We start from the raw sequence: 57,671 nt of genomic DNA, 5'->3' as shown, positions 1-57,671 counted from the left end.
CTCTTTTTATAAGCGAATACGAGTGATACATTTTCCTTAATGTTTCAAGGCTTTTTTGATATGGTATTTCTAAAAATTCATTTTGAACATTTTTTATTTGTTCTATTAATTTATTTAATTTTTCATCATTAGGTAAAAAAACGGAAAAAGTAGATAATTTTGCAGGAAATTGATTAAAAATCGCAAACTCAAGATTAGCCATATGATCCATTTTTTTAACAAAGGCATTAACTCTTTTTTCATTTTCAACAGCTTCTCTAGATACAGTTTCAATTTGTTCTTGAGTTTTCTTGTATTCAAAATTGGCTGTTTTACTGATTAATTCGCTTAAATCATTTAATAAATTATTATAAGAATGAGCAAATTTTGATTTATGGTTTTCTAAATATTCTTTTGTTTCATTTAAGATTTTAAGTGATGATGTTGATATCGAATCAATAATATTTCAATGTTTATTTAAATTGTCCGAAATTCCATTGAATTTATCTTTGTAATCTGAATATTTTTTGAAAACTGTTTTATAAATTTTAAACTGTTTAGAAGCTTGCTTAATTTGGCGTTTGTTAACAAATTGAGAAATAGTATCTTGATAAATTTTTAAAGTTGAATAATGCTCTTCAAGTAATTTATTTAAGCGTTCTAGCTCGTTTAAGTCTTTAATATAGTCTTTTTTGTGGACTGCAACCGATTTAAAACGAGCAATCGTAGCTAATCTATTAGTTGAGAATTTTTTAGCTTCATCAATACTTTTTGAAGTAAATTTTTTAAAATAAGCTAACCTATAATTTCGATAAAGATAATATGACAAAACAATAACAGCAATGACTGCTAATATAATTACAAATGATAAAATAGATACTCCAATTATTTGCTTATTGCTCATATTATTCATAATAAAAATTATATATAAAATAAAAAGAAAAATGTAGTTACCTACATTTTAAATTATTCGGCACGTAAGTCTAAGCTTCTGTAGCCTTCAACTTTTTTACCATTATAAAATCCACAATGTTCACATACACGGTGTTGTTGAATTAAGTTAGAACAGTTTTTGCATGCAACAAGGTTTTGAACTGTTAAAGCATCATGTGTACGTCTTTTATGTTTACGTTGTTTAGATGTTTTACGTTTTGGAACTATAGCCATAACCCCTCCTTATTTTATAATAACGCGTTTATATAATTGATAATTATTATAATGCAAAAGATTTAAAATGGAATTTATTTTTATTAGTAATTTTTAATAGACAGAAATATCTTGATAATATGTAAATCCTTGATCGTTGAGTGGTTTAGTATAAAAATATTGAACAAGTACCTTTTCAAATTCATTAACAAATAAATAAGAATATTCATTTTGTCTGATTAATAATAAATCATCAACAGATCTTAAAACATTAAATTGTTCAGATTTGCTTAATTGACTATTAAAGCTATTAATAAACGATTTTTGAAAATCTAATTTAGATAGATTAGAACTTTTTAGTAATTCGTCAAAAATATAGTGACCTTCTCACTTGTATAAATCCATTTTTGCTAATCAGTCTGTTTTAAAAGTATTTTGGATAATTTCACTTAAGTCTTTAATAAATTGATAGTAAACAGGTTTCATATTCCCATCTTCATTATTAAATTGCTTCATAAATAAAAAGATATTAATTAATAATGAATTATTAGAATCGATCAAATTATAAATATGATTAGCCACTGAATTATCAGCTAAATTAAAGGATGAATATTGATATATATAACTCTTATTATTTTTATCAACATATTCATATTTAACATTTAATCTATAATCAATTCCGTTTATTAATTTAACTAACCTAGAGTAATAATTATCTGTTTTATAGTTCTTTTCGGAAAAAACTGGAATTGTTCATTCTACTATTTGATCGTTCACATCAGCATTATTTGACATAAAATCATTAAGAATTTTTCTTATAATGTTTGCATAATCATTATATTTTGGAGACATAAACTGAATATTTAAATCAATAATTTTGTCACCTTCATAAGCATAAGGAATTAAACCTGTATTACCGGTATAAAAATTATCAAATGTTAAATAATCTCGTATAGGTGCCCCAGTATAGAGATCGTAATAATCAACATGCAAATTATTAAAGTCTTCAACCAACGAAAACATTTTATCAGCTTCGTTAAATGGAATATCAAAATATGCTGACTGAGAAATATATGAATTTCAATATTTGTTGTGTCCTAAAATTTTATTACCTATATATTGATTTTGAATATTATTTATTAAGTTAAGGAATGTATATGAATTTTTGTTGTAAAACCCATGTTCATAGCCTTTTAAATCTTTTTTATTTTTTGAAAAAACTAACTTTGAAAAGTTATTATTAAATTTGTAATCAACATCATTTTCAAAAATCATGTTATAGAAATACTTATTTGAGTTTTCAAAACTTGAACTTGAATATTCAAAATTTAAGCCATAAACTTTTGAATATTCATCAATTTCTTTTTGTTGAGTTTCATTAAATAAATTATAAGGAACTTCAGAAATTAAATTTTGCTTGTAAGAATTAAATGATTGCAATCTATAAGTTGGCTCATCAATTGGAACAGGATTGAATTTTAGCTTAACTGACTTTAAGTTTGTTAAGCTTTGATTAAAATTCTCATCTCAAGAATGAATATTTTTTAAATATTTAGCTTGGTTTGTGTCAAATTCGTTTAATACATATTTAGATGCAAATTTCATATTATAAATATCTGGATTTTTGTTATAAAGTGGCGTAAATAAGTTGTTTGAACAAATTTCATTGGTTAAAAATAAATATAAATTCTTTGAATTTGAAACTGCCGATTCAAATTCAATAGGTTTATTTTGGTCCAATTCTTTAATATCATACTTCTCTAATAAATATTTTAAATCTTCATAATTATTTTTGTAAGTGTAGGAATTCCAATAATCATCATTTTTAATTATTTGATTAGTTAGTTTAGCGTTTCTATCAACATAATAAATTTCATCTTTTAATTCAAAACTAATTTTTTTGGCACTTTTTAAATTCTCAAAAAACTTATGATTATTAATATTGTTTTCATTATCGCTATAAACTTGAACAATGCCATCCTTGCTTGTAGAATTATAAAATTCAATTAAGTCATTATCATATTTAAAATTTTCACCAGATCAAGTTGTTATTGAAACTGATTTTGCAAGTCCTAATGACAAAAATTTACTTGTAGCTTTTGAAAAATTTTTGTTTATTTTATCAAATTTGGCATTATTTACATATTTTCATCTAACCAGTGGAGCAGATAATAATGATTGATGATCATTTGAGATAATTTCACTCTTATTAATAACTGGTGAACTTATATAAGAAGGCTTGTTAAAGGATTTTATATATTCACTTTTATCTCTCGATTCTCTAATGTTACATGCAGAAGACACAAATACAGTCGCCGGGATTATTAGAAATGGCAAAATTTTTTTGAACATAAAACTCCTTCTATTATTGGACAATATAAGCTTGATAAAGTGAAATACTTAAAATTTTTGATAAAACAACGAACAAGGAAACGAATACAACAACGAAAATTAAGTATTCAATATTTGATAAATCATTGATTAAATCTAGAAAAACACTACCTAAGTTAAGTGCACCGTTAACACCTTTTACATCAAAGAAGGCTAATGATGATAATGCTAGTATATTTAGCGAAATATTTTCAGAAATTAACGATAAGCATACCCACACATTTTCAACAAGGATTATGTTAAAAATAATTCATAAATCACTCATACCAGAAGTCTTATATGATATTATAAATTCCTTATCTTTAAGCATTGAAGCATTTGAATATGAAGTATAGAAAAAACTGACTGAACCAAAAATGCTAAATATCCAAATAGCGTTTAAAACTGTGTAATTAGTAAAATTGAATAGTATAATGCATACAATTAAAAACGGTAATACATTAAGTATATTAAAAAGATAAAATGATAATTTTGAAAATGATTTTTTTGAATAATAACCAATAACAGAACCAACAACAGTTCCAATTAATGTCTGAAATATCGCTGTTATAATAGTTATTAATATTGTGTAGCCAAATGAAGCAATGAAAAAGCTAAATCTGTCAATTTTATTATAGTTTGTCCCAAAAATGAGTACATATTTTTGGCCACTTAAAAATTCAATTAATTTATATGGATTATATTTAAGAATGAACGAATCACCAACTTGCTGGACGGATTGAACAATGTCAAACGAAGGATTGATTTTATTTTGTTCAAGTATAAATTTTAATTCAGGACTATCAGGATCAAAAGTTTGGCTTATATACGCATTATTGTAATTAGGTAAATTGATTGCTAGTTCAGAATCTAAAACAGCTTGATCAGATGGATATTTATAAAAAATAGCTGAGAAAATTATAAATAATATAAAGGCAATAAAAAGAATTAATAAGAATCAATTACTTATTTTGCTAAAAAAACGAGTTCAAAACAAACTCCAACTACTTCTGTGTATTGAATATTTTTTCGGTTCTATTAATTCCTTAGAAAATATAAATTTTGTTTTTATATTAGAAGGGTTAAACTTAATCATCAGAGCCCTCCTTCTCTAATTTTTTAATAATAATTCTATTTTGATGATGCTTTTGTAAAAAATTAAATGAAATTTTCAAATTAATTAAATCCGAAACAAATTCAAAAATAATTGTTAATCCAATCAATAATAATAATTTATAAAATATTAAACACATTAGTACATTGATTTCACCGTCTTTGAATGATGATAAAAGAATTAAACTTTGACCAGGGATTTGAAAAATTCTTTCAATAATTAACCCAAAGCTAATAAGAAGTAAAATCATGGGGATAATTTGGTTAATGGTATCGCCTATTAAATTTTTGAAAACACCTTTAAAAAAGATATTTTGGGAATTTTGACCTGTTGCTCTTAAAACGGTAATATATTCCTGTTTTAAAATGTTATATGTTGCTTTTTTAACAACTATAGAAACAAATGAAATTGAAGAAATTGATAATAATGCAGCCGGAAGTATTAATGAAAGTAGTAAATAACCAACAGTTGCACTACTTGGATCAACAAAATTTACTGGTAAATCTATAGCTTCAGCTAAAATAAGCATTAATGGCGCGAAAATAAATGTAGGTATAGCTGCAAATATAAAAATAAGTGAACTAATTAATATATCTGACCATTTGCCTTGTTTGTAAGCTAAGAAAATGCCTATAAAATAGCCTAATATGATAGAAATTACAAAAGCAATCCCTTCAAATAAAAGACTTCATTTATAATAATTAAAGAAATAGGATTGTGCATTTTGGAAGCTAGAACTTCCATATACTTTTCCAAAATTAGAAAAAATAGAACCAATAAATTCAGAATATTGATTCATTAGTGATTTACTTTTTAAAAATTCATTATTTATAAAAGCAAAAATTACAACATATAACAATGATGTAATTAATATAATACTTAAAATTGCAATTGATATTTTTTTACATAAATATTTTAAAAAGTTCATTAATAACTTTCTACAAACTAGTCAATAATATTGTTAGCTACAAGTGATTTGTGAACACCTTCACAAGCTTCAGCTTCATCTTCACCAACAAATTTAATTGTCACATGATCACCTTTTTTAATTCCAAGTGTAAGAATGTTCATGATTGATTTTAAATTTCCGATTCTTCCTGTTTTATTGTGAGTTAGCAAAATATCACTCTTGTATTTAGAAGCTTCATTTGCTACAAAACTTGCTGGACGAGCATGTAATCCGATAGGGTCTGAGATAATAATATTTAATTCTTTCATCATTACTCCTTATTATTTTTTCAATATTAATCAATAATTGTAATTATTATACCAATATTATAATAATAGTCTTTAAAATCTGCTTATAGTGTGATAAATAAAAAAATAATATTTTTATAAAAGTTTAATGTCTCTTGATACATTAATATGAAATTATTAATTTCATGTTGTATAATTTAATAACTATGAATAAATTGGAATTAAAAGAAAAATTACTTAAAACTTTACAAACAATTGGAAAAGAATTAGGTTTAGAAAAGGAGATTTTGTTAATTGAACCTAAAGGACATGCTGATTTAACAACAAATATGGCCATGGGTAATAAAGGATTAAATCCTCACGATCTAGCAGAACAAATAGTTTCAAAAATCAATAAAGAAGAATTTGGCTTAGAATCTGTTGAAATTGCAGGTCCTGGATTTATTAATTTCAACATCGCAAACGATTCTTTTGTTAAAGCGGTTAATGAAATTATTAAAAAAGGAAAAGATTACGGAAAAGGAAACAATAAAGGTAATTTAAACATTGAGTTTGTTTCAGCAAACCCAACCGGATACTTACACGTTGGACACGCAAGAAATGCTGCTATTGGTAGTACAGTTGCGAACATTGTAGAATTTTCAGGTATTAATGTTACACGTGAATACTACATCAACGATGCTGGTAATCAAATTAATATGCTTGCTGAAAGTGTTTTTGCTAGATATCAACAAATTTTTGATGAATCATACCCAATGCCAGAAGAAGCTTATAGAGGTGAAGATATTATTTGATGTGCTTCAGAATTTTATAAGAAATACAACGACAAATATAAAGGATCTAAATTAGATGGTGAAGTTTTAGAAATCTTTATGAATGAATCTGTTGAATTGTTCTTACAAGAAGTTAAAAAAGACTGTAAGGATTTTGGTGTTTGATTTGACATCTTCTTCAGTGAAAAATCACTTTACAACGATAACCGTAAAAGAATAAACGAAGCTATTTCAGAACTTGGAAATACATATGTTAAAGATGGTGCTACTTGATTAAAAACTACTATCCATGGAGATGACAAAGACCGTGTTCTTATTAAAAGCGATGGAACATTAACATACTTCGCTCCAGATATTGCATACCACAGAATTAAATTCGCAAGAACTGGTAAAGATGCAGTAATTATGAATGTCTGAGGTGCTGACCACTCTGGATACATTAAAAGAATGAAATGTGCAATGGAAGATCTAGGTTTAGATGCAGATAAATTAGTTGTTTTATGTATGCAATTAGTAAGATTAATTAAAAATGGCGAAGAATTCAAGATGTCTAAAAGACGTGGCACAAGTTTTTTCTTAAGAGACTTTGTTGAATTAGTTGGTAAGGATTCAGCTAGATTTATTCTTCTTGACAGAACATACAACTCAAAATTAGACTTTGATATTGATATTGCAACAAGTAAAACTAACGACAACCCAGTAATTTTAGTTCAATATGCAAACGCTAGAGCATTCTCATTATTATCAAAATCAACCTTCGATATGAATAATGTGAAAGCTACAAAATTTACAAGCGAAGCCGATACTAAATTAATTTCAACTTTATTAGAATTCCCTGAAATTATTGAAAAATCAGCAGAAAAATACTTAACACACTTATTAACACAATACTTAATTAGATTAGCCAAAGAATTTAACTCATGATATTCAAATAGTCCTAAATTAATCGGAAACGAAAATGAAGAAAGTATGCTTGCTTTAGTTAAAGCTGTTAATATTACATTAGAAAACGGTATGAGGCTTCTTGAAGTTTCAACACCTCACGAAATGTAGATATAATAATATTTATATAGGCTTTGCCTATATATTTTTTTGTCAAAAAATGCAATAAAAAAGTGCCTTTAGGCACATAAAAACATAAATTATTTTCTAATGTTTAAGTCAGAAATAACTTTGTTGTATAGTTCAAAGTTTTCTGATTTTAAGTGTTGCAATAATAATCTACGTTTTGTAATTTTAGCCAAGAAACCTCTACGTGAGTGGTTATCTTTAGGATTATTTTGGAAGTGAGGTTTTAAGTCTTCAATTTCAGCTGTTAAAATAGCAATTTGAACAACAATATTACCTGTATCTTTTTTATCTTTGCCAAATTGTGAAACAAGTTGAGCTTTTTGTTCTTTTGTAATCATTTTATGTCTCCATATTTAATATGTTTAAACCTAGCATTAAAATTAATTAAAACCAAGTGTTAAAATGCATTGTTTCAAATGCTTCTTTATAATATCATAATTTATTTAGAAATGAATTCTTTTTTAGCATTATCTATATCTTTTTCGTTGATATCCATTTCTCTATAGTCATTGATAAATCTAAGAGCTTTTAGAACCTTGATTCTGCAATTAATTTTTTCATTTTTCTTTAGTTTAAAGTCTAAAAAGAAAATATCATATTCGCCATCAATATTACTACGTAAAATTCCATAGAAACTATATCCATTAATTTCAGCATAAACAGCATATAGTCCTGCCCTAACAATAATCAAATTATCATCTACTTCAAGAGAACAAATTAAATTCTCACTAGCTTTAACCACAGCATTAAAGCTATATGTATAGCAATTTAATGAATTAACTAAATCTAAATCCCCTAGCTCAAGACATTCTTTCAAAAATCTTGTTGATATTTTGACATTATCATTCAATTTTAAAAATGGAACAACAAATAAGGAACCTTCAAGTACTTGATTATTTAATGATTGTGTATTACCTTTTGCTTTATTTCCATATTTAAAATCTTCACCAACAACTATTTTATAGTTATTTTGGTTAAATACTAACTTTGTAATAAAATCTTCAGGTTCTAATTTGGAAACTGCAGAATATTCTAAATAAATTGCATTATTAAAACCTAAATTCGCAAACTCTTGTAAACGATTTTGAAAATCTGAAAAAATAAATCTGTCTCCATATTTATATAAATTCTCAATATCTTTAAAAAATACTAAAACAATGTCACCACCATTTTCAGCCTGAATTTCTTTTGCTTTTTTAAATAATTCATAGTGACCTAAATGGAAAGATTCAAAAGCACCCAATATAAATATTGGGTTGTTAAATCCTTTTATTTTTTCAAATTTATAAACATCTAAGCTCATAATATCCTTTGACTATTAAATTATAACCGTTAAATTAATTCTAAGTCTTTTAACTTATTATAAACACCCTCATATTCACAGTCTAAGGCAACATCTTTTGCAACACCTTTAACTCAGTCATTTGCTCTAGTCATTGCGACACCATAAGCAGCATCACGTAACATTTCATAATCATTAGAACTATCACCAAAAGCGATTAAATTTTTATCCATTTGAAACCCTAAATATTCGCACAATCAATGTAATGTCCCTGATTTAGTTACACCTCTTGGAGTAATAAAAATACCTTTGCTTCATTTTGCTGTAATATCTATATTTAAGTTATTTTCATCAATTATTTTCTTGGCTAATTCAGCACATCTCGTTGTTTTTTCATCGCCATTTGCACCAATTGTAATTATATGTAAATGGTTTTTGTCCATTTTTTCAAAATCCATTTCAATTAGCTTACTATCGTGAGGTTTTAAAAATCATGTATCTGTGCTCATGTTTGGAGACTTAAATCCATAATTTTGATCCATAACAAGCACACTATCACAGTCATCAAAATTAATTAGTGCATCATACAAAATTTTAAAATCTTCAAATTTAATAGTTCTTTCATAAATGATTTCTTTAGTGCAATTATCTAAAACAAATGAACCATTTGCACCAATAAAGTAATTTAATGCTTTAGGTTTTTTTAATAAATTTCCAATGGTTACAAATTCTCTAGCAGTTGCAATGGTTGTTTGGATGCCGTTTTCGTGCAATTTATCAAACATATTAACAACGGTATCACTAAATTCTTGATTACCGTGAGGTAAAATAGTACCATCAATATCAAACGCAGCTAATTTTATATTTTTCTTTAATTCTTGTTTAGTCATATCTATCTCCAAATTATTTAGTTTATTTAATTTATCGCCAAAAAGTTTTAAAACTTTGAGATGATTATTAGCAACTTCTGAAATACCGATAATGTCTGTTTTATAGCCAATTAAGTATTTCCCAGGTTGTATATTGATTTTAATAGGGGTACCATTTTTGATGTATTTAAATTGATGAATATTAATTTCAATTGTTTCAAGATCAATAACATTTGAGACTGGAACATTAATAAAATCCTTTCCATTTAAGTCATCAATAGATAAATTCCCTATTTTATTTCTATTTAACGCCGTCATATAAGCATATGTTCCAAAGTATAAACCCAAATCATTAACAAGACTTCGAATATAAGTGCCTTTAGATACACAAAGCTCAAGTAAAACAGTTTGTCGCTCAATGTTATAAGACAAAACCTTTGAACTCAAAACATTTATACTTTGTGGTTTTAACTCAATTTTAATACCTTTTCTTGCTAAGTCATAACTTTTATTTCCGTTTATCTTTTTCGCACTATAAATAGGTGGCTTCTGAGTTTTTTGTGCAAGCATTCAACTATTTATTTTTTTTATATGATTTGTATCAATTTTAATATTTGATGTATTAATTACATTACCTTCAGAGTCATATGTATCAGTTTGTGAGCCGAACTGAATTTCAACCTGGTAAGTTTTATTTTCATTTTGAATATAAGGGATTAACTTAGTATAAGAATCAGATGCAATAAGGAGCAAGCCAGAAGCTAATGGATCTAAAGTCCCTGTATGTCCAACTTTTTTAATTCCTAATTCTTTTGCGAACTTTTTAATTGCCCCAAAAGAAGATATACCTTTCTTTTTATTCAGTAAATAAAACATAGTCCTCCCTAATATTGTCGGACTATAATTATAGAATAAAAATCGTCATATGACGATTTTTATTATGGTGTAAATGAATTAATGCCTGCAAACACTTGTTCTTCACGCACATTAGGAATTGTTCAATAATGATTATCAATTCTTTTTTGAATGCCTGATTGTCTTTTTTCCTCTAATTTTGACCATAATGCTAATGAAATAAATAAAGAAGAATAAACAACAAGAATTGATGATATCAACGCCATAAATGTTAGCGAAAAGTCGCTTGATTTATAGAATGATAATAATAAAACAAAGACTAAAATGTTTGTAAATAATAGCATTGAATAATTTTTGAACTCACTAACATAAGTTGAGTTTGAAATATTTCTAATTTGATCTTTTGTAAATGCTTTTTCAATTTCGTGTGATTGCATTTTTTTCTTTAATGAACCGAACAACATATATGTTTGAATGATCATAAAGATAGAAACTAATTCAAACGTAATTAATGTATTCGAATCAAAAGGAATTCTACCTATTACGATTATTGAAAATACTAAACCAATATTTATAATAGTTGCAACTAAAATAGAAACAGCATTTGTTCATTTGAATCTGATTAATGTGTAAATAAATAGAACAACAGCAAATATTGATAAAGAAATTAATATTTGTGTAATATCAATTCTAATGTTAAGATTTGATACATCATTAAATACGCCATTGCGTGAGAATCCAGCCCAAACATCCTTATTTATACCGGCAAACGAGCTAAATGTAATTAATCCAGCAGTAAATAAAACAATCGGAATAAACATTAAAATTTTTGATAGATGAACAAAGTTAAAACTTGATAATTTTGCAAGTTGAACATCGCGACCAATGAATTTAGTTTTTACGCCAAATCAGTTAAGTCTTTCATCAAATGTGCCTGTTTTTATAACTAATAATATTCATAAACTGTTCAAGAATAACATTATTAAAATACTAAACAACGATGAAAATGTAAATACAATTGAAAAGTTTTTAATTTCTTGTGTACCAGTAAAGAAGAAAATTATTGAGCTCACTAAAACCATTACATTGATATCAAACATATTAATAAACGATTTGGAAAAAGCAGAACGCAGTGATTTTTTTACATTTTCACCTTTATAAAGCTCAGATTTAAATTTGTTTAGAATTGTAATTGAAGATGTAAGACCTAAGAATAAACTTCCAAATATTGCAGTAAATGATGCTGGTGAATATTCGCCTCTTAGAGCAGTAAACATCAATAATGTTAAGAAGATAAATAATGACATTGCAATTGTATTTAATGCGCCAAGTAAACCATAATTTACCATTAACACAATAGCAATTAGTGAAAGAATAACAGCACCAGCAATTCAAACTAATTTAAAGCTTAAAATTGGTTCGGTGATGTTAGCTAACTTATCGTTTTTAACAACACTTAGAGCAAGTTTGTCATTAGAACCAAAATTTATATTTGAGCTAAGGGCATCAGCTTTAGATTTTGTCAAAGGTTTAGCGTCTGCAGATCCTTGAATATAAAATTTGTTATCGTTAGAAGGTGTTTTAACACTAGAAATAGTAATTAGATATTTGCTTGCATCAAATTGATATTTTTTGATTGTGTTTAATTTTCTTGTTTCAGGGTTAAATGGAACATTTGAAACAAATGAATAGTTAGCTGCGTTTTCTTTAGCTTCTATTCAGTTTTCTTTATCATATGTTTTTGCGAAATTAACTAATTCATCTAAGTTAATTCACATAAACATAATTTGATCGTGTTCAGCAATATATTTTGTCGCCTTTGCTCATTCAATAGAAGCAATATTATTTGCTAATTCACCTTGTAAATAGTATGATCCGTTAAATCCTTGACGTGTAATAGCCGAATTAGTTTTTAAAGGTACGGCATATCTGTCTATATTGTCATAATCTATTTTGCTATTTTCTATAAATAAACCATCTGTAAAAATTGGTCTCATTTCAACATCAGTAAATACCAAAGTTGGTTTCTTAGTAATTGAATGTTCAAAATTTTGAATTTCGTCAGGATTTAATTTACCGCTTCTAGAAATTTCAATAATTCCATCCCCTTTTGCTCTAAAAGATGTCGAGAAATCATTAAAACTTGAGAAACGATATTCTAACGAGTTTGCAATATTTTGTAATTCACTACCTGATACTAATTTTTCATCAGAATCTTTTGAAATATATTTAGCTTCAACTTGATATCTAGTACCACCACCATACTCAATAGATTCTCTTGTTTGTTTTCTAATTAAAAATACAGATCCAATTATTATTGCAACAATAGCGCCAATCACAGTTATTGCTAATAATAGTCATCTTTTTCAGTTAGTGATTTGAAATATTTTTTTGAAGAAATTTTTGATTTTTGTATTTATAGACATATTTAAATATTATATATTAATATTTTAAATATCGCTATGTTAATAACTTTTATATATTGGGCTGTTTTTTAATAAATAATTTATTCCAGCAGTCGTAATTTTTCTGCCTCTTGGGGATTTAACAATTAAATGTAAATATAAAAGATATGGCTCTATTTCATAAATGATGTTTTCCTTACTTACATTTAAAATTCCTGAAATTGAATCGAGTGAAGCATATTTTTCATTAAAAGTACTGTTCAATAATTCTAGATAATCAATGTGCTCTCTAGTTAGTCCAAAATCATATAAATCAAGGTGCTTTAGTGTTTCTTTTACAGTATTAATTGTTATTTTTTCTTCAATGTTATTTATTGAAAAATCGCAAACTCTTTTCAATAAATGATTAGCAATTCTTGGAGTTGCTCTTGAATAACCGGCAATCATTTTAAGAATATCATTGCCTACGTTTAAACGCATTTTTTCTTTGTTAATTTCCAATATTTTAACTATTTCATATTCTTCGTATGGATTAAGTTTCGCATGAAAACCAAACCTATCTTTAAATGGTTGGCTTAATAAATTTAATTTCGTAGTTGCACCTATTAAAGTAAATGGTTTTAAATTCATTCTTAGAACTTTAGAATTTCCTTCTGGGCCTATAATTAAGTCAATTTTGTAATCTTCCATAGCATTATAAATAATTTCTTCAACATTCTTATTTATTCCATGAATTTCATCAATAAAAACGATATCATTCTCATTAATATTTGCAAAAATACTTAAAATATCCGACTTCTTTTCAATTAATGAACCTTGTAGGTAATGTATTCTACTTTTCGTTTCATTTGCAATAATTGAGGCCAAAGAAGTCTTCCCGGTACCAGGTGGCCCATAAAACAATAAATGATCTAAAGGTTCTTTTCTATATTGAGCACCTTGAATCATAGTTCTTAGTGTAATTTTTAACTTTTCTTGCCCAATAAACTCATCAAATGTTTTAGGTCTAAGCTGTAGCTGATTCATAATTGGAGTTAGACATAAATTTTATGGCGTCTTCAATCATTTTTTCGACATCATTTGTAATAGTAATATTAGTTAATGCATAATCTATTTGTTTAGCTTTAAAACCTAACATTTTGAGAGTTTCTCTTGTTTCAGAGAGTTTATTTGTAGTATTAATGGTCTCTGCTGTATTCTTTGGATTTATCATTTTTGCTCATTTGTCTTGAAGTTCTGAGACAATTAATTTAGCAGTTCTTGGGTTCATATACGGAACCTCAATTAAACTTTCAATTTGTCCTAATGCAATTAAGGCTGAAATTTTCTCAAAACCCTGATTCACAATGTTATACGCCATTTTTGGACCTATTCCATTGAGCATTATTAAATCAATAAATAATAACCTTTCCTTAAAATCTTTAAATGCGTATGTCGAATGATGATATTCTGTTTTTATTTCATAAAGATATAACTTTAATTTTTGTTTGACTTCTACACGATTACTATCAGGCATTATTAGAGAATATCCGACTCCTTGACTTTCAAAAATTAAGTTTGATCCATTTTTATAGACGATTTCGCCAATTCTATATAAAATCATTTTATTACCTCCATTGTTATAATTCGCTATGAATAAACTTTGAAAAATAAAGTAAAAAAAATAGTAAAAATAAGCATTATTACAATATTTTTACACATTATATTTTTGAATTATTTTTGCAAATTAAAAGTTATGAATTGAAACTTAGAAAAGATAGAAAAAATAATTAAAAAATATAATTGCTATATAGAATCTATTGACTGTGAATACGGCGTTATTTATATAAATTTTTCAAAAGACAATATTCATTTAGGAAAAGTTATTGTTGATTATGATAAACCAATTAGCGTCCAATGTTCAGAAAATAATTCTGGTGATCTAATATTGAATTTAATAAATGACTTACACAATCACAGTTATGAAAAAAGAATATAAAAATAAAAAATACCGCTCGGTATTTTTTCTGTTTAAGGAATTATCAAAATGATTTTATTGGTGCGCAAGGAGGGACTTGAACCCTCATGCCTAAGCACTAGAGCCTAAATCTAGCGTGTCTGCCAATTTCACCACTCGCGCAATCAAAAAATAAAAATGTCATAAGACATGGTGCCGTCTATAGGACTCGAACCTACGACCTACTGATTACAAGTCAGTTGCTCTACCAACTGAGCTAAGACGGCATGGTGGAGAGTAAGGGGTTCGAACCCATGACCTCCGCCTTGTAAGGGCGATGCTCTCCCAGCTGAGCTAACTCTCCATAAAAAATGGTAGTCTGTACGGGAATCGAACCCGTGCGTGCATGGATGAAAACCATGTGTGTTAACCGCTTCACCAACAGACCACATAATGGCGCCGATTGCAAGGATTGAACTTGCGACCAACTGGTTAACAGCCAGCTGCTCTACCGCTGAGCTAAATCGGCACTACATTTAATTTCTAAATGCTTAAATATTATATATACAAAATTACAAAAAGAAAAAAATTTTTTTATTTTTTTATTCAATTTTTCTTTAAGGATTTTGCCATTAGATATTGTTAATTATTATATATAAAATATAAACATCCTATTAAATAAATAATAGTGTTGTAATCATTTAATAATGATATAAAAAACATAGCATAAGCTATGTAAAAATTATTTTAAGCTAATAAACTCAACTAACGTATCGATCAACACACCTTGAGGCTTGCCTTTTAGATCGGCCGTTCCAGCAACATCACAATGTATATAAGGTACTTCTTCAGTAAATTGTTTTAAGAACATCGCAGCTGTATTACAATCTGATTTTTCAGAATTATTATAGTTTTGTAAATCTGCCATTATTGATTCGGTATTAGGTTCATGGAAATCGTCGTGAAGTGGCATTCTTCAAACTTTTTCATGTGCTTTTTGAGCTGCTTTATTAAAAATATCTCAATTTTGATCGTTCGTTGATCATATACCTGAGTAAGTACTTCCTAACGCTCTAAGAACAGCACCAGTTAAGGTTGCGACATCAACTAAAGTTGTAGCATTTAAAACTTTTGCTCCATATGTTAAGCCGTCAGCCATAACTAAACGACCTTCGGCATCAGTATCAGTAATTTCAACACTGATGCCAGACATTGATTTATAGACATTTTCAGGCAAAGCAGCATCCCCATCTAACCTGTTATCTGTAATACACATAACAACAGCAACATTTTTCTTAAGTTTTAACTCAGCGACGCTTTTAAGTGCATATGCTGCAATCACGCTACCTGACATATCATATTTCATACCTTCCATATGATAACCTTTTGTGTTTACACCACCTGTATCAAATGTAATCCCTTTACCAATAATAACTGTTTTCTTTCCATTTCATGGATCACCTTTATATTCAATAACCACAACTCTAGGTTCATGAGTAGATCCTCTATTTACAGCCAAAATTAAGTTCATTCCAAATTTCTTAATATCTTTCTTTTTAAGAATTTTAACAGAGACGTTTTCAACCGTTTTAAAGTCGTTTTTGATAAATTCAGCTAGTTGCTCAGAATTACAATAATTTTCTGGCATTACTTGCAAATTGCGACATTTATTTCTGTTCAAAGCAATAATTTCATATTTTTTAGCAAGTTCTAACAATGAATCATCAGGCATTAAAAATGAATAAATATTTTTTTTAGGTACTTCTTTTTTAATGTTAAATAATTCTGCACTTTCAAAAATAACTCTACTGTAAAATGCCTTAAGAACATCTTCAATTTTAAGTTTATCATCGACAAATGTGCTAAGATCAATTTGATAATCTCTACCTTTAGTAAGTATTTTTGTATCAATAATAGAAACTAAATCATCATAGTCTTCAAATTTTTCATCTAAATAAATATATGCTAACTTTTTATCTAATAATTCTGTAATTTGACCATTTTTCTTAGCTAAAATTTCGTAATCTTCGTTTACATTTAAACCTTTAAATTGGGCTTTTAATAAAATTTTTTCATCTCTTTTTGTTGAATATAAATTTGACATAGTACTCCTTTAAATTAATTATATTTTATTAATAAATTAACGTTAAATACAAAATATCGCCACTGCGATATTAATTAACAGGTTGTGCTTAAACGTTCAACCCTAACAACATAATCAACATAATTTTCTAAATCGTGCAAAATTTGTTTACCTTCTGTACTTTTTAAAAAGTTATTATATGACTCTTGTGTACTTCATCTTTCAACAAAAATCAATGTGTTTTCATTTTTTCAACAAACATCAAAAGATAAATTCAACTCTTGTTTTTTAACAACATCTAATCATGATTTTAACATTGCATTAAATCTATCTTTCATTTCGCTTTTCATAATTATTTCTTTATAAACTATATAAATCATAAATTCTCCTATTTTTTAATTCTGTTATATAAGACAAATTTATCTTTGACGATATGATTATCAAATTTAGTAAAGTCTGTAATTTTTTCAATTTCAAACGTTTCAATATTTAAAGCTTGCGCAACTGAAGCTATCTTTTCTGGCATTGCGATCTGTAAAGCTCATGAAATAGCGTAAATACCATTAAGTAATCTTGATAAAATGGCTGATAAGTCTTCAAGTTTATCGGTAAGTTTTCAAGGCGTGGTTTCATCAATATATTTATTCAATGAAGATGAAAAACTAATTGCATAATTTAAGGCTTGATCAATTTTAAAGTCATCCATTAAAGCAGTAAATTTAGTTGAGAACTCTAAGATTTCATTATCTATAACATTATGAATTTTTTCGCTTCTAAGGTTATAAATAAGACCATTCGGAAAACTATTATTAATCATTTTTAATGTTCTAGAAACCAAATTACCATAATTATTAATTAAGTCGGCATTAATAACATCAATTAATTGTTCTTCTGAAAAATTGCTATCTTCACCTAAAGATGTATGAGCCATAAAATAATATTTAATCATTTCATTATGATATTTTTCAAGTAGATACTCTGGGGCTATAACGTTATTTAATGATTTGGACATTTTTCTGCCATCTTTATCACGCAATAAGCCGTGTGCAAAAATATGTGTTGGTTGTTTTATACCTAAAGCTTCAGCGAACATTGTTCAATATATAAAGTGAAAACGAGCAATTTCTTTACCAATAATATGAACAATTTCATCTCCGTTTTGTCAATATTTTAAGTAATTTTTCCCAGGATTATCAATATCATAATCTAAAGCAGAAACATAGTTAAATAAGGCATCTAATCAAACATATAAAACATGTTTAGGATCTTCATTTGTTGGAATACCTCAAGTAATATTAGTCCTTGTAACAGATAAATCTTCTAAACCTTCACTAACAAAGTTTTGAATCATTTCTTTAGTCATTTTTGTCGGCATTAATCATTCAGGATTGTCTTGGACTCTATCCATTCATCAATTTTGCATCTCCGAAATTCTAAAGAAATAGCTTTCTTCAGACATAATAACTAATTTATGACCGCTGCTGGGATGATAATACTCTCCATCTTCTTTTTTAACTGCTTGGTTTTTAGTTAAAAATTCTTCATCTTCAACCGAATAAAGACCTTCATACTTATCTTTATAAATAAAACCGTGTTCTAAGAACCAAGAAAATACTTTTTGAACTGTTTTAATGTGTTTTTCGTCGGTTGTTCTGCTGAAAAAATCATAATCAATATTTCATTTTTGTCACATTTGTTTGTATGTTTCAACTAACTCATTTACAAAAGTTAAAGGATCTTTATTAACTTTTGTAGCTTTTTGTTCAATTTTTTGGCCGTGTTCATCACTACCAGTTAAAAACTTGGTATCATAACCCATTATTTTTTTGTAATTTCTAATAGTTCATGCAACAGTTGTGCAATAAAGATGTCCAATATGTAATGGACCAGAGGCATAATAAATAGGAGTTGTTATGTAAAATGTTTTTGATTTCTTTGTCATTATTACTCCTTTACTTTTATAGGTTTATATAACTCTTTAATTTCTGGTAAATAATCATGATTATTAAGCTCATTTGAATTATGTAGGTATAAATTAGGCATAAAATGAACTCCTCAGCCAGCTTGATATCTGCCTTCAACAAGAACAAGTTTAGGCTTACTTTGAACTCTTGGAAGGATAAACTGAACTCTTTTGGGTTCAAATTTATACTGTCTCATCAAACAGAAACAATCAACTAATCTTTCAACAGGGATAACTAAAGTTAAATAACCTTTTTGCTCAATAATTTTTGAACAACCTTCAATTATTTGTTCTAAATTTAATTTAACTTCATGAGTTGCAATCAGCAACTCTTCAGAAATATTTTTACTAACTTTAGTTTTATCATATATATAAAATGGAGGATTACAAACTATTGAATCATATTTTGGACTTGCTTTCTTGATTTTATCTTTATAAAAATCGTTAAAATCTGCATGAATTACATTAATTTGATTTTCCTTTTTATTCAATAAAACATTCCTTTTTGCTAATTCAACTGCTTTTTCTTGAATCTCAATTGCATCAATTTTCAAATTAGGATTTCTATCAGAAATAAAAACACTTAATGCACCATTATTTGTACCAATTTCAAGCAAATTTTTAATTTTATAATTAAGAAAAACAAAATTACCTAAAAGAATTGTATCTACAGAATAATTGAACATGCTTTTATCTTGTTCAATAAATAAGTTTGTGTCAAAGCCTAAAGAATTTCTTTCAATTTTTCTAGTCATGTTTTTTCTTTACGTTATTTTTGTGTGATATTTCTTGCTTTAATTTATTTATGTAATTTAAGTAATATTTAGCAAGTACACAATCTACTTTTCCGGTAGATTCATCAGCACCAGTAATTACAACTCTAACAAATTCACCTAATTTATATTTTTCTTTAGGATTATGTTCATTAATTAACTCAGTCATTGCTTCATTGGGTTGAAAGTCACCGTTTGCTATGTTGGATAAATGAGCCATAGCAACAGTTTTATTGGCGAATTGAACAAAAATTCCAAACTTAGTGATACTAAAAATTTGTCCTTCAAATTCGCTATTAATTTTAGATTTATAATACTCTGCAAATTTTAAATCGTTTGCATCTCTTTCTAATTGAACAGCATTTTGCTCAGATGTTGATGTCATTGAAGCAATTTTTTCAAGTTGATCGCCAAAATGATTCATTTTAGAAGATGAGGTATCATTAAACACAAAATTTCATAATGCTCTATGAACAATAACGTCAGGATATCTTCTTATCGGACTGGTAAAATGACAATAACAATCACTAGCTAGTCCAAAGTGTCCAACATTATTTGGGGAATACACAGCTTTTTGCATAGTCCTTAAAAATAGCATTTTTAGAAATTCGTCTCTTTGTTGAGTATTTATTTCTTGGACTATTTTTTGGAATGAAAGGGGAGTTATATTGTTTCTGTCAATATTAACTTTAATGTTTAATAATTTTAAAACATTTAAGAAGTAATCCAATCTTTCCTCATTCGGAATTTCATGAATTCTATAAAGCATTGGAATTCTCTTTTTGGTTAGATATTTAGCAACCTCTTCGTTAGCTCTAACCATAAAGTCTTCAATCATCATTTCAGATTCGCCTGAAGGTTTCACTAAAATATCAACAACCCTTCCTTCTGAATCTAAAACAATATTTGGTTCTTCAATTTCAAAATCAATATATCCTTCTTGCATTTTGAATTTTCTAATAATAGTTGAAAGTTCAAAAGCGTTAGAAATTAATTCATTTAATTCATCAACTTCAAATAGTCTATTTTCTTTATAAAACTCATTTACACGATCATAAGTCAATCTATACTTTGATCTAATGACACTTGGACACACCTTAGCTCTTAATGTTTTTCCATTTTTATCAATTGTGCTTATGCAGCTTATTGTCAATCTATCTACATTTGGATTTAATGAACAAATTCCATTTGATAATTTAAAAGGCAACATTGGAATAACAGAATCAAGCAAATAGATACTCGTTCCTCTTTTTAAAGCTTCATCATCCAAAACAGTATTTTCTTTTACGTAATATGCAACGTCCGCTATGTGAACACCTAATTCATAGGTTCCATCGTCATTTTTCTTGATGCTTATAGCATCATCAAAATCTTTAGTATCAACTCCGTCAATAGTAACAATCAAATCTTTCCTTAAATCAAGTCTTTTTGTAAGATCTTCATTTGAAATATCATCAGGAATATTAGCATTAACATACTCATAAACTTCATCAGGAAAATCTTCAGGAACATTTCTAGATACTTCTAAAGACTTAACATACGCCATTGGATCATTAACATTAGTTATTTTTTTAATAATATTAATTCCCTTATAAGAACTCTTAAAATCAACAATTTCAGCAACAACAATATCTAAAATTCTAGCTTCCTCAATAGAATTAATAACCTTAAACTGCATTGACTTATAGAACTTTTCCATAGGTTTAAAAGTCAAATAATTATTTATATTATCAAGCACTCCAACTATTTTTGTTGTATTACGTTCGATAACTTTATCAACCATTCCAAAGGTTCTCTCATCTTTTGGATCATAATATTTATAAACACTTATTTGCACTATATCATTATTCATTGCATCTGCAAAATAAGCATTAGGGACAAAATAACTTTCTTTTTCTTCAATGACATTTTCAGAATCACAATCAACAAAAGCAAATTTGCCTTCCGAAGCAAATTTCATAGTACCTATTACTGTTTTAAGCTTTTCTAAAGCTATATACGTAGAATTTTTGCGATTATTAACTATTAGATTTTTATCAATAAAATCAATTAACAAGTCAGTTAATTGTCTATTTTGATTGTATTTAATATTCATTTTCTTTGCAATATTAACAAATGAAATATTAGGATTATTTTGGATAATTTTAAGAAGTTGTTTAGGATCGATCATTATTGTTTATTAGCTAGAACTCAAAAAGTTAATGCGAGAATCATAAGTATGATCCCTGAGCAAACCATAATTCATTTGAGTACTTTTTTGCTTCCCCTTTCTTTAGATGTTTTGAATAATTCAAGGTCTCCAGAACCAACAAGAGCACCTGAAAAACCATTAGAATCAGGAGACATCATCAATGAAGCCACTACAACAATAAAAGCAATTATTAACATAACGATTGCTAAAATTTTAAAAGTCATAACACTTCCTCCTTGGATTTTTTCAGAATTAATTAGTTAACTAGTTTATAAATAAACTATAACTATATAAACTATTAAATTATATATTACTTTTAGCATTTTTAAAACTCTTGGTTTCAAAAATGGTGGTGTACTTATTGTGAATATAAGAGCATATTTTAAATATAAAGTTATAAAATTCTAAAACTACTGTTTTATAGTTGTTTTGGTTATTTTATCTAAAATAGGTAATCTAAAGTGCATCTTTTTTATTCATAGAATAAAAAATATTTAACAACTTTCATAAAAATAAGCAGGCAAAAAGGCCATATAATATATAATAATTATTAATATGTGTGATAAATTAAGTAAAAAGCCAATCATTATTTTCGCTGGTCCTAGTGGTGTTGGAAAAGGGACTATCGAACAATTTTTATTCAACGATAAAGATCTTAAACTTAAGCTTTCTTGTTCAGCAACAACTAGAAAACCACGTATTGGCGAAATTAATGGTGTTCATTATTTCTTTATATCTAAAGATGAATTTATTCAAAAAATTCAAAACAATGAATTTCTTGAATATAGTTTTCACTTCGACAATTATTATGGAACTTTATATGAAGAAATCGACAGAATTCACTCATTAAATATGATTCCATTTTTAGAAATTGAAACTAATGGTGCAAAACAAATTTTAGAAAAAGAAGCAAGCCTAGATAACTACCGCTTAATTACTTTATTTATCCTTCCTCCCACATTAGACGATTTAAAACAAAGAATTCTAAACAGAAATTCTGAAGATGATGCATCAATCCAAAAACGCTTAGATAAAGCCATCGAAGAGATGAACGAAAAATATTTATTCAAACACCACATAATTAATGATGATGCTGACAGAGCCGCTAAAGAAATAAAAGATATTATTCTTCAAGAAATAGAGGAATAAAATGGATTACGGAAAAACTAGTGATGTTGGAAAAGTTAGACTAGAAAATCAAGATGCATTAGCAACATTTGTTAATGATGATTTTTCTTTATTAATTTTATGTGATGGTATGGGTGGTCATTATGGTGGCGGATTAGCTTCATCTATAGCAATCAATGTTTTTGATAAAGAATTTAGAAAATCACTTCCAAAATTAGATGAAAATTATAAAGTTCAAACATATATAGATTGATTTAAAAAGACAGTTTCACAAGCAAAAAAAGAAATGATTAAAATTAGCGACAAAGATGAAGCTAAGCTGGATATGGGAACCACTGTAACTGGTGCATTAATTTGCGAAAAAGCCAAATTTATAGTTATTTTTAACATCGGTGATTCAAGGACCTATATATTAACAACATATGGCGAAATTAAACAAATTACTATAGATCATAATTATTTAAACCAACTTATTTCTCAAGGGGTGCCTGAAATTGAAGCTAAAAAATTTAGAAACCAAGCTTCATTAACTAGTGCTCTGGGTCCTGATAAAAAAACTAAAATTGAAATTTTCACAATAGATTCAAAAGATTTTGACAGTATTTATGCAATAGTCTCTACTAGCGATGGGACACATGACTTTATAAATAAACCCATTTTAGAAGCAATGCTAAGAAAAAATGAAAGTGCTCAAAAACTTTCATCAGAAATTGTTAATTATGCACTAGATAATCATTCAACAGATAATGCTTCATGTGGAATTGTAATTTTGGATAATAAACCAGTCTGGAGGAAAAAATGATAAATGCCTCAAGTAAAGTTTTTAATAAATACAAAATTATAAAGTCAATCGGTTCTGGTGGTTTTTCATTAGTTTATCAAGTAGAGTTGATTAATGATCCTAGTCCAATTAAAACAAAATATGCATTAAAATATTTTAATTTAGATGAAAAAAGTGCTGACCGAGAAAGTTCATTAAACAGATTTAAACAAGAAATTCAGATTATGCAAAAAGTACATTCTGAATTTTTCCCAAAATATATTGATTCTTATTTTGGCGATGATGAACAATATCTTGTCATGGAATATGTTGAAGGCACCAATCTAAGAGATTTAATCAGAAAGAACGGCAAAATAATTCAAAAAGAAGCTGTTAATTACTTAGAACAATTATGTGATGCTGTTCATGAATTACATGCAAACAAAATTGTTCATAGAGATATAAAAAGCCATAACATAATGATTACAAAAAATAAGAATGTTAAACTTCTTGATTTTGGTTTATCATTAGCCCCTGAAAGTCAGCGTTTTACACAAACTACAAAAATAGTTGGTTCAGTTTATTACATGGCTCCTGAATTATGCAATGTTAACAATAAACCAAATGAAAAAACTGACATTTATGCCTTAGGTATACTGCTTTACGAATTATTAATTGGCCAATATCCAATTCAAGGAAACAACGCAAAAGAAACTCTAACAAAGCAAAAACATTCACCAATGCCACGTTTAACTGATTATATCGCCGCTCCTCAATCATTAGAGAATGTAATAATCAAAGCTACAGCCAAAGATCCTAATAAAAGATATCCTTCAGCTTGACATATGAAAGATGATCTAAAAACTGTTTTTGATACGAATAGAATTTACGAAAAACCCTTAAATATAAGAAAAATCAAACAAAAGAAGACAATGACTGAAATTATTAATAGTAAAGAATTTTTAATTTCTATGATAGTTTTAATCGTAGCTGTAATTGTAATTGCTTTAGTAACAATGCTTGCAATTCTAAATAAAGGAGCTTAATGGTTGGAAAAATATATTCAATAAATGCAGGAAAATACTATATTAATGATGAATCAGGAAAAATTCATATTCTTCCAGCTGCAGGCATTTTAAGATATAAAAACACAACTCCAGTTGTTGGCGACTTTGTAGAATTTGACGAAAACAAACATTTAAACTGTATTCTTGAAAGAAAGAATTCTTTAATTAGACCAAAAGTTGCTAATATTGATAACGTATTAATAGTTATGTCTATTGTAGAACCTAATTTTTCAACTTTTTTAGTTGATAAATATATGGCTTATATTGAAGCTAACAATATCGAACCAATTTTAGTTATAACCAAAAATGATATTGATGATTTTGATGCGTGTTCAAAAATAGAAAATGAATATATAAGTCTTGGTTATAGGGTTATTAGTATAAATTACAATAATAATATTTGAATTGAAAAAATTAAATCAATTTTCAAAAAACATACTAATGTTTTAATGGGTCAAAGCGGAGTTGGAAAAACAACTTTAATAAACAAAATAACAAATTCAAACTATTCTACTCAAGAAATTTCTAAAAATGCAAATCGTGGTAAGCATACCACCAGAGTAGTTCAAATTGTAAATGCTTTTGATGGCGAATTAATTGATACACCCGGTTTTTCTTCGCTCGATATTCATTTTTCAAAAAATGAAATAGCTAAATCATTTAAACAATTTAAAGAACTAGGAACTTTTTGCAAATTTAAGTCATGCTTGCATTACAATGAGCCTGAAGAATATTGCAATATTAAATTAAATGTAAAAAATAATGTTATACCATTATTTAGATATGAAAATTACCTTAAGATTTTAAAGGAGATTAAAAATGACAAATAAATATGTTACACCCTCATTATTAAACGTAGAAAAAGATGAAAGACTTTCAATGGCTAATACTTTAATTGATGAAGGTATTAAATGAATCCACTACGATGTAATGGATGGTAAATTTGTTCCAAACACAGCAATTGAATTTGAAGAAATTGAAAACATAAATCAACACGGTAAAAAACATTTAAAAGATGCTCATTTAATGGTAGAAAAACCGCTTGAATTAGTTGAAAAATACTCTAAAATAGTGGATTTCGTAACTTTCCACTTTGAAGCTGAAGACAAGAAAAAAATATTACATTTTTTAAAGAAGAACCATCATTACTATAAAATGGGTATTGCTATTAAGCCAAATACATCAGTTGAAGAAATTACTGAATTACTTCCATATGTTTCATTAGTTCTTGTTATGTCTGTTGAACCTGGTAAAGGTGGTCAAAAATTTATGCCAAATGCCGTTGATAAAATAAAAGAACTAAAACGTTTAAGAGACTTACATCAATATGAATATTTAATTCAAGTAGATGGTGGAATTAATAATGAAACTGGTCCAATATGTTTTAAAGCAGGGGCCGATGCTTGTGTTGCTGGTACATTCTTAGTTAAAAATCCAACTAAAGATACAATTGATACCATTTTGGGTAATCGTCAAAATTAATCTAAACTCTGTTTAGATTTTTTATATACTTATATAAGTAAAGGCAAAAATGAAAATTATTATACATATTTCAGTACTTTTTTTAATAATAGGAATCATATTAACTATACTTTTGAATAAATTTTTAAGAGTTAATGAATTAATTAATAAAGCAAAAGTAAGCAGGAAATATTTTTTAGATAATAAAATCAAAATTGATCAAAAGTTCTTTGACATAGTAATCAAAAAAATATTTGTTCTTCAATTAATTTCATTAATAGCAATTATTATTGGCATATCCTTAATTTTTGCATTGGTTTTTGACGCGATAGGTGAATCAAATTTATTGGGCAAAAATCGCAAAATGTTTATATCACATATAGTTATTTCTTCTGCTTCAATCTTGATCACGACAATTATTGCTATTTTTGTTTTAAATTACTTTAATAAAATCAAAAAAGGCTTGGATAAATGAATTGAAGAAAATCAAACTTTTGAGGAATTTAAAGCCGATACATTAACTAAAATAAAACAATCTCATTATTTTGAAAGATCTTGTTTGTTAGTTTTTTTGATCATGAAAACAAGAACAAGGGATATAGATTCAATAACAAAAATGTTTTGAAATGAATCAAACATAAAGACAAGAATTTAAAAAATAAGCTTTATTATTCAATTATATTAGCTTATAACACAACAACAATTAATAATCAATTTTATAGTTTCAATGATTTATATAATGAATATAAGATATTTTGCGAAAACAACAGTTATATAGCAGGAAAGGAATAAAATGAATCAATTAACATTATCAATGTTTCTATTATTTACTATTATATTAGTAATAGTTAACATTATTCTTGGTCTATTAACAGGAGAAGGCAGACATGCTATATATAAAGCTAATATTGCATCAAAATATTTTATTAAAAATAAATATGCAGTTAAGTCTTCGGTGTTTGAAATTCTAAATGATTCAATAAAGTTTTATTTTAAAGCCATATTAAGTTCAACAATTATTGCAATGGTTCTTTTTGGAGCTTCAGTTTATTTTACTTATAGTGCTTATTACGCATCACATACTGAAAATAATTTCTTTGCATACTGAATTATATTTAATGTTGTTTCTGGGGTTGAAATGATTGCTTGATTGACATATTCAATCTTAAGTAAAAAAGGTATGAAAAGAGCCATTAATTGAGAAAAACTTAATGATGAATTTGAATTTTATACACCTAATCCAGTTAAAAAAACAGGACCAGATATCTTTAAAACTGAACATACTTTTGTAGTTTATAAACCTACTAAATTGCTTTTTAAACATATTAAATGAAAATTCACCAATTCAAAACTTGTTAAGGATTTCACTGGTGTAAAAATCCCAAACCCAAACATTCTTTACTATTGAACAGTCCAAGATTATGATAATTTAAAAATTGATTATAGTCTCGATATATCATACGATCAAGTTCTCGCTCAATACGATAAATTAATTGAAATGATTAAGAAATAATATGAAAACAATTATCATTGATTTTGAAGCTGTTTCAAACCCTTTTTATAAAAAGCTTGGTATCAAAAATTTCCCTGAAAGTTATGAAAGAACCGGGCTTTTCTTATGTTATTCATTAGCTTTTAAAAAAGACTGTTCATCAAAATGACAATATCATTTTTATATTCCTACAGGAAAAAAACTAAATAATTATTTAAACCTAAAAGATTATCTTTTAGAAGATCTTTTTTTATTCATCAAATCAAAAATAAATATACAAAATTGAGATGACGTTGCAAAACAAATACAATTTTTTGGTTGAAACCCTGGACTTGAAAATGCTTTTTTTCAATCTTTTAAACAAACAAAAAAGAAAATTATCGTAAACAATATTTATGACTACACTGAATCTATTTCACTTGATAAATTATTTGAAGGTTCTAAATTTAAAAAATCATTTTTCAAAACAAAATTGAATCACGTTAAACAAAATTATCCTTATAAATTAGCAGAACTTGAAGATAAATGCGGCTTTATTGCAGCTGAATACGGTTATTTTTTACTTATAAAACAAAAAGAAAAATTATGAAAACGACCGTTTAAAAATGTTCGGGATAAATATAAAACTTTTGACTTATTGAGCATTAAAACAATTGTAGAAGAATTATCTCAATATTCAAAATTTGATTCTTTTAAAGAATCGTTTATATACGACCATATTAATCAATTTAATTTATTTCTTAAAGACCTTAAAAATATTAAAAATAAATATATAACTTTGAGAAATAATTTTATACAATTTAATAATTTTGATTGTTGAAAAACAATTAATAAAACAATTTTAAAGCTTTCGCCATTAATTCCTGGTTTAAATAATGGCGAATATTCTATGTCAGATATAAACAGCTTAATTATTAATTTTTTTGAGAACAAAAAACCCGACATCAATACATCATTCATAAAAACTTTTATCAATAAAAACCCGATCAAACTGCTTAATTTGGAAAATATTACACTTCAAAATTTTATCAATCAGTTCAATAGTTTAAATAGTAAACTTGCTGGCATACAAAATTCTAAAATTACAGAAATAAAAGAATTTATTCGTGACTTCTATAATAATTATATTGTTTGTGAACATAATTATTAATATACAGATAATAAAAAAGTAGCCTGGGCTACTTTTCATTTATCTTAATTATTTCTTGTGTTCTAATTCAAGTTTTAGAGCAGCAGATCTAGCAGCTTCTCATACAATTTCACTAAACGTTGGGTGTGGGTGAATTGTGTAAGTTAATTCCTTAACTGTTGTTTCCATTTCCATAGCTAAAGCTATTTCTGCAATATAATCAGTTGCATTCGCACCAACTATATGAGCTCCTAAAATTTGACCAAATTCTTTGTCTACAATTAATTTTACAAATCCTGTTGTTTCATTTGCAGCAATTGCTTTTCCTAAGTATGCAAATAAGTATTTAGAAGTAAAACAGTTATATCCTTGTTCTTTTGCTTCTTGTTCAGTTAAACCGATTGTTGCAATCTCTGGATTTGTGTAAATACATCCTGGAACAGGTTTATTCTTCTTATATTGAATATTATGATGTCCCAAAATATCTGCCACCGCAACCAATGCATGCTGATATGCAACGTGTGCTAATAAGTTTTGGCCAGTAACATCGCCGATAGCATAAACACCTTGTAAGTTTGTTCTCATATGTTCATCAACAACAACCGAACCTCTAGAGTCTATATTTAATCCAATTTGATCAATACTTTCAGTTGCTGGAATTCTACCAACAGCAACTAAATATAAGTCCGCTTTAATTACGTTTACTTTATCGCCTATTTTGTAGACTAATTCATCTTTTTCATTTAATTTTTCAATAGCAGTATTGTAAATAATATCTACATTTGAAGATGTTAATTTCTTAGCTAATTCTGCAGAAATATCTTTATCTAATGTAGGTAAAATTCTATCTTCTCTTTGTAAAATTGTAACTTTTGTTCCGGCTGAACTAAATAATTGTGCAAATTCAACACCAATTACGCCAGCACCCATAATAACCATTGATTTTGGAAGACATTTATCATAGTTGATCGCTTCTCTTGAAGTGATCATAATGCCTTTTTTATAGCCATTTTCAAAACCTTCAACATTTTTAAGTTTACGTGAGTGACTTCCTGTAGCAATAATTATATCTTTCCCATGGTAAACTTTACCATTAACTTTAATAACATGAGAGCCCAAGAATTCTGCGGTACCTTCTTCAATCTTACATTTGGAACTCAACATTAATGTTTTAACGCTTCCAGAAATTTGTTTTACAACTTTATCTTTTCTTGCATGCATCTTAGATCATGTGGCATCTTTATCAATTTTTAAATCTGCAAAGTTCGCTTCAATACCATAATCATTTGCATGTTTTACGTGCTCAAGCACATCAACTGATTTAAGCATTGCTTTAGTAGGGATACAACCTATATTAAGACATACACCACCTCAGAATTCTTTTTCAATGATTAATGTTTTAAGACCTGATTTTCCAGTTTCTTCAGCAGCTAAATAACCACCGGGACCAGAACCAACTACAATAACATCAAACTCTTCATCAATTTTTGCATTACTTTGTTTACCTAATTCAATATTTTGAGCAGGTTGTACAACTGACGAAACTTCCTGTTTTGTAGGAGTAGAAGAATTAAAACTAATATCAATTAACTCGCTTGAATTTGGAGCATCCCCAACCAAACATTTCTCTTCTTCTTTTGGTTCTTCTTTAGTTGGAGCTTGTTCAGAACCACCTAAAACTTCAAAAGTAAAGATTTCTTGACCTACGTGAATAGTTTCACCTTGTTTGAAATTGATTTGTTTAATCACGCCAGAAACCGGACTAGGAATATCAGAAGCTACCTTATCAGTTTCTACACTGAATAATGAATCACCTTCGTTAACCGTTTGTCCTACTGATACATAAATATCACCAACAACACCTTCATGTAGTCCTTCACCAATATCAGCAAATTTGAATACATATTCTGACTTAGAACCTTGCGAAACAGCTGTTTTTGGCTCTTCGACAGTAGTTTTAGCTGGAACATCATCACCCGAATTATCATCGATAGCAAAGATTTCTTGACCTACGTGGATTGTGTCTCCTTTAGCAAACATAATTTGCTTAATCACACCTGAAACAGGACTAGGAATATCAGAAGCTACCTTATCAGTTTCTACACTAAATAATGAATCACCTTCGCTAACAGTTTGACCTACTGTAACATAAATATCACCAACAACACCTTCATGTAGTCCTTCACCTATGTCAGCAAATTTGAATTTATACATATTAATACACTCCTAATAATTCAGGATTTTCTAATAATTCTTTAACTTTTGAAGCAAATTTACCAATTTCAGCTCCATCAATTCATCTATGGTCAGCAGCCACAGTTAAATACATAATTTTACCTGGTACAACTTGTCCGTTTTTGATAACTGCTTCATCCACAATTGCACCAATTCCACCAATAGCAAGCTCTGGATAATTAATAACCGGTACTCCTCATAATGAACCTACAGAACCATAATTTGTCAATGTAAATCCAGCTCCTTTAATATCTGATGGTTTTAGTGTTTTGTTTCTAGCGGCTGCAGCTAATCTAGAAACTTCTTTAGCAATATCAATAACACTTAATTTATCAGCGTTATTAACTGTAGCGGTCATTAAACCAGCTTCAGTATCTATAGCTATACCAATGTTTATAGCTCCTGGATAATCTAAAGTTTGTTTTGTTTCATTATATTTGGCAACAAATTTTGGGAATGAACGAAGAACGATTGCACTTGCTTTGATTATATAAGGTAAGAATGTAACTTTCACATTTTCATTTTTAAGGACAATGTCTTTAATTTGATTTCTTGCATTTCATAAATTAGACATATCAATTCTATGTACTAAATTTGTGTAAGCAACATTGTCTCAAGAATTTACCATTGCTTTTGCAATAGCTTTTCTAATTGGACTAATTGGTTCACTTGAAGCTGTTAAAGTATTCGAAACAGCAGGAGCAATGCTTGACGAAACCGGCTCTGAAACAGACACTTTAGGCGAAGCAACAGCAGGTTGTGCTTTAAAGTTTTTAATATCATCCATTAAGATTCTGCCATCTATTCCTGTTCCTACTACTTGTGAAATATCAATTCCCATTTTTGCAGCTAGAGCTCTAGCAATGGGTGTAGATTTTATACTCATAATATCTCCTTTTAAAATATTTTATTAATATTTAAAGTTAATTACTTCATTAATCTTTTCAATAATTTTCTTATCATCAATACAGTGGAACATTTCACCCTTTGCAAGCGGAACAGTAATATCATAACCTGTACAACGAGTCATCGGAGCTCTTAAATATTCGAATGCTTTTTCGTTAACTCTTGCCATAATTTCTGCAGAAACAGAAAATGATTTTACAGCTTCATGAACAACTAATAATCTACCTGTTTTCTTAACACTTTCAATAATAGTTTTTGTGTCAAGTGGTTTAATAGTTCTTAAATCAATTAATTCGATTGATACGCCACTATTTGCCGATTCATACTGTTTTATAGCATTAATACTATCAAATACTTGTGCTCCATATGTAACTAATGTTAAATCTTTACCTTCTTTAATCACATTAGCTTTACCAATTTCAACAGTATAAGCTTCAGCAGGAATTTCTTGTTTACCAGCACGATAAATTTTCTTGTTTTCTAAGAAAATTACTGGGTCCGGATCATTAATAGCAGCTAATAATAAACCTTTTGCATCATATGGGAATGCAGGCATAACAACTTTAACTCCTGGAACATGTGCATAAATAGCTTCAATAGCTTCTGAGTGGTGTTCCATAGCTTTAATTCCACCGCCCATTGGCATTCTTATAACCATAGGCACTCCAAATCTTCCTCTTGATCTATTTCTTCAACGAGCAGCATGTGTAAAAATTTGTTGCATTGCAGGATATGAGAAACCTTGGAATTGAATTTCAGCAACAGGTCTTAAACCAGCAATAGAAGCACCAATTGCAGCTCCAGCTATAGCCGCTTCACTAATTGGTGTATCTCAAGATCTAGAAACCCCATATTTCTTTTGAAGGTTTTCAGTAGCACGGAAAACACCACCTTCAACACCAGCATCTTGTCCGTATGAAACAACTCTAGGATCATTAGCCATCGCAATATCTAAAGCATTGTTAATCGCTTGAATATTATTAACAGTAATTTTTTCAGACATTATTTGCCTCCTTTAATTTTGTTTCAATATGCTATAGCTTCTGCTCTTTGTTCAAGTAAATCATCGTCAAGTTTTTCGTATGTATAATCAAAAATATCTTCTAATTTTGAATTAATATTTTTTAGTGATTCTTCATAAGTCACCTTAACTTGTTTCAATGCATCTTCTCAAATAGTTTTAATTTGAGCATCATCAATAATTTTTTTACTCTTTAAATAGTTTTCAATTCTATGCATTGGTTCTCATTTTTCGGCTTCTTTTTCTTCTTCAGTAGTTCTATAAAGTTTAGGGTTATCACTTGTTGTGTGAGGGCCTTGTCTTCAGGTTACAAATTCAACAATAACAGGCTTACTTTCATTTCTTGCATACGAAATAGCCTCATTTATAGCTTCATACGATGCAAGAAGGTCGTTACCATCAACTCTAATTCCTGCACAACCAAAAGCATGAGCTTTAGCGGCTAATGTTTTACTTACTGTTTCAGCACTATTTGGCGTAGAAATTGCTCATTGGTTGTTATTTATACAGAATACCGCAGGTCAGCCTTGTACAGTAGCCATGTTTACGCCTTCAGAAAACTCACCTTCTGTAGTTCCACCATTTCCAATAAAACAAACTGCCACCGCACCTGTTTTAAGCTCTTTTTGGGCATAAGCTACGCCAGCACATTGGCTTATTTGAGTACCGATAACAATATTTGCAGGAAGCACATTTAAATCAGCAGGAATATGATTTCCTCATTCTTGACCGTTTCAATATGAAATTAAATTAAGCATTGGTACACCCAATCTAAGCATTAAAGCATTCGATCTAAAAGCAGGTAAAAATCAGTCTTTTTTCTGCATTGCCATACCAGTGGCGATTTGTAACGCTTCTTCACCGATGTTAGGTGGGAATGTTAGCATTCTACCCTGTCTTTGTAGTTGTAACATATATGTATCTTGTTGTCTTGAAAGCACCATTCATTTATATGCATCAAGTAGCTCTTCGTTTGTCAGTGATGACTTATTTTTAGTATCTATTAATTTTCCATCGATATCTAAGAATCTGATTATTTCATCAGGATTATCCATAATTTTATCGACATTGACGTATTTATATTTCATAATACTCCTTGTAGGTTCATTAAGTAGATATAAGATTATAATCTTAACTACATTTATAATTTTATTCTTATATAAATAGGGTTTATGCTTTTGAATAAATTGCATATAAAAAGTGGAATTTTTTGCACACATTACATAAAATAATATTTTTAGTAAAAAATTTTTAAATTTCAAAAAAGTAATTTTTTTATTTTAAGGTTAAAATAAGTAAAGTCTAAAAATACTATAAAACAGTCTAATAAGTTAAATAGCTAAATTATTAAATATTAGTATTTAGCTAATTAAAAAACTCATTTTATACTATAATATACAATGAGTATTTAAAATAGATATATCTAATACTCCTTGACCAAATAAGGTCCTGATGTCCATAAGGAGAAAAATGAACAAATACGAAATTATGTTAGTTGTTGATCCAGCTATCGATAGCGTTATGGCTACAGAATTAGTTGAATCAGTATTTGGTAAGAAAAACATTGTTAAAGCTGACAAACTTGAACAAACTACATTAGCTTACCCAATTAACAAATCTACAAAAGCACAATATATGCTTTACTTATTAAATGCTGAAAGATCAGTAATTTCAGAATTTATTCGTAAAAGCAACATTACTAAATTCATTTGAAGACATTTAGTAATTAACTTAGACACAGAAAAAGGTTACGAAAAAAGCAAAAAGCCTCGTAAAAATGTTATTTCTAAAGAAGCAAAAGTTGCTAAATCTGCAAACACCAAAAAAATAGTTGAAACAATCAATAAGATTTCAAAATCAAAAACTGAAAAACCTGCTCAAAAAGTTTCAAAAAATTCTGAAGCTAAAGATGCTGAATAATTTTTATCAAGAGTCTGTAAATGAATAAAGTATTACTTGTTGGAAGATTAACTGCAGATCCAAAATTGTTTTCATCTCAAAATGGCAATCAATTTACGCAATTTTCAATTGCAGTCAACAATAGAACTTCAAAAGATAGTAATAATGTTGATTTTATACAATTAATTGCTTGGGATAATATTGCTAAATTTGTCGTAGACTACTTATCTAAAGGTGCATTAATATCAATTGAAGCTAAGTTATCTACAATAACTCGTCAACAAAATGGCAAAAATTTAAGAAACATTATGGTAACTGCAACATCTATTCAAGTTTTGGAATCAAAAAGCAAAATTCAACAAAGACAAGAAATTACAAACTCAGTTTCATCAGAAGAAAAAAACCTACAAAACAGCGATAATGGTCAAAACTATTACACTGATTGAGTAGAAATAGATGATTAATAAAGGAGATAAAATGGCAAATTTTAAATTAAAGAAAAATAGAAACTTCAAGCGTAGATGTGATCTTTGCGATCTTCATATTGATTATGTAGACTATAAAAATGTAGAATTTATCAACAAATTTATAACAGGTACAGGCCAAATTAAACCTCACTCAGCAACCGGAACATGTGCAAAACACCAAAGAAAAGTTGCAAATGCAATCAAAAGAGCTCGTTTTATTGCTTTAATCCCTTATATGAAAGACCGTGTTCGTGTTTTAGTAAGTGCTTCTAAAAAAGAAACAGTTAAAAAAGAAGAAAAATAATTTCTTCCTTTCTTATAAATATAAATTCACCATTTTGGTGAATTTTTTAATATAAAAATGTCTCATTAAAACGAGTCAAATAATTAAGCAAGTTCTTTTAGGCTATTTAAAGCAATTTCAAACATTAATGAAAATTCTAATAATCTTTCATCACTTGTCATAGAGTCGCCAGTAATTAAATTTTCAGAAACACTTAATAAAGCCCCAGCTTGTTTTTTGCATCTTTTTGCAGTAGAAAATAGTGAAAAACATTCATTATCGACAGTTTGACATTTTGTAATTTTAATCGTGTCTTCAAGTGGCCTTAAACTATAAAAAACATCAGTAGAGTGACAGTCAATTTCTTTTAATGAAATATTCATTTTTTCTGCAGAATGTTTTAAAGCATTTAAAACTTTAACACTAGGATATTCATCATGTGATAATTCGCCAGTCATTAATTCAACAAAACCTAAACCATCAGCATATGCTCTTTTAACTAAAACCGGCTGTTTTATAGATAAATCAGCAACATAAGAACCAGTTGAACCTACTCTAATAATTGTTTCAACATCGTAGAAAGTATAAAGCTCATAAGCATAAATACCCATAGATGCAGAACCCATTCCACTAGCTCCTATTGTTACAGGTATTCCATTGAATGTCCCAGTATAAAAATAAACATTTCTCACTGATGAAACTAACTTCGGATCTTTTAAAAATTTTTCAGCCATATATTTGGCTCTCAAAGGATCTCCAGGCATTAAAACTATTTTAGCAATTTCGCCTTTTTGGCAGCTAATATGTGGTGTTGGCATATTTTTTCCTCCTAAAAACAATATTTAAAATTATATTACAAATAAAAAACGAGCTATCTAATCCATTCATTTGTATCAAGGTTATAAATTTGACTTGGACTAGCACCTGTTGGACCAAAATCAAAAATATTTTTTACGTTCGGAAATGTTTTGGAAGCTTCTGATATTTTAATTGGTGGCTCACCAGAAATATTTGCACTCGTTACATACATAGGTCCATTTTTAAGTAAATATTCTAATAGTTTTTTGTTATTAGGCATTCTAAAACCTTGACCATTAACTATGACCGAAAAGGCTCCTGGCCAGTACTTTTCGGCAAATTTTACTGCTTTATCATTAAACTCTTTAAATGTTTCAGCTTGTTCAATGGAACCCACTAAAATCATTATTTTTTTGTTTAGAGGTCTTTTCTTCAAAAAATAAATACAATCTAAAGTATTTTGGCAAATAGGTCCGCCAATTCCAGTTACTGTATCAGTTGTACAAACAAAAATATCTTTAAAATCCATTTCACCTCTTTGAATAATAATTTATATATTAATATATAATTTTAATATGAATTTACGAAAGAAATTACTTTTTTACATCAGTTTTAGTATTGTTTTTCTAATTTTATCAATCGGATTTGGCGTAATAATTTACTTAAACAAAAACCTGCATAGCTTAATTATAGGTTTATTTGGCTTAATAATTGGAGTTTGTGGGACTGGTATTTTTTCACTTCTTAGTTTGAAAAAATACATGTATAAAAATTCAATTACTAAGAACTCATTTAATCATTTCATTGATGAAATTATTAACTATAACTCTATTGGAACAATAATTTATGATACTGATTTTGTCATTCTTTGAACAAGTTTATTTATCCAAAACCGTTTCGGAAAAAACTTAATTGGAACAACACTAAATGAGTTTTTTGAACTAATCGGCATCAAATTTGACATTAAAAAAAGTAATATTTCTTTCAAATATGAAAAATCAAATTATATTCTTGACATCTGACCACTAAAAAATTGCATTAGTATCCGTGATAATTCAATCGAACAAAATATGTTAGATATATATAATAATGAATCAGCTGTTGTTGGTGAAATTGAAATTGATAACTATAGTTTATATCGTTCTATTTTATCAGAAGAAGAATTATATAACGTAAACAAGCATTTTATAGCCTTGTTGGATAATTTGGTTGCAAATTATAATTTCGTTTATAGACAATATACCAATGGTAAATTCTTAATTTTTACAAACGCAGAGTCAATAAACAAAATGAAGGAACTCAACTTTAACTTCTTTGCTAAATTACACAATGCATTAAAAGGAACTACACAAAGCAATTTCATAATGTCTTGTTCGGCCGGTTTTGCGTTAGGTTTTAGCAGCTTAACTGAAAAAATGGAGCAAGCAAAATCCGCTCTACTACAAGCTCAAAGTAGAGGTGGAGACCAAGTAACAATTGTTTCAAATACCGATAGACCCAGATACTTTGGTTCATCAAGCGAAATTCTATATGACATTAGTAGGACGAGAATTGCTAATATTGCAAATGTAATTGAAACAAAACTTAAAGATCAAAAAATTAAAAACGTTTTAATTTATGGACACACAAAGGCAGACTTAGATGCCTTAGGTAGTTCTTTGGGTATTTGATCACTGGCAAAACAATTTGGAAAAGAAGCCTATATTTGTTCAACAACACAGGATAATACAACCAAAAAAGCTATAGACAAGCTACTTCCGAAAAATAATGAAATAATAATAAAAACTCAACAAGCTAATAAATTGACAGATAAAAATACATTAGTATTCCTTGTAGATAACTCAGATACAAAAAGAACAGATAATCCTGATTGTATCTCTGGTGCAAATGTTAATAACATATTTATATTAGATCACCATAGATTAGGAACAAATATTGATTTCTGCCCAAAAACAAATAGATATATTGATTCAGCTGCGTCAAGTGCCTCTGAAATAGTTTGTGAAATTATAATGTTTATCAAAAAACACATTAAATTAGAGCCATTCGTCGTTCAAATGTTACTAAATGGTATTTATTTAGATACATTACAATTTACTAAGCACGTGAATGCAAGAACATTTATTGCAGCTGGATGACTCGAAGAACGTGGAGCCGATTCTGCTAAAAGTAGCGAAATTCTTAAAATTGATGAACAAACTCAATTAAAAATTAATGAAGTTCTTCAAAATATTCAAGAAATTAAACCGGGATATTTCCTGGCATATAAAGATATTCCCCTTTCAAACGACGTTATTTCTATCGCTGCAGAGGAAATCTTAAAAATCAGTGATAGAAAAGCTGCGTTCGTAGTGGCTAGATTAGAAAATGAAAAAGTGTATAAATTAAGTGCTAGAAGTTTTAATGTTAACGTTCAACTAATTGCAGAAGAAGTTGGCGGAGGCGGTCACTTCGGAACAGCTGCTGCCACAAGTAATGAAAACTTTGAAACATTTATAGATAATATAAAACAAGCGATTGTGAGTGTAAGAGATGAAAGTAATTTTGATTAAAGATTGTAAAGATGGTAAAGCCAATACAGTGGTTGAAGTTTCTGATGGATATGGACTAAACTACTTAGTGAGAAATGGTTTTGGTGTTGTTTACAATGAAAAAAATAAAAAAGAATTAGATAAAAAAATAAGTATTCTAATTGATAATGAAATGAACGTAAGACGTGAAGCATTAACAGAAAAAGAAAAGCTTGAAAGAGAAACTTTGAAATACGAGCTCAATGCAAATATTGATGCTAATGGTAATTTAAACGTTCACGGTGCTATATCTACTAAAGATCTAATGAAAGAATTAAACCATAAAGGCTATAAATTAGACAAATACGCAATACAAAAAATACATTTACTTACAGAAGGAATTCATATTGTAGATGTTATAGTTTATAAAGATATTATTGCGAAATTAAAAGTGGAAGTAAGAATACATGTCCACCAATAATAATTATATGGTCTCTAAATTTTCCAAACCATACATTGAAAAAGCCTTATTGGGATTAGTGTATATACAAGATAGATGTGCCAGCTATGTAATTCCCTATTTAACTAGGGAAGATTTTACAATTCACGAAAATGCCTGCTTTTTTGACATTTTATTTGATTTGTTTTCATCAAATACTTCTATAAATTATGAACAAGTCTTATTGTTAGCCCAAAAGAAAAAGTACAGTTTCATAAATTTTGCCTTTATTAGTGATCTAGAAATAAACGCTGGTTTAACTACCAATATAACAGCTAATATTAAAGAACTTGTAAGACTTACAAAATTAAGAACTTTAGAAAGAAAGCTTAACGTTGTTTTAAATCAAATTCAAGCTGATGTGGAAATTGACGAAGAAGTTGTTATTGGAGAAATTCAAAATTTACTTTTAGACCTTGATAAAAATGCTTCAATGCAAAACTTTATTAGTTCAAAAGAGGCTAGTGATGAAATGCTTAAAGAACTTCATCATAAAAGAACAATGGGTCCAAATGATATCAGTGGAATAGCTACAGGATTTTTGCCTATAGATATGAATACCCAAGGTTTCCAACCTGGTGAATTAATTATTATTGCTGCTCGTCCAGCTATGGGTAAGACTGCATTTGCCTTAAATATAGCTAATAACGTTGCATTAAAACACAAAAAAGTTGTATTTTTCACTTTAGAAATGACTGCTACAAGTTTAATGACTCGTTTATATGGTATCAATACCGAAATTGATTTATTTAAATTTAAGCAAGCTAGCTCACTAAGTGACAATGATATGCTGAGAATTGAAGCTGTTAGAAGAACTTATATTAATAAATTAGATTTACTTATTGACGAATCATCTGATAATGATATTAATAATTTAATTTGAAAATGTAGAAGATTAAATAAAATTAGCGGAATTGATTTAATAGTAGTTGACTACTTGCAACTTTTATCTGGTTCTGATAGTTCAAGAAGTAGAGATAGCCGCCAAACCGAAATTTCAAAAATTTCACGTGCTTTAAAAACCTTAGCTCTTGAGTTAAAAGTCCCTGTTATTGCACTTAGTCAGTTAAGCCGTGAGGTTGAAAAACGTGAAGATAAACGTCCATTATTATCTGACTTACGTGAATCGGGAGCTATTGAACAAGATGCTGACATTGTAATGTTCTTATACAGAAAAAATTATTACAAGAAGAAAAAAGAAATAGCTGAAGTCCAATTAGAACAAGGTGATATTGGCGATGTTACAGAAGTTATCATCGCAAAACACAGAAATGGTCCCACAGATGACTATAGATTATTCTTTAGAATGAACTGTGGTAAATTTATGAACCCTCTTTGAGAAGTAGATGATAACATTAACTCTAATTCAACTTTTGGAGACGATGAATAATGAGTATAGGTCTGAAAATTGCATTATTAGTTTCAATGTTAATCTTGCTTGTTTTAAGTGGTATTTTTAGTGCTTGCGAAACCGCTTACACCGCTTTAAATCCCGGCAAAATTGAAAATATGATTAACAACAAGGAATTTGGTGGAAAAGTTATTAAGAAACAATATAAATTTTTCAACCAAACATTAAGCACAATATTAATTTGCAACAATATTGTTAATATTGCAGCTTCTTCTATCATTTCATACGTTTTAAGCACCTGGTTACTAGCGGGCATGGAAAATGCAGGTAAATATAATGTTATTATATCAACTGCCGTAATGACCCCAATCATAGTGCTTTTCGGTGAAATATTACCAAAATTAGCAGCTAAAAAACACCCTGTTGGAACTGCTAAAACATTTTGTTATTTATTGGAAGCTTTATACTATATTTTTTGAATTTTTACGTATCCAATAAGCAAGATTGGTAAAAAAATTTATATAACTAATACCGAAGATGACGTTAAAGGTTTAATTGATGTTGCCAAAATGAAGGTGTTTTAGAAGCTAATGAAAGTATTATGGCTCAAAATGCTTTAGATTTAGACAGCACTAAAGTGTCTAAACATTATGTAAAACTTAAAGATGTTTATTCAATTGAATGAAACGCTTCAGTTTCTGAAGCTTTAGCTATTTTCAAAGATACAAACTATAGCAGATTGCCTATAAAAAAGGGAGATTCGCCAATTGGTATTGTCCATTTAAAAGATATTTTTCACCTTAAAAAAGGTAAAGTTATTAACTATTTAAAAACTATTCCATATGTTTCAATGAACTTTTCACTTTCTACAGCACTAGAAAAAATGAGAAGAACAAAATCACAAATGGCTTTTGTAACTAAAAATACAACAAGTGGAGAGGTAATTGGAATTATTACAATGGAAGACATTCTTGAAGAGATTGTTGGTGAAATATATGACGAATTTGATTCTGAAGAATGAGAAGACTTTTTTGAAATTAGTTTAGAACTTTTCCACGTGTCCGGAAAAGTTAAAATGAAGGAAATCATTAAACGTCTTGAAGTTGATTTAGAATTAGAACAAGAAGTAGAAAACCAAACATTATACGAATTTTTAAGTTCAAAATCTAAAACCGAATTACGTAAAAACTTCAAATATGAAATGAAAGATGTGAGTTTTAAAGTTCTTTCTGTAAACCCTAAAGATAAGAAAAATATTAAAGTTGAAATTGAACTTGGAAATGAAATAGATCTTTCAAATGAAACAGATAATGAAACTAAAGAAATAAAAATTGAAAAATCTAGAAAATAATAATTTTAATATGCGTAAGCATATTTTTTTAACTGTTTTATAGTATTTTTAGTAAAAACTAAATATAAAGATTATTTTAAAAAAATGTTTTTATATAACGTCGTTTAAAGTATAATATTTTTACATTCGCAAATGTAGTTCAATGGTAGAACTCCAGCCTTCCAAGCTGGTCATGCGGGTTCGATTCCCGTCATTTGCTCCATTTGTTTAAATACACCATTACTTCTTAATTGAAGTAATTTTTTTATAAAAAATAGACCTCGCAAGGTCTATAAATTAATCAACAATTTTAAGTCAAGGAAGGTTAGATTCTCTAATTTCAAGAGGTTGTAATAATTTAAGTGTTTTATTTTTATTAACTTTGTCCGTAATTACAATAATTACATCACTCTGTACTCCAGCTTCCTTAATTTTATTTAAGTCAACAGTAGCTAAAACATCGCCGTGTTTAACCTCATCGTTTAATTTAACATTTGAAGTAAAACCAAGTCCATTCATTTTAACTGTATCAACGCCAATGTGAACTAAAACTTCTAAACCATTTGGGGCTGAGATACCATAAGCATGTTTTGTTGGGTAAGCAACAATAATTTTTCCGCTTATTGGCGAATGTATTTCAATTTTGCCTGTTTCTCTTAGTAATTTAACTGCATAACCTGAACCTAATAAGCTAAATGCATCATCGCTTAAATCACTAAGTGATTCTCTTAAGCCATGGCAAGGTGAATAAATAATTGAATAGTCTTCTTGTTCTTCTTTTTCTTGATATGAATCACTTAAAAAGTTTTCTGTTGAAACAATAATTTTGTCTGATACTTCTTTTTTAAGGGTGTCTACGGAATTTTTAATTTCTAAGTTTAACTCTTCAGCAACAGGCCCGAATTTAGCCTGAACGTGTTTTTTACCAATCATAATAATTTCAGTTGCACCTAAAGCTTTCAGTTCTTTTTCGTTAACTAAAGCTGTGTTTTTAACATCATATCTCAATCTAGCGGCACAGTTATTAAATCCTGTAATATTATTAATTCCTCCAAAAGCATCAACTAGCTTTCTAACTCTTTCAGAAACAAATACTGGTTTTTGAGTTTCTTCTTGTTTTTTGCTCTTACAAAAGTGTTTTTTTCATCATTCACGAAATGACATTGGTTCTCCTTTTTAAATGCTTAATATTAACATCATAATAATATATTATAAAATTAGTAGTAAATTCATATAACTCATTAATTATGGCACAAATATGTAAATATTTACACCAATAAATTTTTTTTATTATATTTAATAAATTAAATATTAAATATAACTTTATAATATTTGCGAATATCTAAAATAATATTAATTTATATTAAAATATATGCATATATATGACTTTTTAAATTTATTAATAATTATATAAAATATGAAAAATTAAAACTGAAAGGAATAATATGAAAATAGCTTTTTTTGACGCTAAAGAATATGACAAAAAATATTTTGATTTAATCAATAACGGAAGGCACGAAATAGTTTATTTTGAAGAAAACTTGAACATTACAAACGTGTCAAAAACTAAAGGTTTTGACGCCGTTTGTGGTTTTGTTAACACTTACGGGGATAAATATATTCTTGAACTATTAGCAAAAAATAATGTTAAAGTTTGACTTCAAAGATCGATGGGTTATAACAAAGTTGACTTAGCTAAGGCAGAAGAGTTAGGAATTAATGTTTTTAGAGTTCCAAACTATTCAGCTGAAAGTGTTGCTGAATTTGCAGCTGCTTTATTAATGACTTTAAACAGAAACATATCTAAAGCCATTCAAAGAGTAAGAAATTACAACTTCTCATTAGATAACTTAGATGGTAAGGCTATTTACGGTTCAACAGTCGGAGTAATTGGTTCAGGTAAAATTGGTCAATGCTTCATTAACATTATGAAAGGTATGGGAGCTAAAATTCTTGTTTTTGATACCTTCTGCGAAGCGAATAACCCTAATTTAGCTAAAGAAATGGGATTTGAATTTGTTCCTTTCACTAAATTAATTAAAGAAAGTGATTTTATTTCGTTGCATGCTCCATTATTACCTTCAACAAAATACATCATTGATAAAGATGCTGTAGATTTAATGAAAAAAGGCGTAATTATTATTAACACTGCTAGAGGTGAATTAATTGACATTAAGGCAGCTTTATATGGTTTGGAAAATAATATTATTAGAGGGCTTGGCTGTGACGTTTTAGACAGAGAAGAAGGCCGTTTCTATTCAGATATTTCTAAACACGCTAAAGAATACGAAAAGATTGACCCTGAATGAAAAGAATTAATTTCAAACGAAAATGTTATAGTTACATCTCACCAAGCATTCTTGACGGATACAGCTTTAACACAAATTGCTAAAATCACTTTAGATAATGCTGATATGGCTCAAAATGGAGACTTTTCAAAAGCATTAAAATTATTAGACAATGGAAAGGTATTAAACGGTTAGTTAAATGTTTAACTTCTTCAAATTTTCTAAAAAAACTAGAGAACATGCCGAACAACCTAAAAACGGTAAAACTTGAACAATTCACATGTTAAGTGAATTGTTCGGAACTATCTTTATTTCTCTAGGTTTAGCAGGATTATCTTTATATGTTAATGGCAAAGCCTTAGAACACTGATTCTTATTACATAATATTATTGTTGGTTTCTTTGCTGGATTTATTATTGTTGGTGCCTGCTTATTCATCTTTTTAAGATGAAGTTGTGATTTAAACCCTGCTGTTACAATCTATAGATGATTTAACGGCACAAATACATCTAAATATGCTATTGCCAAAATAGCCATTCAAATGGTTGGTGCAGTTGTTGCTGGTTTAATTATTTATGGTTTAGGATTATTAACAAATGGTGGTAATGCATCAAATGCAGCTATAAGTGCTGCTAATTCAGCAAATAAAGACTTTTTAGCTTTCAATAATACAGGCAAGCAAGCGTTAATTGGAGGATCATTATGAATCTTCTTCGGCGAAATGGTTATGACAGCTGTATTATTATTCCCAATTTTCAGCCCAAGAATTGATTCAAAATATAGAGATGTTATGATTTTATTCATTATTTCTCTTTCAGTTTGATTAGGTATCTTATTAGGTTCAGCAGCTATTAACCCAGCTCGTGGATTAGCACAACAAGTTCCAGATTTATTCTTTGGTTTTAAAACTCAATCAACTGCATCAAAATATTTTACTAGTCAAAATATGATGCTAACAGACTTATTATTAGCAACCTTTATGATGATGCTTGGTGATATTTGTGCTCCATTCTTCTATGCATTAGTACAAGGATTTACAGAAAAATACTTTGTTAACTTTGTTAATAATACAATTGCATTTAAAAATAACAAGAGACAAAATATGATTTCAAACTTTGATTTAGAACAAGCTAAAAAAAATAATTCAGAAACCAAAAACACTGATTCAAAGTAATTTTAGGAAAACAAAAAATAACAGTTTTATGCTGTTATTTTTAAATATTTATTTTAGTTAGTTTCCGCCATTGCTTGTTTAAGTTGTTCGACTAAACTTTGCATTTCTTTAGTATCTTCAGTAAATTGTTCTACTCTTGAAGCCACAGCAGCCTTTTTATGAAGTTCATTTATTTTATTAACAGGAGCTCAAATTTTTTGTTTTTGTTCTTGACTTAAAGAATTTTCTTTAGGTTTATATTGATTAAATCAAACGTTAGTATATTCTTTGTAAAGCGAGTCATATGGATTTATAGTTTCTCTTCACATTTTAGATAAACTACTATTAGTTTGCCATAATTCATTACCTTTAGTCATAAATTCATCATAATTGCCATCATAAATATTAGCTTTAAGATTCTTAACTTCAGGGAGCAATTGTTCCATTTTTTCCACAACATCTTTAATTAAAACATAATGACTTGAGAAAGGTTTATAGTAGCCAATATTAGTTTCAACTGCAGAAATTACTTGGTCAAACATATCTTGGCTACCTTTCATTTTGAATAAAACAACATTAACTTGGTGGAAAGCTAATAAGTATTGATAATAATCATTTCTTATATTGTTAATTAATTGGCTAAAGTTATTAGATTCTAATACGTTTTTAATTGCGTTTCATTTTGCAGTAGTATTATCAATATCTTGTTGAAGTTTTTCAGCACTAATTTGTAAACGATCTCTTAAAGCTTGCGAAGTTTCTAGCATTGCTTTTGTTTTTCTAGCTTTATCCATATCAGAAGTATAGCTTTGTTCAACACTTGTAAAGATTCTTTGGAATAATTGCATTACTTGATATTTATAGTGATCGTAATGTTTCATAAATTCTTCATAAGTACTTTCATTGAAATGAGTTCTTAAGTAGTTATTAATACCATCTAAATCGTTTAATTGAGTTGCATAAGTATTAAAGTTTGAATCAGTTTTGATTCCTTGAATTTTTGTAAAATCACTTAAAGAACCTTGAATAGTAGCTTGTCAAGTAGTTTGTTGATTTTCTAAAGTTGTTGATAACGTATTAGCATCAATAGCTGCTGTATAAACGCCATTATTTAATTGAGCATTATTTAAAACATCCATAATTTGTTCAATATATCCTGGAGTAGTATTAATCACAGCTTCGTAATTTTCTTTGTTTGGTAGTTGGTTCATTAGCTGAACATTTTCTTGCATACTTTGGATATTTTGAATCACATTAGGGATATTATTATTTGCATTACCAATTGATGTACCTGGATTTTCATAAAGATCTCATCCACTTGGGTTTAAGTTAGAAGCATTTTCATTAATTAATTCATTTTGTTGATTAACAACTGCTAAAACAGCATCGTAATTATTGATATCAGATTTTAATTTTTCTTCAGCAATTCTAATTGTTTCGTTAATTAATTCAAATGCTTTTGTTCAGTATTGTGTATTGCCATTATTGGCAGCTTGAGTTTCTAATGATTTAACATTGTTTTTACTAATTTCAATTAAATTTTGATAGAAAGGATACATTCCAGCAACATTAGGGATATTTTGAACTTCATTATTAGACTTTTGTAATAAGGTGTTTAGTTCTTCTTTTGTTCTAGCATCATTTAATTCTCTGGTGATAGATGAAACTGTTTCATTGATATGTTTTACAACAGAAACATAAAGATCTTTATCAGGTCCTTGATTATATTTAGGTAGCATGTTGCTAATTTGTGTAATATCAGATTCAATTTGCGAAATTAAATTATTTCTGTTTTCTAATAATTGAGGTCATTCATCAGAAATTGTGCTATATTCACCAGCTAAATTACCTATAATATCGTTTAAGTTATCTTTATTAGCTTCTAATCGTTGTAATAAAGCATCTAATTGATTAATGGTTGAAACAGCTATATCGTTTTTATTTGTGTTTTTGTATGGTTCTACAGTATTCTTTAAATTAACTATAGCTTGTTTTAAAGAGCTGTAATCATATGAAACACTTTGGTTATATCAAGTAGTAAAGTTTGTTATAAAAGTGTATAAAACCTTTATTTGTTCAGTAGCTAAATTTTGATTCTTTGTAGAATAAGCCACTTTAGCATCATTTACCAATTTAGCTATATCATAGGTATACTGGCCAAATTGAACAGGTCCATAACTTAAAGTGTTTGGATATTTTTTTACCAATTTATCTATTTCAGTAATTTTAGAAGCTAAATTATCTTCTTCGTTTTGTCAAATACCTATAGAAGATAATAATTTAGAAATTTCATCGTTTAAATTAGCAAATTCAGCAGGTGATTTCGTTTTAGATAAGGTTGTATTAAACTGTGTTAATTTACTTGTTAATTCCGAAATAATTCCAGTATATCTTTCTTTTTCGCTACTTGAAGATAGTTCTAATTTTTTAGTTTTAACTCTTTGAATTTGTGATTCAGAAAAACTTCTATCGCTATTGTATTGAGCGATTGTTTCTTCAGTAATTACTTTTATTTCTTGTAATCCAGTTAAAAACTGAACCTGAGTTTTTATAGGATTAGCTGAATCATATTCTGCTTTAATGGTTTCAAGATTACTTAATTGTTTTTCACTAAAAGCAATAGATAATTTTGATTGATTACTATTTATTAGTGTTTTTATCTCATTATATAAATTATTTAATTGTGTTTTATTAATGGTTCCATCATTATTATTCGGCTTAGCTTTTTTATTATTTTTCAAAGTTTCACCAATCACAACAGCAGTTGCTACAGCTCCACCGACTGCTATAGCCCCTAAGGTTGAACCTAAGATAATTTTTCCTTTTTTAGTCATATTAATTCCTTTATATTTCAAATATATTTTAATTATATTAAAAATATATTTTTACTAGTTATTAGTAAAAATTACCATATCAGATCTTCAAAATAATAAAAAACGCCTGTTTTATAGGCGTATTAGACAAACATTTTTTGCAATAAAGCTTTTTTGATGTCTTTGAGTTTAGAAAGTTTTTTATTGGTGAGGGTGATTAGTTTATCAACGGCAGTCAAAAATTCAGCGATTTTTAACTGTTCCATTTCATTATTTGAATATTTAACTTCAAATAATGAAAGATTAGATTTTTGAATATTAGGAAGACCAGTTCCAATTCTTAAACTCATTATTAAATCTTCATTAGATTTTAATAATTCGTACAAAAATTTGTTATTTAATTTTGAATTTAATAATGAATAATTATGTCCTCCGCTCCAAAAGTTTTCAAAGTTATATATAACAAAGCCGCAAGAGTTTCCACCTTCACTGATAGTAACGGTATCATGCGGAGTATTGAAATTATCGGTGTATCCAGATGGCACGACACCACCATTTAAAACATAATATTTGCCAAATGACTTCATATCTTTTAAATTTAATTGATCACCTTTAACTATTGATGATAAATTTGATAGTATATTTTTATCTCAATTTTCTGAAAAGTTTTTAAACCTAATCTCAGGAACTAGTTTTCCTTCAACAGGAAACATTTTATTAAGTAAAGACTTTTTAACATCTTTTAATTTGTCTAATTTATTGTTAGTTTGAGTAATTAAGTTATCAATGTTTTTGAAGAATTCACCTATTTTAGATTGTTCAACTTCATTATTTGTAATACCTATTTCAAATAATGAAAGTGATGATTTTTGAATATTCGGAAGACCTGTGCCAATTCTTAATTCCATTATTTCTGATTCTTTATTTTTTAAAGAACCATATAAAAATTTGTTATTAATTTTAGAATTTAATAATGAATAATTGTGCCCACCACTTCAAAAGTTTTCTTTGTTATATACGACATAACCGCAAGAATTTCCGCCTTCGCTAATAGTTACGGTTCCTGATAAAGTATTGAATTTATCAGTGAACCCAGAAGGTTCAACGCCACCATTTAAGACATAATATTGACCAGATTGAATCATATTTTTTATGTTTAATTGTTCACCTTTAACAATTAAAGCAATTTCTGAAAGATTTTTAAACTTTCAGAAATCTGTATACCCCCTAAACCTAACCTCAGGCACCATTCTTTTATTACTCATATTAATAAAATAATAACATAATAAATTTATATTTATTATGCAGTTTATAACTCTAAAAGCTTAAAAATAAACTAAAATTATGTTATGCAATTAACTTGAGTTGAATATTTATCTTACACTGCAATTATTATGATTGCTTTAGCTTGTTTAATTATTCAAGCTTTTATGTGATATACCTTGAGATCTAAAGAAAATTATGAAAAAACTAAAGAGCTAAATATATGGAAAAGAAATGTAGCATTACTAATAATAACAGCCATATTATCTCTATGTGTAGCATACCCTTGATATATGTATGAAACTATTAAGCAATTACAACTTTATTTAGCCTCTAAAAACCCTGATTGATCAATTATGGTCCAAATAATCTGTATGTTAGTTGTTGGCCAAATGGGAATTCTTATTAACTTCTCTTTATTAATCAAATTTGTTGTACTTAAGAGATATGCTAACTTTAGTATAGAACAGCTTTATAAAGAAGAAGAACAAAGAGAAGAAGAATTTAACAACCTTAAGAGAAAATAAAATAAGAGCATTCTAATTTATGAACGCTCTTATGTTTTTATTTATTAGTATTTTTTTCAAATCAATCAATAAATTGGGTTTTTAAGTTATCTTCGTTTAAATTAGCACTTTCAAAATCACAAAAGATTGAACCGTCGTGAGTTAAAGCCATTAAAACATCATTTCTATAATCATTATAACCATTCTTCATCCCTAGCATAGCATTTGAAAAGACTGTTGAATTGATAAATTTTTCAAATTTAAGACCTTCATCAACGTGATAAGTGGTTAATTCTTCAGAAATAATTTGAGGATCTAAAATAGTGATTTTTCTGCCTTCAGGCATAGTAAATCTTTCTTTAGTACCTTTAAGTAGGTTATTATATTCTAGATTATTAGCTACATTAATTACCTTATCAATATGTTTAGGGATTTCTGTATGACCCGGATGACCTTTATAGAAGAATTCATACTCATTGCCATATTTTTCAAATGCTGTTATTAATAAGTCTCATTGGCGAACATTTGCATCACCAATAAAAATTATTTTTTTCGTTCTAGTAGAATTATTCATAACACTATCAATAATTTCTTTTTGTCTTTCTCAGTTATATCCGCTAATCAAACTTCATCAAGCCACTGATAATCTCTTTTTATTTATATCTCTAGCATTAAATAAAGCATCTGTAATTGAATATTTAATTGGTTTTTCTGATTCATCAACACCTGAAAATAAGAATTGATTATTAAAGCCTTTTGCTTTGAAATAGCTATCAGCTTCATTTATACTTCACCAATAATTAAATTTGTTATGCCCTTTGATATTAGAATAAAGCAGTAAATTATGATAATTTTGAGGTAGATCAGCTAAAGTGTTAAATTCAGCGTCCTTAATAGTTTTACCTGTTTGAAGTTTAAAATCAGTATCCATTTTATTAATACCATCTTTTCAAGATTCAAATAAAGAAGGATTTTCTTCAATCATATTAACTACTACATTATCAAATTGACTTAAAGCATAATAATCCTCTTGAGATATACCCGTTCTACATCAGATATTTATCTTTTTATCAGGATTATCAAATATAACTTGTTTTCAATAAGGTATAGCTATATATTTATCATCAATATTAGGATACTTACCGGGCTCATCTAAATCAAAAAAGACAATTTTGGAATTTAAACCAGGATTAACTTTATGATTATGTTGAAATTCAGTTCATAGTTCTTTATTCAAATAAGACTGCTGAGAAAGTCCGTTTCTTGAACTATTAACTCCAAAATAAATATCTCCATTTATCATTAATGACATACGGATAAAATTGTTTCAAATGCCTTGACCATAAGTATTATAAAACAGGTTCAAATCAGCTTTATTGGCAGCTTCAACTATATTATGATGCTTTAAATAATTAACATCATTTTCAAATTTAACAGGTTGTTTAAAACCAGTTAAATTCATAGTAATTTTAATTGGATTATCTACATTTATTGAATTTTCAAGTTCAATATTGACGGATACATTATTTGTATCTTTAATTTCTTTTTCAAATTTTGCTATTTTTACTGGTTTGCCATCAAACTTTAAATTAAGTGTTTCTATATTAAGATCCTTTGGATAAATTTTGCTTAAATCATCGTACGAAAAACCTTGTTTTATAGGATTATTAGTATTAGTTAAATCCCCCCCGCATCATTTTTAATGCATCCAGCAGATAAAGAGGTAATACCCACAATGGACGTAACAGAACCCATAAATAAATTTAATTTCTTCATATTTTAATTATGAACTATTTAAAATATTTCAGTAATTAAAAAAGAAGCCTAAGCTTCTTAATTAGTTGTAGAAAGATTTAATTGATTAATTTCATCGGTAAGTTTCTTAAGTTCGCTATTAATATTTAAAATAACATCTGATTCTAAACTAGTAGTTTTGAACATTTTTTCGGCTTTAGTTTTTTCTGCTACAAATTTAGTTCATAAACTGTCGTGATTATTAATTTCATTTTGTTTGTTTGTATCAGATTCATATTTTTTAAACACTTTTTCAGCTTCTAAATATGTACCATTCAATGAAGTTAAATCATTAATAAGTTGTTTATAAATAACATCATCATTTAAGTGAGCAAGAACTAAATCATACATTTCTTTAGCTGTTAAACCTAAATATTCATTTTTGAATATTTCAGCAAAATAATCATTTGCATTTTTAATATCATTTATTAAATATTTTAAAAACTCTTCTGGATTGTAATATTTATTAAGTAGACTATTTAATTTATCTTGTAATGATCTACCACCCGGAATAGATGGTGAAATAGAGCTTCAAGATGATTGATAATATCTGGCATAAGTTGCTCATAAATATTCAACAGCTAAATCAAATGATTCATTTACTACTGCAGACAATTTTGAAATAGCATCAATGTAATCACCATTAGCAATCTTGCTAGATACTCTATAAATATTTATAGCTTTTTGAGAGACATCATTAAGTTTCTTAAATAAATCTGGCAAGCTTGTTACATAGTAAGAATCAGAATACATTCGATCAGTAATATTGTTTAATACATAGAACATATCATTTAAGTTTTCTGTGGTTAACCTATCAATAAAATTTTGTATTTTATTGATATTAACAGTGTTATCTTCTAAATAAGCATTCGGCGATATTTCAGGATAACTTGACAATCATTGATTAAGAGTTGCTAAGATATTCTCAACATATGAGCTAAAATAATGACCGTCAAGAAGTTTTTCATTACTACTTAATTTTTCTTTTGTATCTTTTAAAAACTTTCTTACTGCACCATATTTTTTAATATTTTCAATTAAATTATGTTGCTGTTCTTGTATTCTGTCGTTAAATGTTTTATAAGCTTCGTTTAAATTATTTATAGCATTTTGCATATAGTTTATTGATATAGAATTACCGTTATGTAAATTATACGATCCAATTGTATTATATAAATAATCTTGCTTAGCTTGGCTATATGTATCATTAATTATTGGTGTAATAATTGCAGATTGCTCATCTTTTAACTTTTGTATTTCTGCATATAGTTCATTCTTCTTAGCTTTAATAGCATCTCAGAAATCATTTTGAGAATTTGTAAGAGATTCATATAAATCGTTATATTTAGCAGATAAATATAAATCTTTAGGATCTATATTATATTCATAACCGTAAGCATAATTATGGTTCAATGTAGTTTCAACTTCAGCTTTAACTTCTTTATATTTATCTAATAATTCTTTAAATTCAACATTATTTTCTTCACCTTGTAGAACAGCAGAGAATTCTCAATTTTGATCAATATTTCCATTGAAATCTTTAAGTTTTTTAAATGCAGTTCTTTCGTTTTGAATAATGCCATTTTCTTCAGTTTGAACTTCATTGAAGAACTGCGTTGCTTGGTTTAATTTATTTTTAATTAATTCATATGGATCATTAATAGAAAGTTCAGGGAAATTAGGTAAACCATTTTCAACTTTTTCAATTAAAGCTGTAAAATCAGCCTTTTGGTTATCACTTCTAGATTTATTATTTTCAAGAAGATATTTAATTTCAGCAACTTTACGTTTATATTCTTCAACATCATTATATTTATAACTGTTTAAATTATATAAGTATTGTTGATAATCATATCTATATGAATTAATAGCTGCTTCAATAAACATATCTATATTTTGTAGATCTTTTTTATTACCAGTTTTAATAGTTTCTCTAGTACTATTAATTGCATTAATTAATTGTTCACGAGGATAAGTAATATCAGGATGATTTAACTCTTCTAATGCATCATTAGCTTGATTAATTTTATTAGCTATTTCTTTAACTTGACTTGCTAAAGAAGTTGAATTATTTGGATTGAATTCAGTATCAAATTTATTGTTAGCTAATTCATTCATAGCTTCAAATACAATTTGATCATTCGGATTATTTCTAATAGATTTTAATAAATCTAAGATGTTTTTTGTACCTTTTAAAAATCTATCATATTTATTGTCAGCATTATCATTAATTAACTCATCAAATAAATTGCTGTAATTATTGATCAACTGATCTAAATTATTTAAAGGAACTTCTAAATTATTGACTGATTCTTTAGCTTTTTCCAATTCATCATTTATTTTTTGAATTTCTGAATTAATTTTTTCATCACTATCAAATTTTGATAAATCTAAAGAATCATTGAGTAAGTTGCTTAAAGAACCAGATATTTTAGAATATGCTGGGGTTTCTTTTAGAGATTTTATTTTATCTTTTAATTCATTTTGTTTAGCAATTAATGAATCGTATTTAGAATCAGCAGGTTTATTTGATTCTTCGGTCTGATTGTCTATACTTTCAGATGAATCTGCAGAATTATTATTTTTAATTTTGCTTATAGCTTCAATAAATTTTTCTAATTTATTATGAAGATTGTCGTGCAAATCTTTAATTTGAGCATAGTTATATTATTTGGTTTATTTTTTGATAAATTAACCGCTTCATTTAAAGCTAACGCTTCCACAAAAGGTTCTTTATCATTATTTAAAATCAAGGCATTTTCAGATTGCCTAACTAATCTATTAAGCATATCTTGCATTACGATTGCATCATTGTTATTCTGTTTGTGGTTATTTTTATTATGAATAAAGGCAAAAAGGGATGCACCTACTAAAGTGGCACCAGTAGCTATTACTGTACCACTAAATATCTTTATTTTTTTAGACATATTTTGTCCTTTCTTGCTTTTTGCGGTTTAATTATATTATTTTTTTTTACAGCAATAAAAAGTTAGTTTTCTATTAAATTTTCATAAATTAACAGATTTTTAACAAAAATAATGAATAAATCTAAGTCATTAAAAAATTAAAAATAATGATGTAAAATAATAATGCATCCCCAAGTGGTGGAATGGTAGACGCTGTAGACTCAAAATCTATTGGAGAGATCCGTGCAGGTTCAAGTCCTGTCTTGGGGACCATATATTAAATTACCACAAGCTCAAATTGAGCTTGTTTTTTAATATAAAAATAGCCAAATTTGGCTATTTAGAAGTAATTCTCATGTATGATTGTTGTAATTTTGCAATCGCTTCATCTTTATTTAAAAATACAAATTGTTTATTTTCGTAAACTATTTTACCGTTAATAATAGTTGTATAAACATCTGAACTTTTTGATGAATAAACTATTGAACTAATAACATTACTTCTTGGACTATTATGAAGAGTATTGAGATCAACTAATATCAAATCAGCTAAATAATTTTCTTTAACTTTTCCAAGTTCATTTTCTAAACCTAAAGCTTTGGCACCATTCACAGTCGCCATTTTTATAGTATCTCAAGCGTTAAGATTTTCAGGATTCTTGTCAACTATTTTGGCAAGCAAGGATGCAAATTTCATTGTTTCAAACATATCAAGCGAATTATTGCTTGAAGCACCATCTGTTCCTAAAGCAACATTTAAGCCTGAATTCAATAATTTTTGAACAGGCATAATCCCGGAAGCTAATTTTAAATTAGAGCACGGATTCATAACTAAAGTTAAATTTTTATTTTTTAAGATTTCAATTTCTTTATCATTTATATTATCAACATGAGCTAATATGCCTTTATGTTCAAAATAACCTAATGATTCTAAGTATTCAATCGGGGTTTTGTTATGAACTTTTAAGCAATTATTAACTTCGTTCTCAGATTCATTTAAGTGAATTTGAAAAACACTATTAGTATGTGGAATTAACTTTTTAAATTCAAGAAGCGAATCTGTGTTATTTGTATAAACTGAATGAGGACTAACTACTGTTTGAATACAGCCATCATTTTTACCATTATATCTGTTTCATAGCATTTTTGTATTATTTATACGTTGTTCAATTTTATTGTTTTGCAAACCAAAACCTAGCATAGCACGCATACATGTTTTAAGTGTAGCTTCAGCGACTTGATCTTCGTGAAAATACATATCAATAAATGATGTAGTGCCTGAAGCTATCATTTCCATCAATCCAACTATTGCTCCATTATAAATATCTTCAGGAGTGAATTTATCTTCAATTGGAAAAATGTATTCAAATAATCATTTTTCCAAATTCATATCATCTGCATAATTTCTTAGTAAAGTCATTGATGCATGTGTATGCGCATTAATCAACCCGGGCATTAATAAATTACAATTAGCATCAATTTCTTTATCTGCCTTTAAAACAGACATATAAGGACCAACATATTTAATATATTTACCTTCTATTAATACACAAGCATTTTCCAAGATTTCATTACGCTTATCCATTGTTAAAACAGTTGCATTCTTAATTAAAATTGACATTTTACCTCCTTAATATATTAATTATATATTAAACAAAATAAAAAATCGGCTCGTGCCGATTATTATTTTAAAGTGTCTAGTTTACCTAAATACTTATTTTGAAGAATTTTCAACAACTCTTCTGTCTGGGTATACTGAGGCATATGTTCTGTTTCTACTGTGTTCGAATTTAACGAATCCAGTAATAAGTGCATATAAAGTGTCATCGTTTCCACGTCCTACATTTGTACCTGGAAAAATTTTTGTTCCTCTTTGACGGAAGATAATTGATCCAGCTGTACAGAATTGACCGTCACCTAATTTAATACCTAATCTTTGGCCCCGACTATCACGACCATTACGGGTAGAACCACCGGCTTTCGTATGTGCCATAGTTTATTATCCTTCTATCTTAGAAATTAATACACGTGTGTATGGTTGACGGTGTCCAAGTTTACGTTTGTGTGTAGACTTAGCATTGTGACGATAAACAACGATTTTCTTTGCTTTACCTTGTTTTTGGATTGTTCCAGTAACTTTTGCACTTTTTACATATGGTTTACCAATTTTATTGTCAACTAAAAGAACTTTATCAAAGATTACTGTAGAACCTTCAGCTCCTTCAATTTTTTCAATAAAAATTGTTTCACCTTCTTTAACAAGAATTTGTTTGCCTCCAGTTTCGATAATTGCTAACATAGCATTACCTCCTGAATTTGTGGCTCATCTTTAAGGCGATCGATTGAATCAATACTTAGTAGCCTTTTTAGAATGGTTACAAAAAAGTAACATCTAAATTATAGTATTTAAACCATAAAAAGTCAAAATTATTTAATATTATTATTTGCCTTTAAAATAGTCATATTGGTAGAAACTATAGAAAAATAATAATTTCAGCCAAAGAAAAAGTAAATAAAAAAGCGGCTCCCTATTCTCCCATCTCTGGTACCTTCGGCACTAAAGGGCTTAACTACTGAGTTCGGAATGGATTCAGGTGGTCCCCTTC

The 57,671-nt window shown here is 27.9% G+C and carries 52 protein-coding genes, 7 tRNA genes, 1 rRNA gene and 1 pseudogene (1 of these 61 running past the window's edge); 22 read left to right on the top strand and 39 right to left on the bottom strand.

Translation table 4 applies throughout. The features are described from left to right. The 6 genes from T390_RS0100870 to T390_RS0100845 all read right to left on the bottom strand — a co-directional run. Positions 1-883: the 5' portion of a hypothetical protein gene (locus T390_RS0100870; RefSeq protein WP_027334660.1), read on the bottom strand. It extends 749 nt beyond the left edge of the window; 883 of the gene's 1,632 nt are visible here — the first part of the coding sequence; its start codon is at positions 881-883; its stop codon lies beyond the left edge, outside the window. 62 nt (positions 884-945) lie between these two features. Beyond that, the gene (rpmF, locus tag T390_RS0100865) at positions 946-1,146 is read right to left on the bottom strand and encodes a 50S ribosomal protein L32 (protein ID WP_027334659.1); all 201 of its coding nucleotides are present in this window, start codon (positions 1,144-1,146) and stop codon (positions 946-948) included. Between the two features lie 93 nt (positions 1,147-1,239). Beyond that, positions 1,240-3,477 (bottom strand): OppA family ABC transporter substrate-binding lipoprotein, encoded by a 2,238-nt coding sequence (locus T390_RS0100860; RefSeq protein ID WP_027334658.1) that lies wholly within the window; start codon positions 3,475-3,477, stop codon positions 1,240-1,242. Positions 3,478-3,490: 13 nt separating this feature from the next. Further along, entirely contained in the window at positions 3,491-4,591 is a 1,101-nt protein-coding gene (locus T390_RS0100855; RefSeq protein WP_051590832.1) for an ABC transporter permease subunit, read from the bottom strand. Beyond that, positions 4,584-5,537 (bottom strand): ABC transporter permease subunit, encoded by a 954-nt coding sequence (locus T390_RS0100850; RefSeq protein ID WP_027334656.1) that lies wholly within the window; start codon positions 5,535-5,537, stop codon positions 4,584-4,586. The genes T390_RS0100855 and T390_RS0100850 overlap by 8 nt, the downstream gene beginning before the upstream one ends. A gap of 17 nt (positions 5,538-5,554) precedes the next feature. Continuing rightward, complete coding sequence (locus tag T390_RS0100845) at positions 5,555-5,827, bottom strand: HPr family phosphocarrier protein (protein ID WP_027334655.1); 273 nt, start codon at positions 5,825-5,827, stop codon at positions 5,555-5,557. A gap of 185 nt (positions 5,828-6,012) precedes the next feature. On the opposite strand from T390_RS0100845, the gene argS reads away from it, so the two are divergent. After that, positions 6,013-7,632, top strand: coding sequence for an arginine--tRNA ligase (gene argS / locus T390_RS0100840; protein ID WP_027334654.1), 1,620 nt, complete (start codon positions 6,013-6,015; stop codon positions 7,630-7,632). An 89-nt stretch (positions 7,633-7,721) separates the two neighbouring features. Here the strand turns inward: argS and rpsO are convergent, their stop codons facing one another. The 6 genes from rpsO to ruvA all read right to left on the bottom strand — a co-directional run bounded on the left by rpsO (position 7,722) and on the right by ruvA (position 14,664). Beyond that, complete coding sequence (rpsO, locus tag T390_RS0100835) at positions 7,722-7,988, bottom strand: 30S ribosomal protein S15 (protein WP_027334653.1); 267 nt, start codon at positions 7,986-7,988, stop codon at positions 7,722-7,724. A 101-nt stretch (positions 7,989-8,089) separates the two neighbouring features. Then, a complete protein-coding gene (locus T390_RS0100830) occupies positions 8,090-8,953 on the bottom strand; it encodes an FAD synthase (RefSeq protein WP_027334652.1) in 864 nt (287 codons plus the stop codon). Between the two features lie 29 nt (positions 8,954-8,982). Next, positions 8,983-10,677, bottom strand: coding sequence for a YcsE-related riboflavin metabolism phosphatase (locus tag T390_RS04210; RefSeq protein ID WP_235732214.1), 1,695 nt, complete (start codon positions 10,675-10,677; stop codon positions 8,983-8,985). Between the two features lie 62 nt (positions 10,678-10,739). After that, on the bottom strand, positions 10,740-13,082 hold the full coding sequence (secDF, locus tag T390_RS0100815) for a protein translocase subunit SecDF (protein WP_036435930.1): 2,343 nt from the start codon (positions 13,080-13,082) through the stop codon (positions 10,740-10,742). A 39-nt stretch (positions 13,083-13,121) separates the two neighbouring features. Then, positions 13,122-14,087, bottom strand: a complete 966-nt coding sequence (gene ruvB, locus T390_RS0100810) for a Holliday junction branch migration DNA helicase RuvB (protein ID WP_027334650.1) — start codon at positions 14,085-14,087, stop codon at positions 13,122-13,124. Then, positions 14,068-14,664, bottom strand: coding sequence for a Holliday junction branch migration protein RuvA (gene ruvA, locus T390_RS0100805; RefSeq protein WP_027334649.1), 597 nt, complete (start codon positions 14,662-14,664; stop codon positions 14,068-14,070). Before ruvA ends, ruvB begins: the two co-directional genes overlap by 20 nt. A gap of 132 nt (positions 14,665-14,796) precedes the next feature. Here ruvA and T390_RS03680 point away from each other — a divergent pair, with 132 nt between their 5' ends. Further along, complete coding sequence (locus T390_RS03680; protein ID WP_036435928.1) at positions 14,797-15,039, top strand: hypothetical protein; 243 nt, start codon at positions 14,797-14,799, stop codon at positions 15,037-15,039. 58 nt (positions 15,040-15,097) lie between these two features. On the opposite strand, the gene T390_RS0100795 is transcribed toward T390_RS03680, so the two are convergent. The 11 genes from T390_RS0100795 to secG all read right to left on the bottom strand — a co-directional run bounded on the left by T390_RS0100795 (position 15,098) and on the right by secG (position 22,231). Further along, positions 15,098-15,180 (bottom strand) — tRNA-Leu (locus T390_RS0100795). Positions 15,181-15,208: 28 nt separating this feature from the next. Continuing rightward, a tRNA-Thr gene (locus T390_RS0100790) sits at positions 15,209-15,284 on the bottom strand. Between the two features lies 1 nt (position 15,285). Further along, positions 15,286-15,361, bottom strand: a tRNA-Val gene (locus tag T390_RS0100785). 8 nt (positions 15,362-15,369) lie between these two features. After that, positions 15,370-15,445: transfer RNA gene (locus tag T390_RS0100780), tRNA-Glu, on the bottom strand. A 6-nt stretch (positions 15,446-15,451) separates the two neighbouring features. Then, positions 15,452-15,526, bottom strand: a tRNA-Asn gene (locus tag T390_RS0100775). Between the two features lie 213 nt (positions 15,527-15,739). Beyond that, positions 15,740-17,101: a M17 family metallopeptidase gene (locus tag T390_RS0100770; protein ID WP_027334647.1), complete on the bottom strand. Its 1,362-nt coding sequence runs from the start codon at positions 17,099-17,101 to the stop codon at positions 15,740-15,742. Between the two features lie 74 nt (positions 17,102-17,175). Continuing rightward, positions 17,176-17,460, bottom strand: coding sequence for a putative quinol monooxygenase (locus tag T390_RS0100765; protein WP_027334646.1), 285 nt, complete (start codon positions 17,458-17,460; stop codon positions 17,176-17,178). A gap of 8 nt (positions 17,461-17,468) precedes the next feature. Further along, the gene (metG, locus tag T390_RS0100760; RefSeq protein WP_027334645.1) at positions 17,469-19,022 is read right to left on the bottom strand and encodes a methionine--tRNA ligase; all 1,554 of its coding nucleotides are present in this window, start codon (positions 19,020-19,022) and stop codon (positions 17,469-17,471) included. A 2-nt stretch (positions 19,023-19,024) separates the two neighbouring features. After that, positions 19,025-19,798 carry a tRNA1(Val) (adenine(37)-N6)-methyltransferase gene (locus T390_RS0100755; protein WP_027334644.1) on the bottom strand — a complete coding sequence of 258 codons (774 nt, stop codon included), beginning with the start codon at positions 19,796-19,798 and terminating at the stop codon, positions 19,025-19,027. Next, positions 19,791-21,986 (bottom strand): ribonuclease R, encoded by a 2,196-nt coding sequence (gene rnr, locus T390_RS0100750; RefSeq protein WP_027334643.1) that lies wholly within the window; start codon positions 21,984-21,986, stop codon positions 19,791-19,793. Before rnr ends, T390_RS0100755 begins: the two co-directional genes overlap by 8 nt. After that, positions 21,986-22,231 carry a preprotein translocase subunit SecG gene (gene secG / locus T390_RS0100745; protein WP_027334642.1) on the bottom strand — a complete coding sequence of 82 codons (246 nt, stop codon included), beginning with the start codon at positions 22,229-22,231 and terminating at the stop codon, positions 21,986-21,988. Before secG ends, rnr begins: the two co-directional genes overlap by 1 nt. Before the next feature lie 331 nt (positions 22,232-22,562). On the opposite strand from secG, the gene gmk reads away from it, so the two are divergent. The 8 genes from gmk (at position 22,563) to T390_RS0100705 (ending at position 29,065) form a co-directional block, all read left to right on the top strand. Next, positions 22,563-23,156, top strand: a complete 594-nt coding sequence (gene gmk, locus T390_RS0100740; RefSeq protein ID WP_027334641.1) for a guanylate kinase — start codon at positions 22,563-22,565, stop codon at positions 23,154-23,156. Position 23,157: 1 nt separating this feature from the next. Further along, positions 23,158-23,940 carry a PP2C family protein-serine/threonine phosphatase gene (locus T390_RS0100735; protein ID WP_027334640.1) on the top strand — a complete coding sequence of 261 codons (783 nt, stop codon included), beginning with the start codon at positions 23,158-23,160 and terminating at the stop codon, positions 23,938-23,940. Continuing rightward, positions 23,934-24,941 (top strand): serine/threonine-protein kinase, encoded by a 1,008-nt coding sequence (locus T390_RS0100730; protein ID WP_027334639.1) that lies wholly within the window; start codon positions 23,934-23,936, stop codon positions 24,939-24,941. Before T390_RS0100735 ends, T390_RS0100730 begins: the two co-directional genes overlap by 7 nt. Next, positions 24,941-25,792, top strand: a complete 852-nt coding sequence (gene rsgA / locus T390_RS0100725) for a ribosome small subunit-dependent GTPase A (RefSeq protein WP_027334638.1) — start codon at positions 24,941-24,943, stop codon at positions 25,790-25,792. Before T390_RS0100730 ends, rsgA begins: the two co-directional genes overlap by 1 nt. Beyond that, entirely contained in the window at positions 25,782-26,444 is a 663-nt protein-coding gene (locus tag T390_RS0100720) for a ribulose-phosphate 3-epimerase (RefSeq protein WP_027334637.1), read from the top strand. Before rsgA ends, T390_RS0100720 begins: the two co-directional genes overlap by 11 nt. A 112-nt stretch (positions 26,445-26,556) precedes the next feature. Further along, positions 26,557-27,078 carry an MAG0920 family protein gene (locus T390_RS0100715; protein ID WP_156930731.1) on the top strand — a complete coding sequence of 174 codons (522 nt, stop codon included), beginning with the start codon at positions 26,557-26,559 and terminating at the stop codon, positions 27,076-27,078. 138 nt (positions 27,079-27,216) lie between these two features. Next, positions 27,217-27,936 carry an MAG0920 family protein gene (locus T390_RS0100710; RefSeq protein ID WP_027334635.1) on the top strand — a complete coding sequence of 240 codons (720 nt, stop codon included), beginning with the start codon at positions 27,217-27,219 and terminating at the stop codon, positions 27,934-27,936. 1 nt (position 27,937) lies between these two features. Further along, on the top strand, positions 27,938-29,065 hold the full coding sequence (locus T390_RS0100705) for a hypothetical protein (RefSeq protein WP_027334634.1): 1,128 nt from the start codon (positions 27,938-27,940) through the stop codon (positions 29,063-29,065). Between the two features lie 48 nt (positions 29,066-29,113). On the opposite strand, the gene lpdA is transcribed toward T390_RS0100705, so the two are convergent. From lpdA to pdhA, 4 genes are read right to left on the bottom strand one after another with little or no spacing between them, the layout of a single operon-like run. Continuing rightward, positions 29,114-31,258, bottom strand: coding sequence for a dihydrolipoyl dehydrogenase (gene lpdA, locus T390_RS0100700; RefSeq protein ID WP_036435926.1), 2,145 nt, complete (start codon positions 31,256-31,258; stop codon positions 29,114-29,116). A gap of 1 nt (position 31,259) precedes the next feature. After that, the gene (locus tag T390_RS0100695; RefSeq protein WP_027334632.1) at positions 31,260-32,165 is read right to left on the bottom strand and encodes a 2-oxo acid dehydrogenase subunit E2; all 906 of its coding nucleotides are present in this window, start codon (positions 32,163-32,165) and stop codon (positions 31,260-31,262) included. 24 nt (positions 32,166-32,189) lie between these two features. Continuing rightward, the gene (locus T390_RS0100690; protein ID WP_027334631.1) at positions 32,190-33,188 is read right to left on the bottom strand and encodes an alpha-ketoacid dehydrogenase subunit beta; all 999 of its coding nucleotides are present in this window, start codon (positions 33,186-33,188) and stop codon (positions 32,190-32,192) included. Next, positions 33,188-34,294 carry a pyruvate dehydrogenase (acetyl-transferring) E1 component subunit alpha gene (pdhA, locus tag T390_RS0100685; RefSeq protein ID WP_036435924.1) on the bottom strand — a complete coding sequence of 369 codons (1,107 nt, stop codon included), beginning with the start codon at positions 34,292-34,294 and terminating at the stop codon, positions 33,188-33,190. The genes T390_RS0100690 and pdhA overlap by 1 nt, the downstream gene beginning before the upstream one ends. A gap of 382 nt (positions 34,295-34,676) precedes the next feature. On the opposite strand from pdhA, the gene rpsF reads away from it, so the two are divergent. Genes rpsF through rpsR form a run of 3 tightly spaced genes read left to right on the top strand, consistent with a single transcriptional unit; the run spans position 34,677 to position 35,876 of the window. Beyond that, positions 34,677-35,126: a 30S ribosomal protein S6 gene (rpsF, locus tag T390_RS0100680; protein WP_027334629.1), complete on the top strand. Its 450-nt coding sequence runs from the start codon at positions 34,677-34,679 to the stop codon at positions 35,124-35,126. Between the two features lie 20 nt (positions 35,127-35,146). Beyond that, positions 35,147-35,569 carry a single-stranded DNA-binding protein gene (locus T390_RS03675; protein WP_051590831.1) on the top strand — a complete coding sequence of 141 codons (423 nt, stop codon included), beginning with the start codon at positions 35,147-35,149 and terminating at the stop codon, positions 35,567-35,569. 13 nt (positions 35,570-35,582) lie between these two features. Then, positions 35,583-35,876 (top strand): 30S ribosomal protein S18, encoded by a 294-nt coding sequence (gene rpsR / locus T390_RS0100670; protein WP_027334628.1) that lies wholly within the window; start codon positions 35,583-35,585, stop codon positions 35,874-35,876. 83 nt (positions 35,877-35,959) lie between these two features. Here rpsR and T390_RS0100665 read toward each other — a convergent pair whose 3' ends face one another. Together T390_RS0100665 and T390_RS0100660 are read right to left on the bottom strand one after the other, a co-directional pair. Next, positions 35,960-36,673: a purine-nucleoside phosphorylase gene (locus tag T390_RS0100665; RefSeq protein ID WP_027334627.1), complete on the bottom strand. Its 714-nt coding sequence runs from the start codon at positions 36,671-36,673 to the stop codon at positions 35,960-35,962. A gap of 53 nt (positions 36,674-36,726) precedes the next feature. Continuing rightward, on the bottom strand, positions 36,727-37,182 hold the full coding sequence (locus T390_RS0100660; protein ID WP_027334626.1) for an L-threonylcarbamoyladenylate synthase: 456 nt from the start codon (positions 37,180-37,182) through the stop codon (positions 36,727-36,729). Between the two features lie 46 nt (positions 37,183-37,228). Here T390_RS0100660 and T390_RS0100655 point away from each other — a divergent pair, with 46 nt between their 5' ends. The 5 genes and pseudogenes from T390_RS0100655 to T390_RS0100635 all read left to right on the top strand — a co-directional run bounded on the left by T390_RS0100655 (position 37,229) and on the right by T390_RS0100635 (position 42,566). Next, entirely contained in the window at positions 37,229-39,205 is a 1,977-nt protein-coding gene (locus T390_RS0100655) for a GGDEF domain-containing protein (RefSeq protein WP_027334625.1), read from the top strand. Beyond that, on the top strand, positions 39,186-39,644 hold the full coding sequence (rplI, locus tag T390_RS0100650) for a 50S ribosomal protein L9 (RefSeq protein WP_027334624.1): 459 nt from the start codon (positions 39,186-39,188) through the stop codon (positions 39,642-39,644). Before T390_RS0100655 ends, rplI begins: the two co-directional genes overlap by 20 nt. A 7-nt stretch (positions 39,645-39,651) precedes the next feature. Next, entirely contained in the window at positions 39,652-41,052 is a 1,401-nt protein-coding gene (gene dnaB / locus T390_RS0100645; RefSeq protein ID WP_235732213.1) for a replicative DNA helicase, read from the top strand. Continuing rightward, positions 41,052-42,364: pseudogene (locus T390_RS04260) on the top strand (hemolysin family protein). The gene dnaB and the pseudogene T390_RS04260 overlap by 1 nt, the downstream one beginning before the upstream one ends. Positions 42,365-42,492: 128 nt before the next feature. After that, positions 42,493-42,566 (top strand) — tRNA-Gly (locus T390_RS0100635). Between the two features lie 74 nt (positions 42,567-42,640). On the opposite strand, the gene T390_RS0100630 is transcribed toward T390_RS0100635, so the two are convergent. Then, positions 42,641-43,507: a glucose PTS transporter subunit IIA gene (locus T390_RS0100630; RefSeq protein WP_027334622.1), complete on the bottom strand. Its 867-nt coding sequence runs from the start codon at positions 43,505-43,507 to the stop codon at positions 42,641-42,643. Positions 43,508-43,788: 281 nt separating this feature from the next. On the opposite strand from T390_RS0100630, the gene T390_RS0100625 reads away from it, so the two are divergent. Next, positions 43,789-44,826 carry a 2-hydroxyacid dehydrogenase gene (locus tag T390_RS0100625; RefSeq protein WP_027334621.1) on the top strand — a complete coding sequence of 346 codons (1,038 nt, stop codon included), beginning with the start codon at positions 43,789-43,791 and terminating at the stop codon, positions 44,824-44,826. Between the two features lie 4 nt (positions 44,827-44,830). Beyond that, positions 44,831-45,805 (top strand): aquaporin, encoded by a 975-nt coding sequence (locus tag T390_RS03665; RefSeq protein WP_051590830.1) that lies wholly within the window; start codon positions 44,831-44,833, stop codon positions 45,803-45,805. Positions 45,806-45,858: 53 nt separating this feature from the next. On the opposite strand, the gene T390_RS0100615 is transcribed toward T390_RS03665, so the two are convergent. Beyond that, positions 45,859-48,618 (bottom strand): hypothetical protein, encoded by a 2,760-nt coding sequence (locus T390_RS0100615; protein ID WP_027334620.1) that lies wholly within the window; start codon positions 48,616-48,618, stop codon positions 45,859-45,861. 122 nt (positions 48,619-48,740) lie between these two features. Further along, positions 48,741-49,862: a restriction endonuclease subunit S gene (locus tag T390_RS03975; RefSeq protein WP_084260945.1), complete on the bottom strand. Its 1,122-nt coding sequence runs from the start codon at positions 49,860-49,862 to the stop codon at positions 48,741-48,743. Positions 49,863-49,946: 84 nt separating this feature from the next. Between T390_RS03975 and T390_RS0100605 the strand changes: the two genes are divergently transcribed. Further along, entirely contained in the window at positions 49,947-50,387 is a 441-nt protein-coding gene (locus T390_RS0100605; RefSeq protein WP_156930730.1) for a hypothetical protein, read from the top strand. A 37-nt stretch (positions 50,388-50,424) separates the two neighbouring features. Here the strand turns inward: T390_RS0100605 and T390_RS0100600 are convergent, their stop codons facing one another. The 3 genes from T390_RS0100600 to T390_RS0100590 all read right to left on the bottom strand — a co-directional run bounded on the left by T390_RS0100600 (position 50,425) and on the right by T390_RS0100590 (position 55,087). Next, positions 50,425-51,828: a hypothetical protein gene (locus T390_RS0100600; RefSeq protein ID WP_027334618.1), complete on the bottom strand. Its 1,404-nt coding sequence runs from the start codon at positions 51,826-51,828 to the stop codon at positions 50,425-50,427. 371 nt (positions 51,829-52,199) lie between these two features. Further along, the gene (locus tag T390_RS0100595) at positions 52,200-54,803 is read right to left on the bottom strand and encodes a hypothetical protein (RefSeq protein ID WP_027334617.1); all 2,604 of its coding nucleotides are present in this window, start codon (positions 54,801-54,803) and stop codon (positions 52,200-52,202) included. Next, entirely contained in the window at positions 54,776-55,087 is a 312-nt protein-coding gene (locus T390_RS0100590; protein WP_027334616.1) for a hypothetical protein, read from the bottom strand. The genes T390_RS0100595 and T390_RS0100590 overlap by 28 nt, the downstream gene beginning before the upstream one ends. Positions 55,088-55,255: 168 nt before the next feature. Here T390_RS0100590 and T390_RS0100585 point away from each other — a divergent pair. Next, positions 55,256-55,339: transfer RNA gene (locus T390_RS0100585), tRNA-Leu, on the top strand. 63 nt (positions 55,340-55,402) lie between these two features. Here the strand turns inward: T390_RS0100585 and T390_RS0100580 are convergent. From T390_RS0100580 to rrf, 4 genes are all read right to left on the bottom strand, one after another. Next, positions 55,403-56,686: an amidohydrolase gene (locus T390_RS0100580; protein WP_027334615.1), complete on the bottom strand. Its 1,284-nt coding sequence runs from the start codon at positions 56,684-56,686 to the stop codon at positions 55,403-55,405. Between the two features lie 93 nt (positions 56,687-56,779). Then, the gene (gene rpmA, locus T390_RS0100575; protein WP_027334614.1) at positions 56,780-57,058 is read right to left on the bottom strand and encodes a 50S ribosomal protein L27; all 279 of its coding nucleotides are present in this window, start codon (positions 57,056-57,058) and stop codon (positions 56,780-56,782) included. 6 nt (positions 57,059-57,064) lie between these two features. Beyond that, positions 57,065-57,364 carry a 50S ribosomal protein L21 gene (rplU, locus tag T390_RS0100570; RefSeq protein ID WP_027334613.1) on the bottom strand — a complete coding sequence of 100 codons (300 nt, stop codon included), beginning with the start codon at positions 57,362-57,364 and terminating at the stop codon, positions 57,065-57,067. A 216-nt stretch (positions 57,365-57,580) separates the two neighbouring features. Continuing rightward, positions 57,581-57,671 (bottom strand): 5S ribosomal RNA (rrf, locus tag T390_RS0100565); the annotation flags it as partial.

The sequence above is a fragment of the Mycoplasmopsis felifaucium ATCC 43428 genome (assembly GCF_000687775.1).
Classification (GTDB): Bacteria; Bacillota_I; Bacilli_A; order Mycoplasmatales; family Metamycoplasmataceae; genus Mycoplasmopsis; species Mycoplasmopsis felifaucium.
The sequence above is the reverse complement of the archived record's forward strand: the minus strand, read 5'-3'. Positions and strand labels throughout refer to the sequence as shown.